Annotated in this window: 55 protein-coding genes and 1 riboswitch (1 of these 56 running past the window's edge); of the genes, 21 read left to right on the top strand and 34 right to left on the bottom strand. The window is 40.4% G+C overall.

Annotated features, from left to right (window positions below; all coding sequences use genetic code 11):
- The 3 genes from FAZ15_RS20310 to FAZ15_RS20300 form a co-directional block, all read right to left on the bottom strand.
- Nucleotides 1-563 carry the 5' portion of an RNA polymerase sigma-70 factor gene (locus FAZ15_RS20310; protein WP_136903203.1) on the bottom strand. Its footprint begins 16 nt before the window's first position, so the window shows 563 of its 579 coding nt (coding positions 1-563); its start codon is at nucleotides 561-563; its stop codon lies beyond the left edge, outside the window.
- Between the two features lie 341 nt (nucleotides 564-904).
- Nucleotides 905-1,699, bottom strand: coding sequence for a (Fe-S)-binding protein (locus tag FAZ15_RS20305; RefSeq protein ID WP_136903202.1), 795 nt, complete (start codon nucleotides 1,697-1,699; stop codon nucleotides 905-907).
- Nucleotides 1,700-1,712: 13 nt separating this feature from the next.
- Nucleotides 1,713-3,005: a (Fe-S)-binding protein gene (locus FAZ15_RS20300; RefSeq protein ID WP_136903201.1), complete on the bottom strand. Its 1,293-nt coding sequence runs from the start codon at nucleotides 3,003-3,005 to the stop codon at nucleotides 1,713-1,715.
- A 313-nt stretch (nucleotides 3,006-3,318) separates the two neighbouring features.
- Between FAZ15_RS20300 and FAZ15_RS20295 the strand changes: the two genes are divergently transcribed.
- Both FAZ15_RS20295 and FAZ15_RS20290 read left to right on the top strand, forming a co-directional pair.
- A complete protein-coding gene (locus FAZ15_RS20295) occupies nucleotides 3,319-3,534 on the top strand; it encodes a hypothetical protein (RefSeq protein ID WP_136903200.1) in 216 nt (71 codons plus the stop codon).
- A 27-nt stretch (nucleotides 3,535-3,561) separates the two neighbouring features.
- Nucleotides 3,562-4,305: a response regulator transcription factor gene (locus FAZ15_RS20290; RefSeq protein WP_136903199.1), complete on the top strand. Its 744-nt coding sequence runs from the start codon at nucleotides 3,562-3,564 to the stop codon at nucleotides 4,303-4,305.
- Here FAZ15_RS20290 and FAZ15_RS20285 read toward each other — a convergent pair.
- The 4 genes from FAZ15_RS20285 to FAZ15_RS20270 all read right to left on the bottom strand — a co-directional run bounded on the left by FAZ15_RS20285 (nucleotide 4,286) and on the right by FAZ15_RS20270 (nucleotide 7,715).
- On the bottom strand, nucleotides 4,286-5,605 hold the full coding sequence (locus FAZ15_RS20285; protein WP_238387326.1) for a PQQ-dependent sugar dehydrogenase: 1,320 nt from the start codon (nucleotides 5,603-5,605) through the stop codon (nucleotides 4,286-4,288). The genes FAZ15_RS20290 and FAZ15_RS20285 overlap by 20 nt on opposite strands.
- 107 nt (nucleotides 5,606-5,712) lie before the next feature.
- On the bottom strand, nucleotides 5,713-6,177 hold the full coding sequence (locus FAZ15_RS20280; protein WP_136903198.1) for a ferritin-like domain-containing protein: 465 nt from the start codon (nucleotides 6,175-6,177) through the stop codon (nucleotides 5,713-5,715).
- A 101-nt stretch (nucleotides 6,178-6,278) separates the two neighbouring features.
- Nucleotides 6,279-7,331, bottom strand: a complete 1,053-nt coding sequence (locus FAZ15_RS20275; protein ID WP_136903197.1) for a DNA topoisomerase IB — start codon at nucleotides 7,329-7,331, stop codon at nucleotides 6,279-6,281.
- Between the two features lie 33 nt (nucleotides 7,332-7,364).
- A complete protein-coding gene (locus FAZ15_RS20270) occupies nucleotides 7,365-7,715 on the bottom strand; it encodes a hypothetical protein (protein ID WP_136903196.1) in 351 nt (116 codons plus the stop codon).
- A 362-nt stretch (nucleotides 7,716-8,077) separates the two neighbouring features.
- Between FAZ15_RS20270 and FAZ15_RS20265 the strand changes: the two genes are divergently transcribed.
- A complete protein-coding gene (locus FAZ15_RS20265) occupies nucleotides 8,078-8,263 on the top strand; it encodes a CsbD family protein (protein ID WP_136822092.1) in 186 nt (61 codons plus the stop codon).
- A gap of 193 nt (nucleotides 8,264-8,456) precedes the next feature.
- Here FAZ15_RS20265 and FAZ15_RS20260 read toward each other — a convergent pair whose 3' ends face one another.
- The gene (locus tag FAZ15_RS20260; protein ID WP_136903195.1) at nucleotides 8,457-9,155 is read right to left on the bottom strand and encodes an arylesterase; all 699 of its coding nucleotides are present in this window, start codon (nucleotides 9,153-9,155) and stop codon (nucleotides 8,457-8,459) included.
- A 38-nt stretch (nucleotides 9,156-9,193) separates the two neighbouring features.
- Between FAZ15_RS20260 and FAZ15_RS20255 the strand changes: the two genes are divergently transcribed.
- Complete coding sequence (locus FAZ15_RS20255) at nucleotides 9,194-9,862, top strand: ABC transporter ATP-binding protein (RefSeq protein ID WP_136903194.1); 669 nt, start codon at nucleotides 9,194-9,196, stop codon at nucleotides 9,860-9,862.
- Nucleotides 9,859-12,390 carry an ABC transporter permease gene (locus FAZ15_RS20250; RefSeq protein WP_136903193.1) on the top strand — a complete coding sequence of 844 codons (2,532 nt, stop codon included), beginning with the start codon at nucleotides 9,859-9,861 and terminating at the stop codon, nucleotides 12,388-12,390. Before FAZ15_RS20255 ends, FAZ15_RS20250 begins: the two co-directional genes overlap by 4 nt.
- A gap of 595 nt (nucleotides 12,391-12,985) precedes the next feature.
- Here FAZ15_RS20250 and FAZ15_RS20245 read toward each other — a convergent pair.
- The 12 genes from FAZ15_RS20245 to FAZ15_RS20195 all read right to left on the bottom strand — a co-directional run bounded on the left by FAZ15_RS20245 (nucleotide 12,986) and on the right by FAZ15_RS20195 (nucleotide 24,268).
- Nucleotides 12,986-15,016: a M3 family metallopeptidase gene (locus FAZ15_RS20245; RefSeq protein ID WP_136903192.1), complete on the bottom strand. Its 2,031-nt coding sequence runs from the start codon at nucleotides 15,014-15,016 to the stop codon at nucleotides 12,986-12,988.
- 276 nt (nucleotides 15,017-15,292) lie between these two features.
- On the bottom strand, nucleotides 15,293-15,946 hold the full coding sequence (tenA, locus tag FAZ15_RS20240; RefSeq protein WP_136903191.1) for a thiaminase II: 654 nt from the start codon (nucleotides 15,944-15,946) through the stop codon (nucleotides 15,293-15,295).
- Nucleotides 15,947-16,103: 157 nt separating this feature from the next.
- Complete coding sequence (gene thiD / locus FAZ15_RS20235) at nucleotides 16,104-16,937, bottom strand: bifunctional hydroxymethylpyrimidine kinase/phosphomethylpyrimidine kinase (RefSeq protein ID WP_136903190.1); 834 nt, start codon at nucleotides 16,935-16,937, stop codon at nucleotides 16,104-16,106.
- A 5-nt stretch (nucleotides 16,938-16,942) separates the two neighbouring features.
- Nucleotides 16,943-17,575, bottom strand: coding sequence for a thiamine phosphate synthase (gene thiE, locus FAZ15_RS20230; protein ID WP_136903189.1), 633 nt, complete (start codon nucleotides 17,573-17,575; stop codon nucleotides 16,943-16,945).
- On the bottom strand, nucleotides 17,562-18,368 hold the full coding sequence (thiM, locus tag FAZ15_RS20225) for a hydroxyethylthiazole kinase (protein WP_136903188.1): 807 nt from the start codon (nucleotides 18,366-18,368) through the stop codon (nucleotides 17,562-17,564). The genes thiE and thiM overlap by 14 nt, the downstream gene beginning before the upstream one ends.
- Nucleotides 18,369-18,416: 48 nt before the next feature.
- A riboswitch (TPP riboswitch) is annotated at nucleotides 18,417-18,509 on the bottom strand.
- A gap of 38 nt (nucleotides 18,510-18,547) precedes the next feature.
- Nucleotides 18,548-19,000: a KTSC domain-containing protein gene (locus FAZ15_RS20220; protein WP_136903187.1), complete on the bottom strand. Its 453-nt coding sequence runs from the start codon at nucleotides 18,998-19,000 to the stop codon at nucleotides 18,548-18,550.
- A gap of 81 nt (nucleotides 19,001-19,081) precedes the next feature.
- Entirely contained in the window at nucleotides 19,082-19,777 is a 696-nt protein-coding gene (locus tag FAZ15_RS20215) for a hypothetical protein (protein ID WP_136903186.1), read from the bottom strand.
- Between the two features lie 258 nt (nucleotides 19,778-20,035).
- Complete coding sequence (locus FAZ15_RS20210) at nucleotides 20,036-20,653, bottom strand: fibronectin type III domain-containing protein (RefSeq protein WP_136903185.1); 618 nt, start codon at nucleotides 20,651-20,653, stop codon at nucleotides 20,036-20,038.
- A 756-nt stretch (nucleotides 20,654-21,409) separates the two neighbouring features.
- Nucleotides 21,410-22,381: a helix-turn-helix domain-containing protein gene (locus tag FAZ15_RS20205; protein ID WP_136903184.1), complete on the bottom strand. Its 972-nt coding sequence runs from the start codon at nucleotides 22,379-22,381 to the stop codon at nucleotides 21,410-21,412.
- Between the two features lie 245 nt (nucleotides 22,382-22,626).
- Nucleotides 22,627-22,803 (bottom strand): DUF6496 domain-containing protein, encoded by a 177-nt coding sequence (locus tag FAZ15_RS22760; RefSeq protein WP_202912462.1) that lies wholly within the window; start codon nucleotides 22,801-22,803, stop codon nucleotides 22,627-22,629.
- 31 nt (nucleotides 22,804-22,834) lie between these two features.
- Nucleotides 22,835-23,758, bottom strand: coding sequence for an SDR family oxidoreductase (locus FAZ15_RS20200; protein ID WP_136903183.1), 924 nt, complete (start codon nucleotides 23,756-23,758; stop codon nucleotides 22,835-22,837).
- 81 nt (nucleotides 23,759-23,839) lie between these two features.
- Nucleotides 23,840-24,268, bottom strand: coding sequence for a nuclear transport factor 2 family protein (locus FAZ15_RS20195; protein WP_136903182.1), 429 nt, complete (start codon nucleotides 24,266-24,268; stop codon nucleotides 23,840-23,842).
- A 266-nt stretch (nucleotides 24,269-24,534) separates the two neighbouring features.
- Between FAZ15_RS20195 and FAZ15_RS20190 the strand changes: the two genes are divergently transcribed.
- Genes FAZ15_RS20190 through FAZ15_RS20165 form a run of 6 tightly spaced genes read left to right on the top strand, consistent with a single transcriptional unit; the run spans nucleotide 24,535 to nucleotide 31,836 of the window.
- Nucleotides 24,535-26,010 carry a hybrid sensor histidine kinase/response regulator gene (locus FAZ15_RS20190; protein WP_136903181.1) on the top strand — a complete coding sequence of 492 codons (1,476 nt, stop codon included), beginning with the start codon at nucleotides 24,535-24,537 and terminating at the stop codon, nucleotides 26,008-26,010.
- A gap of 5 nt (nucleotides 26,011-26,015) precedes the next feature.
- Nucleotides 26,016-29,612, top strand: a complete 3,597-nt coding sequence (locus tag FAZ15_RS20185) for a response regulator (protein ID WP_136903180.1) — start codon at nucleotides 26,016-26,018, stop codon at nucleotides 29,610-29,612.
- Nucleotides 29,613-29,618: 6 nt separating this feature from the next.
- Entirely contained in the window at nucleotides 29,619-29,990 is a 372-nt protein-coding gene (locus FAZ15_RS20180; protein WP_136903179.1) for a response regulator, read from the top strand.
- Nucleotides 29,990-30,814 (top strand): CheR family methyltransferase, encoded by an 825-nt coding sequence (locus FAZ15_RS20175; protein ID WP_136903178.1) that lies wholly within the window; start codon nucleotides 29,990-29,992, stop codon nucleotides 30,812-30,814. Before FAZ15_RS20180 ends, FAZ15_RS20175 begins: the two co-directional genes overlap by 1 nt.
- 18 nt (nucleotides 30,815-30,832) lie before the next feature.
- Entirely contained in the window at nucleotides 30,833-31,402 is a 570-nt protein-coding gene (locus FAZ15_RS20170; protein ID WP_136903177.1) for a chemotaxis protein CheB, read from the top strand.
- Between the two features lie 53 nt (nucleotides 31,403-31,455).
- Nucleotides 31,456-31,836, top strand: a complete 381-nt coding sequence (locus FAZ15_RS20165) for a response regulator (RefSeq protein ID WP_136903176.1) — start codon at nucleotides 31,456-31,458, stop codon at nucleotides 31,834-31,836.
- Nucleotides 31,837-31,840: 4 nt separating this feature from the next.
- Here the strand turns inward: FAZ15_RS20165 and FAZ15_RS20160 are convergent, their stop codons facing one another.
- Entirely contained in the window at nucleotides 31,841-32,920 is a 1,080-nt protein-coding gene (locus FAZ15_RS20160; protein WP_238387325.1) for an AI-2E family transporter, read from the bottom strand.
- 11 nt (nucleotides 32,921-32,931) lie between these two features.
- A complete protein-coding gene (locus FAZ15_RS20155; RefSeq protein ID WP_136903175.1) occupies nucleotides 32,932-33,435 on the bottom strand; it encodes a CinA family protein in 504 nt (167 codons plus the stop codon).
- A 252-nt stretch (nucleotides 33,436-33,687) separates the two neighbouring features.
- Here FAZ15_RS20155 and FAZ15_RS20150 point away from each other — a divergent pair, with 252 nt between their 5' ends.
- Nucleotides 33,688-34,170: a hypothetical protein gene (locus FAZ15_RS20150; protein ID WP_136903174.1), complete on the top strand. Its 483-nt coding sequence runs from the start codon at nucleotides 33,688-33,690 to the stop codon at nucleotides 34,168-34,170.
- A 333-nt stretch (nucleotides 34,171-34,503) separates the two neighbouring features.
- Here the strand turns inward: FAZ15_RS20150 and FAZ15_RS20145 are convergent, their stop codons facing one another.
- From FAZ15_RS20145 to FAZ15_RS20135, 3 genes are read right to left on the bottom strand one after another with little or no spacing between them, the layout of a single operon-like run.
- The gene (locus FAZ15_RS20145; RefSeq protein WP_136903173.1) at nucleotides 34,504-35,586 is read right to left on the bottom strand and encodes a PAS domain-containing sensor histidine kinase; all 1,083 of its coding nucleotides are present in this window, start codon (nucleotides 35,584-35,586) and stop codon (nucleotides 34,504-34,506) included.
- A gap of 53 nt (nucleotides 35,587-35,639) precedes the next feature.
- Nucleotides 35,640-35,882: an ADP-dependent NAD(P)H-hydrate dehydratase gene (locus FAZ15_RS20140; protein ID WP_262709322.1), complete on the bottom strand. Its 243-nt coding sequence runs from the start codon at nucleotides 35,880-35,882 to the stop codon at nucleotides 35,640-35,642.
- A 22-nt stretch (nucleotides 35,883-35,904) separates the two neighbouring features.
- Nucleotides 35,905-36,363 (bottom strand): MaoC family dehydratase, encoded by a 459-nt coding sequence (locus FAZ15_RS20135; RefSeq protein ID WP_136903171.1) that lies wholly within the window; start codon nucleotides 36,361-36,363, stop codon nucleotides 35,905-35,907.
- 440 nt (nucleotides 36,364-36,803) lie between these two features.
- Between FAZ15_RS20135 and FAZ15_RS20130 the strand changes: the two genes are divergently transcribed.
- Entirely contained in the window at nucleotides 36,804-37,658 is an 855-nt protein-coding gene (locus tag FAZ15_RS20130) for a sugar phosphate isomerase/epimerase family protein (protein WP_136903170.1), read from the top strand.
- Nucleotides 37,659-37,788: 130 nt separating this feature from the next.
- A complete protein-coding gene (locus FAZ15_RS20125) occupies nucleotides 37,789-40,023 on the top strand; it encodes a mechanosensitive ion channel domain-containing protein (protein WP_136903169.1) in 2,235 nt (744 codons plus the stop codon).
- Nucleotides 40,024-40,068: 45 nt separating this feature from the next.
- On the opposite strand, the gene FAZ15_RS20120 is transcribed toward FAZ15_RS20125, so the two are convergent.
- From FAZ15_RS20120 to FAZ15_RS20110, 3 genes are all read right to left on the bottom strand, one after another.
- Complete coding sequence (locus FAZ15_RS20120) at nucleotides 40,069-40,518, bottom strand: PA2169 family four-helix-bundle protein (RefSeq protein WP_136903168.1); 450 nt, start codon at nucleotides 40,516-40,518, stop codon at nucleotides 40,069-40,071.
- Between the two features lie 95 nt (nucleotides 40,519-40,613).
- The gene (locus tag FAZ15_RS20115) at nucleotides 40,614-40,973 is read right to left on the bottom strand and encodes a hypothetical protein (protein ID WP_136903167.1); all 360 of its coding nucleotides are present in this window, start codon (nucleotides 40,971-40,973) and stop codon (nucleotides 40,614-40,616) included.
- A 159-nt stretch (nucleotides 40,974-41,132) separates the two neighbouring features.
- On the bottom strand, nucleotides 41,133-42,254 hold the full coding sequence (locus tag FAZ15_RS20110) for a baeRF3 domain-containing protein (protein ID WP_136903166.1): 1,122 nt from the start codon (nucleotides 42,252-42,254) through the stop codon (nucleotides 41,133-41,135).
- Nucleotides 42,255-42,543: 289 nt separating this feature from the next.
- Here FAZ15_RS20110 and FAZ15_RS20105 point away from each other — a divergent pair, with 289 nt between their 5' ends.
- Nucleotides 42,544-44,667: a catalase gene (locus FAZ15_RS20105; RefSeq protein WP_136903165.1), complete on the top strand. Its 2,124-nt coding sequence runs from the start codon at nucleotides 42,544-42,546 to the stop codon at nucleotides 44,665-44,667.
- Nucleotides 44,668-44,708: 41 nt separating this feature from the next.
- Here the strand turns inward: FAZ15_RS20105 and FAZ15_RS20100 are convergent, their stop codons facing one another.
- Nucleotides 44,709-44,966 (bottom strand): SemiSWEET transporter, encoded by a 258-nt coding sequence (locus FAZ15_RS20100; protein ID WP_136903164.1) that lies wholly within the window; start codon nucleotides 44,964-44,966, stop codon nucleotides 44,709-44,711.
- Nucleotides 44,967-45,239: 273 nt separating this feature from the next.
- Here FAZ15_RS20100 and FAZ15_RS20095 point away from each other — a divergent pair, with 273 nt between their 5' ends.
- Nucleotides 45,240-45,953: a type 1 glutamine amidotransferase domain-containing protein gene (locus tag FAZ15_RS20095; RefSeq protein ID WP_136903163.1), complete on the top strand. Its 714-nt coding sequence runs from the start codon at nucleotides 45,240-45,242 to the stop codon at nucleotides 45,951-45,953.
- Between the two features lie 18 nt (nucleotides 45,954-45,971).
- The gene (locus tag FAZ15_RS20090; protein WP_136903162.1) at nucleotides 45,972-47,507 is read left to right on the top strand and encodes an FAD-dependent oxidoreductase; all 1,536 of its coding nucleotides are present in this window, start codon (nucleotides 45,972-45,974) and stop codon (nucleotides 47,505-47,507) included.
- 14 nt (nucleotides 47,508-47,521) lie between these two features.
- Here FAZ15_RS20090 and FAZ15_RS20085 read toward each other — a convergent pair whose 3' ends face one another.
- The 3 genes from FAZ15_RS20085 to FAZ15_RS20075 all read right to left on the bottom strand — a co-directional run bounded on the left by FAZ15_RS20085 (nucleotide 47,522) and on the right by FAZ15_RS20075 (nucleotide 49,906).
- Nucleotides 47,522-48,259, bottom strand: coding sequence for a metallophosphoesterase family protein (locus tag FAZ15_RS20085; RefSeq protein ID WP_136903161.1), 738 nt, complete (start codon nucleotides 48,257-48,259; stop codon nucleotides 47,522-47,524).
- Nucleotide 48,260: 1 nt separating this feature from the next.
- Nucleotides 48,261-49,004, bottom strand: a complete 744-nt coding sequence (locus tag FAZ15_RS20080; RefSeq protein WP_136903160.1) for a nucleotidyltransferase — start codon at nucleotides 49,002-49,004, stop codon at nucleotides 48,261-48,263.
- 221 nt (nucleotides 49,005-49,225) lie between these two features.
- Nucleotides 49,226-49,906 carry a hypothetical protein gene (locus FAZ15_RS20075; protein ID WP_202912461.1) on the bottom strand — a complete coding sequence of 227 codons (681 nt, stop codon included), beginning with the start codon at nucleotides 49,904-49,906 and terminating at the stop codon, nucleotides 49,226-49,228.
- Nucleotides 49,907-50,424: 518 nt separating this feature from the next.
- Here FAZ15_RS20075 and FAZ15_RS20070 point away from each other — a divergent pair.
- The 3 genes from FAZ15_RS20070 (at nucleotide 50,425) to FAZ15_RS20060 (ending at nucleotide 55,144) form a co-directional block, all read left to right on the top strand.
- Nucleotides 50,425-52,179, top strand: a complete 1,755-nt coding sequence (locus FAZ15_RS20070; RefSeq protein WP_238387324.1) for a rhamnogalacturonan lyase family protein — start codon at nucleotides 50,425-50,427, stop codon at nucleotides 52,177-52,179.
- A gap of 106 nt (nucleotides 52,180-52,285) precedes the next feature.
- Entirely contained in the window at nucleotides 52,286-54,835 is a 2,550-nt protein-coding gene (locus FAZ15_RS20065) for a PAS domain-containing protein (RefSeq protein WP_136903157.1), read from the top strand.
- Nucleotides 54,836-54,865: 30 nt separating this feature from the next.
- Nucleotides 54,866-55,144, top strand: a complete 279-nt coding sequence (locus FAZ15_RS20060) for a VOC family protein (protein WP_202912460.1) — start codon at nucleotides 54,866-54,868, stop codon at nucleotides 55,142-55,144.
- A 39-nt stretch (nucleotides 55,145-55,183) separates the two neighbouring features.
- Here the strand turns inward: FAZ15_RS20060 and FAZ15_RS20055 are convergent, their stop codons facing one another.
- Together FAZ15_RS20055 and FAZ15_RS20050 are read right to left on the bottom strand one after the other, a co-directional pair.
- Nucleotides 55,184-55,558: a nuclear transport factor 2 family protein gene (locus tag FAZ15_RS20055; RefSeq protein ID WP_136903156.1), complete on the bottom strand. Its 375-nt coding sequence runs from the start codon at nucleotides 55,556-55,558 to the stop codon at nucleotides 55,184-55,186.
- A 103-nt stretch (nucleotides 55,559-55,661) separates the two neighbouring features.
- On the bottom strand, nucleotides 55,662-56,558 hold the full coding sequence (locus FAZ15_RS20050; protein ID WP_136903155.1) for a helix-turn-helix domain-containing protein: 897 nt from the start codon (nucleotides 56,556-56,558) through the stop codon (nucleotides 55,662-55,664).
- Nucleotides 56,559-56,905: 347 nt separating this feature from the next.
- On the opposite strand from FAZ15_RS20050, the gene FAZ15_RS20045 reads away from it, so the two are divergent.
- Nucleotides 56,906-57,671, top strand: a 766-nt coding sequence (locus FAZ15_RS20045; protein WP_136903154.1) for an RtcB family protein, incomplete at its 3' end; no start/stop codon positions are given.

Here is a 57,671-nt window from a genome sequence, read left to right as displayed (position 1 = left end):
AATAAGATGGTTAGCGCTTCAGAATTAAGCTTCAATCGCAATAATTGTATGGTTTTTTGTTTTTGCTTTTTTACGGTATTTATGGATATCCCCAATTCATCCGCTATTTCTTGATTTTTTTTCCCCTCAAAGAAACTTTTTACTGAAATGACCCGATAATTTTCCGGAAGAGATTGGATAGCGTTATGGATCTCTGCGAGGAGTTCAGACGCAATTATGGAATCGATTACTGGTTGGTCGATTGGTTCATACGCCTGTTGCTGAAGAGCATAATGATCTACAATCTTATTATGCCGCAGCGCATTCAAGCTAAGGTTCTTAACGGTACTGTATAGGTAGTTTTTGATGGCGATTGGATTGGTAGAGATACGTTCTCTATTGTCCCAATATTTTATAAATGCTTCTTGAACAATATCTTGTGCTTGCTCATTGTCTTTCGTTAACTGAACGGAAAAGTACACTAATCGATCATAGTATTCATTAAATAAAGATTTAAGACATATCTCTCCGTTAGGTAAATCAATACCTAAGAGATGATATCCAATTTTTTTTATTTTATGCATATTTTAAAAACTACGTGCAAAAAATGTTAAACCTTGAACAATATCCGTTGCGTTTAACTCAAATCAACTTAGCGTAGGTATTCTATCAGTTATGCTGTCTTAAATGTAGATGTTTTTTTCGCGAAAACAAAATGTAGTCTTGGTTTTCCGTCTATAGGTAATTCCGGTTTTTGACAGTGAAATCACGAATCTTCATTGTAGCCAGTAATCCTAGTATGTTGTTTTTTTTCCTGTTTGTCGATGGTACAAGTTTAGGGGTTTAGTATTAAGAAATTGCTAAAGCAATATTATCTAATCATTTTGTTGTACTTTTTCTACATTAAGTTAGAAAAAACAATCACTTATAGCTTGTTTGCTCTTACTGTAATTTCTGCAATATCTAGAACTTGGATTTCCTGCTCTTTCTCTTTAACCTTGACACCATCACGAAGCATGGTCATACAGAATGGACACGCAGCAGCAACCACCGTAGCAGCAGATTCAATCACATCTTCGATGCGCTCTATATTAACGTCTTTATTGCCTTTTTCAGGTTCTTTAAACATTTGTGCACCCCCTGCTCCGCAACAAAGCCCGTTACTGCGACATCTTTTCAGTTCGACTAAGTCGGCATCCAGGATTTCTAGCGCCTTACGTGGGGCCTCATAGATAGCATTGCCGCGTCCCAGATAGCAGGGATCGTGATAGGTGATACGCTTACCTTTAAACTCATGACCATCAGCCGGTTTTAATTTACCGGTATCGATTAAGGATTGTATGAGTTCCGTATGGTGGATAACCTCATATTGTCCACCCAAGCTTGGGTATTCATTTTTTAAGGTATTAAAGCAATGCGGACATGCTGTTACGATTTTCTTGATCTCGTATCCATCCAATACTTGGATGTTCATCATTGCCTGCATTTGGAATAGGAATTCATTTCCAGCACGTTTTGCGGGATCACCTGTACAGGACTCTTCTGTACCTAATATTGCATACTTGATACCTACATGCTGTAGTATTTTGCATATATCACGTGTTATGCGTTGGGCTCGCTCATCAAAAGATCCGGCACAGCCTACCCAAAATAATAAATCCGGACTTTGTCCCGCGGCTAATAACTCAGCGGCTGTAGGTATATGAAATTGATTTTCCATGTGCTCTTTTTGTTTATTGATTTGTCCAGTTCGCACGATCTGCTTGTGCATATTTCCAGGGTGCACCGTTGTTCTCCATATTGTTCAACATGGCATTAACACTTGCTGGTGCTTGCGACTCTTCCATTACGACATACTGGCGCAATCCCATAATGATCTGTAACGGATCGATATTAACCGGGCATTGCTCTACACAGGCGTTACAACTTGTACAAGCCCATATTTCTGCTCTGCTGATGTAATCATCTAACAACGATTTTTCATCATCTGCAAATGATTTATTCCGATCTATATTTTTCCCTACCTCTTCGAGGCGATCTCGTGTATCCATCATGATTTTCCGGGGCGACAAGAGTTTCCCGGTAATGTTCGCAGGACAAGCTGCGGTACAACGGCCGCATTCGGTACAGGTGTACGCATCCAGGAGATTTTTCCAAGTCAAATCTTGAACATCTTTTACACCGAACCGGGAAATCTCCGCAGAGGGTGGGGGAAGTGTCGGATCCAACATGGCTTTTACCTCTTCCGTTACAGACGACATATTTTCAAATTTTCCCTTGGGTTTTAAGTTTGAAAAATAAGTGTTTGGAAATGCAAGAACAATATGTAAATGCTTAGATATTGGAAGATAATTTAAAAACGCTAATACGCCCAGTATGTGGAACCACCAACTGAAACGTTCGATAAAAATCAGGGAATCGCTGTTATCCGGAAGGAAATTAGCTAAAGATGAACTTATCGGGAACGAGCCGGCTATCGTATAATGTGCCGTTTGAAGTGTCTGTAGCTTGAAATCTGCCGCATTCATTAACAGAAAAGCGGTCATAAGCGCAATTTCTGTAATTAATATTAAGTCTGCATCTGTTTTTGGCCAATTCATGAGCTCTGTTTGATTCAATCTTTTTACTTTCAATACATTTCTGCGTATTAGAAATAGAATGCAGGAGGTAAGCACCAAAGTGGCCAAGATTTCGAAACTATAAATCAGAAAATCATAAAATCCACCCATGAACGAAAGTACGCGATGCGTACCAAACAATCCGTCTATAACAATTTCTAACATCTCAATGTTGATAATGCAAAAACCTACGTATACACACAAATGGAGTAGAGCCGGAATAGGCCTTTTAAACATTTTTTTTTGTCCGAAAGCAACGAGTAACATCAATTTTATGCGTTCTGACGTGTTACGAAAACGGTTTACAGATTTTCCCAATCGGATATTCCTGTAAATTTTACGCGCATTCCTATAAAATAGGAAAATAGCTCCAACGAATACAATTGCAAATATTAGCTGACTTATCATAGTTATACTATTCAGGTTCTATACAAATATATGCAATTCAAATATTATTATGCTAGCATAATAGAATATTTCATACGAATAATTGTCTTAAAAAGGTGATGAAGCGTGCATGAGTTAATCCGGTCTTTCTGGGAGCGGCAATTCCTGCAGAGTTCCGTTATCAGTAAGATGATAAAGGCAGCGAAGAGATCAGCTTTTTTGATTTATATAATTTTTACGTATAAATACGGCATTATAGTGGTTTATACCTAATGTTGAATTTTTGTTAACAGTTTTATTTATAATGTGTTATAAAATAAAAATATAATATGTTATGCGAAATAAGAATTTTATATATAGTCTAATGGGGATTATTCTAGGAATAGGTGCCCTTTCTTGTGGAAGCAATGAGGAACAACAAGATCCAGGTCCAGTCACAGAGATGGATAAAACGCGATACAATCTCAATAATTCGGATGAGCTGTTATACGGGACTTCGGATACATTGAAGCAAGATTCTTTAGCAAAAGATTCTTTGGATAAAAAATAGAATAGCGAGAATTTAAAATTTGGAGACATGATTAAAATAATGCTGGCAGATGATCACGCTTTGGTGCGGGATGGTATTTGTATGTTATTGGAGAATCAACCAGACTTTGAAGTAATAGCAACTGCGACAACGGGAGAGGAAGTGTTAGCACTTTTGGAACGCGGAATTTGTCCCGATGTCTTATTATGCGATATTAATCTCGATTCTTTAGATGGTCTTGAACTGACTAAGATCATTAATGGGCTGCCTTCTACCACACCTATTGTGATATTATCGACTACAGATCACGAACAATATATTGCTCAGTCTTTTAAAGCGGGTGCTGCGGGTTTTTTGGTAAAGAATGTCAGCTCAGAGGAATTGCTGTTCTGTTTAAGACATGTTGCAAGTGGTGGACGCTTCCTATGTGAAGAGATTTCAATGCGCTTCGTAGCGAAGGCAATTCAGAACCCTTTGAATTATATTGATATGCGGGAAAAACCGCAAATGGATCTTACCGTTAGAGAGATAGAAATTCTCGAAAAACTAAGTGAGGGATTTACCAATAGCGAAATTTCGGAACAGCTATTTTTGAGTAAACGCACGGTAGAGGGGCATCGTCAGAATCTTCTACAAAAAACCGGTTCTAAAAATACGGCTGCTTTGATAAAATTTGCAATGCTGAATGGATTAATCGCTAATTTTATTTTATGTTCTATTGCCATTACCACATCATATGTAGATTTTGGATGCTATGAGAAATTTTATGGGGCTATTTTGAATCCGGAATAACAGCCCAAATGGCATTTGAAGCGTCGTCTGCAACCAGCATATAATGTGTAGTAAATACTACTGCTACCGGCCTTCCACGTACTTCACTCTTTTCTTCATTTGCGATAAAACCGGTTAAGAAGTCTTCGGGTTCTCCATTTGGTTTTCCATTTTCAAACGGGACGAATAGTATTTTGTATCCAGAGAACGTAGATCTATTCCATGATCCATGTTGACCAATATATGCGCCGTTTTTGAATTTTGAATCCTTATTGAATGCGAGTCCCAACGAAGCCGTATGGGCACCAATTGCAAAATCGGGAGTGATGGATTTTTTAACTAAGGAATCAGGAGCTTTATTTATCCAACGCGGATCAATATGTTGGCCCCAATAAGTGTAAGGCCAGCCATAAAAGGTGTTTTCCGAAACACTCGTGATATAATCTGGCACCAGTTCATCTCCAAGTTCGTCTCTTTCATTTACGGCAGTCCAAAGTTTTCCGGTGTGCTTTTCCCAATCCATTCCAACAGGATTACGTAGACCACTCGCATAGATGCGTAGATTTTTCCCGTCAGGATCTACTTCGAGGATATTAGCTCGTTGCTTTTCTTCTCCCATACCATTTTCGCCGACATTACTGGCCGACCCGATCGAGATATAAATCTTTGTACCATCAGAATGGGCAATCAGATTTCTAGTCCAATGATTGTTATATCCTCCTGCTGGTAAGCTGGCTAATTTTTCCCCCTTACCCGTGATCCTTACTTTTGTTTTGTCATAGGGATAACGCACAAAACTATCCGTATTAGCAACGTAAAAATAGTCTCCCAGCATCAGCATGCCGTAAGGTTGATTTAAGTCACTTAAAAATGTTTCTTTTATCTCGGGAACACCATCTTGATTTGTGTCTCTGAACCGAAGGATATTATTGGGACTCGGACTTTCGAAAATATTGCGTGAATTTTTCTTCTCTTGCTCTTCTCCTTCCTTTTCCGTGCGTGCCTGCGATACAAAAATATCTCCATTAGGCGCTACGTAGATATTGCGAGGGCTATTTAAATTTCCTGCAAATTTTACCACACGATAACCGGAGGGCGCTTCAGGTGTTTCGCCTGCTTTCCACCCAACAATTTTTGCATACTTCGTTGTAGAAACAGGCGTTTTGACAGCGTTGATTATAATATCCTTCCCATACTCTAGGTTATGCTGAGCGCTATCCACGGACATCTGTGTAGATTCTTTATTAACACGCTGACCGCACGATACTGTGGCTAATAACACAATAAGGGGCCATAAATCAGAAAAGTTTCTATTTTTCATATCGGTGCATATTTAGTTTAAATGCAGTACTTGGAAAAGACATGAGCTTCAACTTGTTAATGTGTTAACAAAAATGCCTAGAAAACTAGACATTTTTGTGGTTGCTTTTATTCGGCCTCATCTCGAAGCGCTTTTACTTCATCGTGGGCTGCAAGCTGTAATTCTGCCTGGCTCTGGATCATAGACAGTACGTCTGCATCTAGACCCTCTGCGTCTGTCCAAGCATTTTCGTATACTCTTTTAAAGGCATCTTCCCCTCTTTCACAGGATTCCAGAATACTTTTACGATCGCGGCCAGCCAATGTATTTTTTAGATCCATCCACATCCTGAATAGTTTTCCTGTTACGCGGGTTCCTTCCTCGGGATTTTCACCTTCTTTAAATACCAGCGGTGTCAATTCAGATTTGAATTGTTGGGATTGCTGTATATACTTCTCGAACAGCGAATTCAGATCAATATCTGCTGCAGGATCTAATAACTCAATTGCTTTACTATATCCTTCAATTCGATCATTGTTGATTTCAATTAAATCATTCAATATCTCTGTATTTTTTTCAGTCCTATTTTCCATAGTATATATGTTTATTATAAAGACAATTTCGGGATTCTTTATGTTTCTAGGCCTTTGAAAACAAGTATTTAAAGCTGTTGCTTGCGTAGTTTTACGCGAGGCTATTCTTTTGGTGTTTTCATATTACCAATATCTTTTAGGTAGCTCATGAAAATCCGTTCAGCACTTTCTACTGGTTGTTTTCCTTTTTTTATGTGATTGATCAATCTATTGATATATCTGTCTAGTTTACTATCTAGAAAATCCTGTTGTAGCTTGGGGTGGATATAATAGTTGCGTGTAATATTACGTGTGTTACCCAGTTTATTCGCTACTTGGTCAATTATACCCACTAGATTTTTGGGCGTTGAATCTTTTATTTTTCCTGTTTCTGTATCAATCATACATAGTAAAGCCATACAGCAACCCGCCCAGGTCCTAAAGTCCTTACAACTGAAATCCCCATTCATGTAAGTTTGGATATATTGATTGACATTGCCCGAATCAAGTTGTTGGATACAACCATCCGTATCGTAATACTGAAATAATTTTTGTCCGGGTAATTCTTTGATTTTCTTGAGTATGCGTACAAGGCCTGAATTACTTAGAATGATATTTTGTTTTACGCTTTTTTTTCCGGTAAATTTAAAAAATGCCTTAGAACCTACGATCTTAACATGCCTATTTTTTAATGTTGTCAGACCATAAGATCCATATTTTTGTTCATAAAGTGTGTTTCCTGCTCGAAGATAGGTTTCAGACATGACGAGTATTGCGATAGCGGTGATTTTATCCTTAATAAAAGTACGTTTTCTGAGATCTTTTTTGAGCTGCTGTTTTAGTTTAGGTAAGGCACATCCAAAATCATATAGTTTTTCAAACTTTTTGAGATTTCTTATTTGCATCCACTTGGCGTGGTAACGGTATTGTTTTCGACCTAATGCATCAATACCGGTTGCTAACAGATGACCATTTTGTTCCATACTTATCCACACGTCTTCCCATGCGGGAGGAAGCACTAATTTTTCGATATACGACAAAATCGCGGTATCCTTTATTTTTTCCCCTTTGGGATCTATATAGAAAAATCCATTTTTGTTTTTCAGCCGACGGTAGCCTTCCGCATCCGAGCTAACATATTTGAGCGCTGAGTTTTGTTTTCGTTGTTGATGCATGTTAGCTATTTGAAGATGATTTTATCGAACATCTTAAAAAATTTCATCATCGTTTCCCCCTGGATCGGTATCAGGATGTATGCCCGGTCTATCCGACTCGATGATATCGTCCGCTTCCTGATCTTCAATTTCCTGTTCTCTAATGGGCTCTTCAATTTCCGGACTTTCAGGGTCAGGTTCTTCTATTTCTTCTTCAGGTAGATCAGGAGGTGTACCTTCACCTGTTTCAATGTTTTTCAACTTATCGGGTACCTCGGGATTTGTTTCCTGAGGCGCTCCTTCATCTGGGTTTTTAATCTCCTGATCCGAAGGTCCTGTTTGTCTTTGCTGTGCTATGTTTAGCACAAGCAAGATTTGTGGGGATGTATAGGTGTTATTTTTCATCTGTTTATTTTTTAGATATTATTTAGTTCTGCATCCATTGAACTCCGCATATACTTGTTTTTGTTCGTATGAATTTATGTACATCCAAGCTAGAAAAATGTTTGTTGGTTAAATAACTATCGAAGGAAGCGAAATGTTTATAGAAAGTGTTTTATTTCTTATTTCATTTGTTAGCGTGTTGATCTTAAGTATGCATTGCTCGTTTTTATTGATATACAAGTCTTTTTACTAAATTATCCTGATATATACGTATCTCTCAACGATTTATACTTGTTGTTGGATTTTTTACAACTACATCTGGATTGACGTGTTGTAAATACAATCAATAAAACATTTGTCATTAAATAGAAAGGAGTATTATTATGAGCGAATTAACATGGAAAGGTCGTTGGAACGAACTAAAAGGAAAAGTAAAACAGTCCTACGCTGATATGACAGACGATGATCTGTTATATGTAGAGGGTAAGGAAGATGAGTTATTAGGCAGACTTCAGACCAAGACAGGTAAGTCTAAAGAAGAAGTCGAAAGTTGGCTGAATGATTTATAGGGCAATGGGTCGCTCCGTTTTTATTATTTGGTATCTATAATAAAATTGTAAAAACACATGGACATGATTAATGAGATGAATCGTGTGAATAAAAAAGAAAGCGCAGTTTTTATACTGTGCTTTCTTTTTTTTATAAGGATTAGACCTGTAGACGAGTAATAGCTTCTGCAGTTAATTTAGGTAACGTGCGATGTTAATCTAATAACGGTTTTAAGACCGGCCATACATTTTCGGCGACTATTTTTTGGCCTTCATCTGTGGGATGTACGCCGTCAGTTTGATTCAGATTTTCTATTCCTGCGACCTTATCCAAAAGAAACGGAACTAATGCCATGTCATATTCATCAGCTAATCTTGGATAGATGTCCTTGAAATTATCAAAATAGGTTTTCCCCATGCTTGGAGGAACCATCATACCCGCAAGGACTAGTTTACAATTGGGATTCGCTTTTTTTACTTTTTCGATGATGTTGCTTAGATTTTCATAGGTCGTACTATTCGGGATTCCACGCAGACCGTCATTTGCACCGAGTTCCAATACGAAAATATCGATGGGCTGTTTCAGAAGCCAGTCAATACGTTCTTTTCCGCCGGCACTCGTTTCGCCACTGAGACCGGCATTGATACAGTTATAAGGGAGTTTTAGGGAATCTATTTTTGCCTGAATAAGAGCAGGAAAGGCGTCTTCTTGGCCGTCTAGGCCATATCCTGCCGTCAGACTATTTCCGAAAAAAAGAATAAGCTTTCGCGATATTCTTTTTTCAGCGATTTCTTCACTATTTTTATTCAATTCATGGTTGCGATCTCCTCCCTCGGTATTTCCGGTACCATTACAAGAGAACAACGATGTGATAAAAAACAAAAATGTACACGTTCTAATAATCGATATCATAAGACTAAATTAGTCAAAACCATTTACTTTACGTATTCATGTCGTCAAATATTCTCCAATTAAATCAGGTCTCCAAAAATTATCGTATTGGCGCAGCCAATCTTTCTGTATTGCGTGATATTAGTTTTGATATCGAAGAAGGCGCTACAGTTGCCATTGTAGGACCTTCCGGTAGTGGAAAAACAACCTTGTTGGGCCTTTGTGCAGGCTTAGACCATTGCAGCGAAGGAACTATCGTCTTAAACGGTATCTCACTACACGAACTGAACGAAGATCAACTCGCACAGGTACGTAATGCGCACGTGGGATTTGTGTTTCAGAATTTTCAACTGTTGCCCACACTTACAGCACTAGAAAACGTCCTCGTACCTATGGAACTACGCGGTATGAAGAATATGAAGAACAAGGCAATGGATCTTTTGGATAAAGTTGGACTTTCTGCTCGAATGAACCACTATCCCTCACAGCTTTCCGGCGGGGAGCAACAGCGCGTTTCGCTTGCCAGGGCTTTTGCCAATAGTCCAAAAATTCTTTTTGCAGACGAACCGACTGGCAATCTCGATGCCGAAACAGGGCTGCTTGTCGAAAACTTGCTTTTTCAACTTAACGAAGAGTTGGGTACAACGTTGGTAATCGTGACACACGATATGGAACTAGCGGCTAAAACACAACGCATTATACCGATCAGAGGGGGAGCAATTATATGAATTGGCGATGGATTGCTTTAATGGCATGGCGAGATAGTCGAAAAAACCGATCTAGGCTTTTTCTATTCGTCTCATCAATTGTACTGGGAATTGCCGCATTAGTTGCGATGAACTCCTTTAATGAAAATTTATCCCGCAATATAGACGATCAAGCTGCCCAACTTATCGGAGCAGACCTCGAATTGGAGAGCAGACGAAAACCCACTAAAGAGGCATTGGTATTCATCGATTCTCTTCAACGGATAAGTGACGGCTATGCACGGGAGGAACGCTTTATGTCCATGATTCGATTCCCTAAAGTCGAAGGTTCCCGTTTGGTTCAAGTAAGGTCATTGTCTGGTGCTTTTCCGTTCTATGGTCAATTACAGACTAACCCCCGCTCGGGATCCGAAGATTTTGGGCAGGCCGAATCCGCACTGATCGATCATGCACTGATGCTTCAATTTGATGCTCAGGTAAAGGATTCCATTCAGCTCGGGCTGAATGGTTTTGTCATCGGAGGAAGAGTTATGGGAGCCCCCGGGCAAACCAGTATTTCAGGTGCCATGGCACCTACCGTTTTTGTTCCGCTTAAGTATTTGGAAGGTTCCGGTCTACGACAGACGGGGAGTCGGATCGACTATCATTATTACTTTAAATTTAGCTCAGATTTTAATGTCGATGAGTTCGTTAAAAAAATGGATGACCGTTTTAGTGAATTGCAATTACGGCATTCAACGATTTCTTCTACGAAGGAAGATACAGGTAGATCGTTTGCGGATGTGACCCAATTTATGGAACTGATAGGTTTTATCGCGTTACTTTTAGGATGTATAGGTATCTCGAGTGCGGTACATATCTATGTGCGCGAAAAATTGGTCACCGTAGCGATACTACGCTGTTTGGGCACAACGCCTAAGCAGGCTTTCTTTATCTTTCTGATTCAATTGGCGGTCATGGGATTCATAGGTGGTATTTTGGGAGCGTTCCTGGGTACGTCGGTACAGTATATCCTGCCATTGGTTATGCAGGAATTTCTGCCGATAGAATTAAGTACTCATGTATCCTGGTATGCTATCGCTCAAGGTATAAGCTTAGGGATAATTATTGCTGTTTTATTTGCTTTGGTACCGCTCGTGGCGATCCGTCATATTTCTCCGTTAAATACGCTGCGGGTGGGTAACGAGTCTGACACGGTCAAAAAGGATTCGCTGAGGTGGTGGATCTATGGAGCGATTCTTTTGTTCATTATTTTATTTGCTAGGTTACAGTTGGATAACTGGATGCAAACCCTATTCTTCACATTGGGGATAAGTTTTACTTTTATTTTTTTGTATGCCGTATCCCAGGGGTTGATCATGCTTGTGCGACGTTATTTCTCAAGCAGGTGGCCTTATCTTTGGCGACAGGGACTGTCTAATCTCTACAGACCTCATAATCAAACTGTGGTATTGATTGTGTCGATTGGATTAGGGACTGCACTGATAGCTACTTTATTTTTTGTACAGGATATCTTATTGCAGCGTGTCCAGAGGGCCTCCTCAGAGAAGCAGGCAAACATGGTTCTTTTCGATATACAGTCTGCTCAAAAGGATGCTGTAAAACAACGGATAATAGCTGAAGGATTACCTGTCCTGGAAGAAGTCCCTATCGTAACGTTACAAGTTGCGGCTGTAAATGGAGAAAACCTCGCGGATGTCGCGTCGGACTCCACCTCTCGTATCTCATCACGGGTATTTAGGAATGAGATTCGTGCAACCTATCGTGATTCGTTGAGTGATGCGGAGCAAATTACCTCCGGTACCTGGCGCGGTAGGGTAGAGCCGGGAGACACGGCACAAGTTTCGTTGGAGAAGCGCTACGCGGATCAGATCGGTATACAAATAGGAGATCGTTTGCTGTTGAATGTGCAAGGTGTTATGATCCCGGCAATTGTAAGCAGTATGCGCGAAGTAGACTGGAATCGTTTCCAGACAAATTTCAGGATGGTATTGGCAAAAGGAAGCATAGACGATGCGCCACAGTTTCATGTGCTGATGACACGGGTTGAAGGGGAAAGCGAATCCGCTGCATTTCAGCAGTTGGTGGTGAATCAATTTCCAAATGTTTCTGTGATTGATATGAATGCTGTTTTACAGATTTTAGACGATCTTTTGGGGAAGATTGGTTTTATTATTCAATTTATGGGAACCTTTAGCATCCTTACCGGCGTCGTCGTATTGATTTCTGCCGTGATGATAAGCAAGTATCAGCGTATTCGGGAAAATGTGCTACTGCGTACATTGGGAGCCAGTCGTAAACAAATTGTGATCATAACGGTATGCGAATATCTATTTTTGGGTATATTCTCTTCAGTTGCTGGTCTTCTAGTAGCGCTATTGGCCAGTAACCTCTTAGCGGTCTTCGTGTTCCAAAGTGCTTTTGTCCCTAGCATGGGTTTTATGCTATTATTAATTTTGTTTGTTTCGACACTTACCGTTGGAATTGGTACACTGAACAGCTTATCTATTTTGAATCGTTCGCCACTGGAAGTATTGCGGAAGGAGTAATTTTTCAGTAGTAGTTTTTAATAATGTTTTGAGGTTTAGAAATGAGTGTTAAATAGGAACCAATAATTTAATCAATTTCTTTTGTCGCTTGCCGCGACCTTTATTTTTTGCCCTCATCGGCGGGCGGCCTAGTCCTTTTTTCATCCTTTGTTTGCTTTTTAAAGGAATTCAAGAGACCTCTTCGAGGGTTTCCCTTGATGGAAAATGGACCAAAAGATCAAGACTTGGTCAATGTTACGCTAAAAGCTTTTGGATTTACTAAACAGCTCCAAGCCGTTTTACTTCGGGGATCTGTTCTTAACGCAAATCCAAAAGCTTTCTTAACGCTACATCGACCTAGGTCGTCCTTTTCGATTCAGCTGAAGCATAAAAGTACAATATAATCAATGCACTATTCTTTCGTCACCGACAAATGTCGCCTTAGCCATTTGCCAATAGCAGGAGGAGGCACTAACCGCCGTGGCAAATGGGTACAGCGATGACTTTTGCTTCTTTTGAGAGAAAAGAAGTCGCCCCGCGCCGGAGAAAGAGGCGCATAAAAATTGATTAAAATAATCCTTCTTTAACTTCACACCTCCCTCAAAATCTAAACGTTTTATTTTATTAATCCAGCCCTTTTTAACAAAGCATCCACTTGGGGTTCTTGGCCTCGAAAGCGTTTGTAAAGTATCATTGGGTGTTCCGTACCGCCACGTGATAATATATTGTCCTTGAATTTCTCAGCAATTTCGCGGTTGAAAATTCCGTTCTGTTTAAAATAGTCAAATGCGTCGGCATCCAGTACCTCCGCCCATTTGTAGCTGTAATAACCCGAGGAGTACCCTCCATTAAAGATATGAGAAAAAGAAGGGGTCATCGCATTTTCTTTAACGTCCGGAAATAACTGCGTGGAACTGAATTTTTCATTTTCGAAAGATTTTACACTCTTTATTTCGGACGGATCTTGCCCATGCCATCCCATATCCAATAAACCGAAACTCAACTGACGTAAAGTAGCCATACCTTCCAAGAACGAAGCAGATTCTTTGATTTTTTCCACCAGATCCATCGGAATGGATTCCCCGGTTACGTAATGCTTGGCAAACAATTCCAGCGCTTGTTTTTCGTAGCACCAGTTTTCCATAATTTGACTGGGTAATTCTACAAAATCCCAGTACACAGCAGTGCCAGATAACGTAGGATAGGTGGTGTTGGCCAACATACCGTGCAACGCATGACCAAATTCATGAAATAGGGTAGTAACCTCATTAAATGTTAATAAGGACGGCTTGGTTGCTGTGGGTTTGGTGAAATTGCAGACGATAGAAATGTGCGGACGTTCTTGTTGATTATTTCTCAGGTATTGAGGCTTAAAAGAAGTCATCCACGCGCCATTCCTTTTTCCTTTTCTAGGAAAAAAATCTGTGTAAAATACCGCTACGAATTCGTTGTTTTCATTTTGCACTTCAAATGTTTGCACCTCTGGATGGTATTTTTCAATGGTACCAACCTCTTTAAAGCGTAAGCCAAATAATTTTTTAGCCACTTCAAAAGCACCATTCAATACATTTTCCAGTTTAAAATAGGGTTTCAACTTTTCGTCATCTAAGCTGAATTTCTCTTGCTTTAGTTTTTCAGCGTAGTATGCAGAATCCCATTTTTCCAATTGATCCAGTCCGTCTCTTTTTTTTGCAAAATCAGCCAGTTCGTTAAATTCTTTTACAGCAGCTGGTTTTGCTTTTATAAGTAAGTCGGACAAGAATTCATTTACCTTCTCCGGATGTTGTGCCATACGTTCTTCCAGCACAAAATCTGCATGTGTGCGATAGCCTAGAAGTTGTGCGCGTTGAAAGCGGAGGTTAACAATCTTTAATATGTTCTCTTCATTATTGTATTCGTTATCCTGAAATGCCTTTCGACCTGCAGCTAGGGTGATTTCCTTACGCAGTTCACGGCTGTCGGCATAGGTTACAAAAGGAATGTAACTCGGGTAATCTAACGTGAATATCCAACCTTCTTTGTCTTGTGATTCCGCGAGACCTTTTGCCGCTTCAATAGTTCCTTCAGGAAGTCCAGCGAGATCAGTTTCCTTTGTAATGTGCAGTTGATACGCGTTTGTCTCTGCCAAAACATTTTCCCCAAACTTCAATTTTAATACAGACAGCTCGGCATCTATCTTGCGCAGTTTCTCTTTTTTTTCCTCATCCAACAACGCGCCGTTTCTCACGAAATCCCGATATGATTTTTCCAATAGGGTGTGCTGTTCATGATTTAGATGAATACGATCTTTGGTTTCATACACCACCCTGATGCGGCTGAATAGATCGAAATTTAATGTAATGTCATTCGCCAGCTCAGATAGTTTGGGAGCGATCTCCTGCGCAATTTTATCCATTTCGTCATTTGTTTCAGCAGCATGCAGATTGAAAAAGATATTTGATATGCGATCGAGCGACATTCCGGAATAGGCCATTGCTTCTATTGTATTTTCGAAAGTGGCGGTATCAGGATTGTCGACTATGGCATTTATTTCTGCACGTGTTTCTTGTATGGCTTTTTCAAAAGCGGGAATGTAATCTTTCGTATCTATTTGGGAGAACGGTGCCGTGTCATACGCCGTTTTAAATTTGTCATTCAGTATACTCATGGGGGTAAAAATACAATATTTTTACATTAATAGATATCTTATCAAGAGATCGGTTAAGCTTGCGTTTGTTGTTATCAAGCACAAGTGACGTTACGCGTAACACTTGCGCTAATTGTGATGATACCAGTTCCTGCCTGAACGTCACTGCGAGGAGGTACGACGTGGCAGTCTTTAAATATAGATCGCCGCACCATCGTTCCTCCGGTTCGCGATGACGGTACCATACTTGACGCAAGTCTTAGTGTGTAGGATCGGCTAGACTTGTGCCTGTTGAGATCACCACTTTGTTACATCATATGCGGCATCCCAAAATTGAAACTCAAGACGACTGGCCGTCACAAATGCATCAAGCATTTGCTCCCGGACTTTCTCTGTAGTCTGTTCAGCCATTAAATCGACATAGTCGGTCGCTTTCCGCACACTTTCTCCGAATTCATCCCCACTGTACGTATCGATCCATTTTTTGTACGGATTTCCGGTGACAATCTGTTTGCTGTAGATGTGATCACCCACTTCTTTATATATCCAAAAGCAAGGTAAAACAGCAGCCATAGCAACCTCTAAGCTGTCGAATGCCGCCGTACTTTTGAGAAAATGTATGTAATGATGACATACCGGTTCGATAGGGATATGTTGTTGCACCGTCAGACCGAAATCTCGGAAATACGATTCATGTAATGCCTTTTCGACGATCAATGCATCCTTTCCAAAGTCGAAAAAATCTAAAGCTTGTGCGTTGTCCTGGCACTTGGAACCCAGAAATGCTAAAACGCGGCCAAAGTGCTCGAGGTATTTGGCATCTTGAAGCATGTAAAATTGAAATTTATCTAGCGGTAATGTTCCTTCTTGTAATTCGCGGATAAAGGACATGTCTAAAATATTCTGATATAGTGGTGTGATTGTATCCCAAGCGAGATTAGTCCATTTCATATGTATTTAATTATGTTTTTAGAGGTCATAAGGAATATCCCTGTATTTTATCCGTTGCCAGCCTTTGTGTCCGTGGATATTTCATATGTATATAATTTGACTTTAATTGTCATATGGAATATCCAAACTATATTCATTCGTGTTTGTGCAGCCTGTGCTACATGGATATTTCATATGTAATAAGTTTCTGTGGTGCATAAAGGTGATTAAGTGGGCCATTACCTTGGCCTATAATCAGGTCTTTGCTATGAAAAATAGCCTCGTGTACAAAATTCAGTGCCTTTCCAACAGCCTCTTTTAACGTGTATTTCTGAGCTAGGAATGTTGCGATAGCAGAAGATAGCGTGCATCCAGAACCATGAGTGTTCGGTGTGGCGATTTTAGGCGTATGGAAGGAAAGGATAGGCTCATTTTGTAGCACTAAAAGAGATGTTAATACGTCGCTGTCGAGATGACCTCCTTTTACCAACACCGATTGGCATCCCATATTTAACAAGGACTTTCCTGCCACTTCCATCTGCTCGACGGTTGCTATCTTATTGCCGACCAATACAGCTACTTCATCAAGATTTGGGGTAATAATATCCACTAATGGGAATAGTTTTTCGATACATGCTGTTATCGTGTCTTCATCAATCAATCGATGGCCACTGGTAGAAACCATGACAGGATCGAACACGATTTTTCCGGTATAATCTTTTAGAAAGTCTGCAATGATATTAACTAGTGTTGTGTTGTGTACCATTCCGATTTTGATCGCGTCTGGATAGATGTCGTCAAAGATGGCACGCAGTTGTTCTTCGATGGCTTTTGGGCTAATTTCGAAAATATTGCGTACGCCTTGCGTATTTTGTATCGGCAGGGCTGTTAATACGTTGGTAGCATAACATCCTAATGCTGAAATGGTTTTCGTATCCGCTTGTATCCCAGCTCCACCGCTACCGTCAAAGCCGGCAATACTGAGCACACTAATCGTCTTTAGTTTCTTCATTGGTGTCATTTCAATAATTCTTTAAGTTCATGACTGGCTTTTCTGGGATCGCTACTGGCACAAATTGCCGACACGACAGCAATACTATTTGCTCCTGCATCAAAAGCTTTTTTTGCATTTTCAACATGCATTCCACCAATTGCGATAAATGGTTTAGGAGATAAATTCCGTAATTCTCGTAAACCGGTTATTCCCCATGTTGAGAGCGTGTCTTTCTTGGTAGCTGTATTAAATATGGGGCTAATGCCGAGGTGCTGTACATATTGTAACTCTTCACTCATCATCTGTGCCAGAAGTTCTATAGACCAGCCTATTGAAAGGCGGTAGCCGTAGGTGCTCATGATTTCTGAAGGCTGGATGTCGTTTCTTCCCACGTGTACTCCCCATGCCTGTATCTCAACTGCAATATCTACGGCGTCGTTGATGATCAACGGTATCTGATAGTGATCGGTTAGTTTTTTGAGCTCCTTGGCTTTATGCAGAAACTCGTACCTGCTGCAATCTTTTTCCCTCAACTGTATGATGTCTACGCCGCCTAAAATGGCTTCTTCAGCTACGGTGAGCCAATGTTTTTTAGAACAATCCCTTTCGGATATGACCAGATACAATGGATAAGGAAAAGCATCATGTATTGGCATAGCATTTTAGTTTCGCGTGCTTTGAAATCTGTTCATCCGATAACTGGTAGAGCGTATCATAGAGGGCGAGTTGCAGTGAGCCAGGACCATTGGCTCCTTGAGCTGCGAGTTCACCGGATAAGCTCATTATCGCGACACCGGCAACGGCCTCTTCAAAAGGATTGCGATTAAGTCCGAGAAAAGCGCCGATCAGGGCTGTAGATGTACAGCCCAGTCCAGTTACCTTAGTCATCATCGGATCGCCGTTGTGTACCTCCGCTATTCTGGTGTCCGATAGGATATAATCAATCCTTCCTGAAATGCAAATCACGCAGCCGTATTGTTGGTTCAATGCTTTTGCAGCTTCGAGTGCGTCGTTACTCGATTGTGTACTATCCACTCCTTTATTGGTGGATAAATTACTATTATGTAATGCTATGATTTCAGATGCGTTGCCTCGAATTACGGTAGGCTTCAGGAGTAGCAATTCGCGAAGGATTTCATTGCGAAGGGGAGAAATACCGGCTCCCACCGGATCTAGAATCCACGGAAGGTTGAGCTTGTTTGCCTTCTTTGCCGCTTTTATCATTGCTTTTGCCCACTTGCGGTCTAGCGTTCCTATGTTTATTACAAGAGCATTGCTCAATGCCACGACATCCCGGACTTCGTCCACACTGTGTACCATTACCGGAGAAGCTCCTATGGCAAGCAAGGCATTTGCCGTGTTGTTCATTGCCACAAAATTGGTTATGTTGTGGACAAGAGGAGTTTTTTCTCGTAATTCCTTTAACTGTTTAATGATTTGATTTTCCATTAATTACATTTTTTACTGTAAATAATTAATGGCTAAAGAGGAGGATGTCTTTGAAAAGTTGCTTTTTCCTACGCCGGTATTAACCGAATCAGGTACAAAGGGTCTATCTCAATTCCTTCCGGAATACCCCTAAAGCCAATCAAAGATATCAATTAAAATGCGGATTCACAAGGAGGTATTTATTGTATGGGGGCAGTAGTTTTTAAAACATTTCTATACGGATAGGTATGGAAAATATGTCTTCTGGCAAAGCGACCAGGAGAATCCGCATTTACAAATTTAACATATTCATTTTTTGACACACCGAAGTATTCGTATTGACTGCCGTCTTGAAAGGTAATGACCAATACCTGAGACTTCCATTCAAAATCATAAATACTTGAATTCGCCAGAGTATTCGTGTATATAGGCAATTGTTGTTCCCGGGTTTCCGGACAGATGCTCACTAAAAAATGATAAGCTTCGATCATTTCTTTGCTCTTCATCTCCGCGTTTTGCTTCCCTTCCTCATCATTTACAAATTTATCCGGATGGCATTCTTTCATGATCGTCCGGTACGTCGATTTTAAGGTTTGAAGATCTGCTGATTTGTCTACATTTAAAAGTTTTCTGTAGTCTGCGATTTTTTTCATGCGCGCAAAGGTATGCATTATAAACTAATAATCCGCACTAAATAAGATTGCGTGCAGGTAGACGATCGGATAGATGATTGTTTACAGCGGTAAATTATTCAAACCTTGATTGACGACTTCGGCGCGACGGTAGCTTTCTTCAGATCGCTTGTGCAGTTCGTTATATGCGGCAAATATGTTTTCCCCGTATTCCCTATACATGTCCTGGTAATCATGAACTTCCGACAATGTTCCCTTGAATTCTTCCTGATCCCGGTCCAACGTAACAATATCAACTTGAGCGTCAAGGTAATTTCGGTATACCTGATGGATGTCGTCCCACAGCTGCTCGTCTATCCAGCTCTCTTTTTCATAGATCATATCAAAGTGTTTTATGAACCAGTCATATTCGCTTTCGAGATCTTCGTGCATATCTTGCAGACGCTGGTTGTGGTAAGCGACGCCTTTATAAAATTCCCCCAGGTCGATGTTTATTTCAGCATTATCATCTTTGTCATCGAACGGCAATACCGAAGGATTCTTTATTTTGAGGAATACTTCGAGTATATCTAGATCTTGTTCAATAGGCAATAAGAGATAGTCGAGCTCCGCAATTTCAAAGTCTAATTGTTCCAACGCCTGATAATGTGCTTTTAATTGTTGCAGCATCTCCCAGGTCTGGTCGTGCATCAGGTAATGTGCTTCAAGCCCTTTTTTCTCAAAATCTAATAGGGGCTTTTTCAGGTCAAAACGTAATATGATGGGTCTCAACGGATGTTCTTTGACGATTTCTTTCATTTTAGTGTTTTTATTTATAGCGAAAAGGAACAGACGTCATTTCCCGTTTTGTTATGGACCTGTTCTTTCCTATTTTCCATGTCAAGGTAGGAAATGACGCTGTTATATTCAAGTATATTCATTTTGCATATATTATGCGGCCTTGCTGAGGCTTGTTTAAATACCTCCCTGAACGGGAAGTTCTATTGTGTCCAAGAAAATTTACCACAGGGAAAGACAGGTGTGTGCATGTCTTACCGCGGGTATCAAGCAATCTCTTTAAAGCACGTAGCTGCTTGTGCTATCGCTGTAGTTTGCTGTCGGATTAATCCCTATATACGTGACACGGAATTCATATTCCTTAAACGTTTCCAACCCTTCGAGTACACAGCTGCTTTTTGAACTCAGTTGCGAAGTCCACGCATCCGTACTTCCTTTGATGCGGTATTGAAACTCATACATACGTGCCCCGGTCCACGAGGTCGTTTTGATCTGTACACGTCCGCTACCGATCTGCCCCGGTTCAGCTAAAGGGCGCTGGGCTTTTGGAACCAGTCCACTATAAGATTCATTTGATTTCTGTAGGCTGAATCCGGCAGCCAGTACTACCGTGCCGTCGCCATTTGCCACCGTATCGACGTACTTACTCAGTTCTTTAAGCACATATTCTAGTTCTTGCCGTTTCTGCTTGCGTATCATGATCGCCCTTGTATCACGGTAAGCCGCTTCGGTCGCGGAGTTGCGGAAAGCGGTCAATGCTGCTTCCAGTATAGTGAGCGCTGGTACTGGCGCTGCAAACAGTGTCGACTCTGCTGTCATTTTGGAGTAGATCTGTTCTGCAGTCTGCATCAATTGAACATCGGTCTGTTTCTTTCCTGGTAATTTTAATTTACTCATGTCTTTTTTTTAAAAATGTTAATAAATCACGTTGTGAGCTCGCCTACCGTCCGGAAAGTGGGCACGCTCGTTTTGTTTGTGCTAGCAACGATACAAACATACGACAAGAGCTATGACATGGAGGGGGTAAAATCCCGCCAAAATTCGCAAAGTCCGAAAAACTTTTTGGCGGAATTTTACCCCTTTTTTGGAGGGTCGGAGCGGTTATTTTGGTTAAAAAAGTTTGTGTATGCACTATTTAGGTCGATTTTCGAACTTCATAGTGCTAAATTTTCACCGAAGTAAACCACTCGGAAAAATTGCATTGTCGATTGGAAAAGTTGAATGACCAGCTGGAAAAGTTAGCATGCCGGTCGGAAAACTTGGAGGGTCTGTTGATAAAACTGACTTGTCGGTTGGAAAAGTTGGTTAGTCGATTGGTGAAATTGAATGACCAGCTGGAAAAGTTAAATTTCCGGTCGGAAAACTCGGAGGATCAATTGACAAAACTGCCTTGTCGGGTGGACAAGTTAGTTAGTTGATCGGAAAAGTTGGGCAGCCGGCTGGAAAACATGGAGAGTCTGTTGACAAAACTATCTTGTCGGTTGGAAAAGTTGCATTGTCAGGAGGACAAGTTAGTTAGTCGATTGGTGAAATTGAATGGCCAACTGGAGAAGTTAAATTGCCGGTCGGAAAAGTTAAATAGTTTGTTGACGAAACTGCATTGTCGGGTGGAAAAGTTGGATACTATAAATCTTTGTATCTGTTATCTGCACTTCATTTGGTCTTCCGCAAGGAGGGACGTTGATTTAGTTTTCTTTCCATAGCGGGCGTATGACCAAAGTACTTGACATATTGTTTGATAAAATATCTGGCCGTTGAGAACTGCAGATAGAAGGCTATCATATCTACAGACTTGTCGGTTCTACGGAGCATCTCCCTGCCTTTGTAAATGCGTATGGTCTGTATGGCAGAATTCACTGTCAGTCCATTTTCTTTAAAGATGCGATACAGCGTGCGTTCACTGGTCAACAGCTTGTCGGCTATTACTTGAATATCTATTTCCTCATCCATATAATGCTTCATGATATAGTCCTTAGCTTGGTGCAGAAGCGGAATATCATCCTGTCGCATGGATCGGGCATGTTCGAGGATGTCGGCGTGGTAGGTTTCCATGAGCTGAACCATTAAGGCCGGTAGCTTATACTTTAGTGAAAAGGGGCTATCTTTGATGTGTTGTATCTGCTGTATGATCTTGTTTATCCGAAAGGCTATTTTTTGCGCTGGCCGTATACTAAGCTGGGATCCGCTTTCTGCAGACAACATTCTCCATTCGGTAGAGACCAGTTTGATGTCGCTGATTTCCAATCCGATGAGGATCGTCCATGTCTTTCCCGACCGGAGGTGATGCCGTACCGTATTTTCTTTATTGAAATAGCCCCGGTATTGTTGCTGTTCGATTTTGCGTTTTTGCGCATCCTCTATAAAAGAGTTTCCGAGCAGCTGGAATACCATCCAAAATGTCTGGTGGGTGTTGGCTACATTAAAATGCCAATCTGTATCACAGCTACATTTTATTTCGATAAATGAGAGCTGGCCTATTTTTCGCTGAGCGATGTAACCATCTTTATGAGATAAAAGCATATCTTGTTCCGGCATAAAGTTGAAATACCTTCCCTTGGGAGCTAAAGATGTATTACTTGGTTTACTGGAGATGGCTAATAGGGGCAGACTGGTGTTTAAAAGCATAATTTTCTAAAGTAGCTTGGTTAGGGGCGATTTATACGAATCCCTAACCATATTCATAATTTTTAATTGAGTGGTTTGTTATTTAGAAATAAAGCTACAAAAAATAGGTTAAATTTTCAAGTAGTAGCATGTATGTTCCGTGATTTTAGAGGTCATGATTTGGAATATAATTGTTCCACCTTCAATAAAATCAGTGCCATCATGTGTTGATTTTGGCTTTTAAAGTACCTAAGAAAAAGACCTTGTCAGGTCTTTTTCTTAGGTGCTTTTGCCCCTTCTTTCTTCGCCTGAGAAAGACCAATAGCAACGGCCTGTTTTTTTGATGTCACTTTTTTTCCGGTACCTGTTTTAAGTTTTCCTTCTTTCATTTCGTGCATCGCTTCCTCTACCTTTTCGTCTGCTTTTTTTGAATATTTTGCCATGATATCATTCGTTTAGTGTTTACGGTAAAACTTAAATTGTTATACGTCCGCCTGTTGTCGGTAGGGTAGCACCCGAAATATAGCTGCTTTCTTCGGATGCAAGGAAAACATAGGAAGGGGCTATTTCGGCGGGTTGTCCCGGTCTGCCGACGGGTGTATTGTCTCCAAAAATATCGATATCTTGCCATTTAGTAGCAGGAATAAGCGGTGTCCATACCGGACCTGGGGCGACGGCATTTACCCGTATGCCTTTACTTTCATTTAATAGGATCTGGCTGAGATTTGCCGTGAAGCTTTGAATGGCCGCTTTCGTAGCCGCATAGGGCAGTAAATCATCAGACGGGTGATACGCATTCACCGAAGTGGTATTAATAATGGAACTGCCGGGTTTCATATGCGGTTCGGCCGCCTTACATAAATAAAACATGCTGTGAATATTGACCGCAAAAGTGTGTACCCATTCGCTAGACGGGATGTCCTTTAAAGACTTACGCGCCATTTGGAAAGCGGCGTTGTTTACAAGGATGTCAATCTTTCCAAACTCTTTTACAGTGGTAGAAACGATTTTTTTACACTGTTTTTCACTCGTGATATCGCCTTTGATTAGTACACATCTTCGTCCGGCTTCTTCCACATAATGAGCCGTATCGCGCGCATCTTCATCTTCCATATCATCTAGGTAACTGATAACGACATCGGCGCCTTCTCTGGCGAATGCAATAGCAACAGCTTTCCCTATTCCAGAATCACCACCCGTAATGATAGCGGTTTTATCCTTTAGTTTTCCCGAACCTTTATAACTACTTTGCCCATGATCAGCTTGGGGACGCATGGCGGATTCAGTTCCCGGAAACTCCTGTTTTTGTTTAGGAAATGGAGGCTGAGGATATTTATCCTCGGGATTTTGTTGTTCATTCTTATTTTCATTCTTATTACGGCCTGTTTGCTTTTTCATGATTGATGCTGTTTTAATTTAATCCATGTTCCGTTTCCTACTATGACAATGCAAACCCAGGTATTGTTTTGTAAAATTTGATTAAGGGTAAGTTGTCACAACTTTACTGATTTGCCAGCTGTCTTTTTTTCGGCAAAGGGTAATATAATCCACCCGTGTAAAGTTTTCGAACTGCATGCTGGCTTTTGCAGTGCAGGAACTTCCGGTTTCCTCCAAGATTTCATATGTGGTTTTACAATCATACTGCAATCCACCATTTTGCTTGAGAAACTTTGTGTATTGTTTTTTGTTAAACTTAGATACGGAGAGACCTGCAACGTAATATTCGAAATCCCTAGTAAATAACTGCTCGCTAAATTCTGTGTTGCGTAATGTCGCGGCATTCATATAGGCGACAACGATAGCGGTCGTAGTCCTATTTTTTAACGGATTTGCCGTCTCGGCAGCGAAAGAACTGAAAGTACTTATAAAGATCAGTACAGTGGCGATAGTGGAGATGATTCTTTTCATGAGGTTACTTTTTTGTTGTTATGTTATATGTTTAGTTCAAAATTAACAACGGTCAACGTATGAATGAATATCGATTAGACCAATGTATAGAATAATTCGGTGAAAGAATGCGTTTTAACGGTGAACGGTTTGCAGCGTAATTCTAAGAAAATTGATTTTGATGGTGTAACTTGTATTATCAAATAATAAATAGTTATTTTAAAACTTTAAATCCAAGATCACTGTTGCAATATGGAATAGGTGATTTAAAACTATGAAAAACACGCATGATTCTAATTGTTGATGATAGACCGGAAAATATTTATTCTCTAAAAAAGTTATTAGAGTCCAAAGATTTTTCGGTAGATACTGCACTATCGGGCGAAGAGGCTTTAAAAAAGGTGTTGAGAAATAATTATGCATTAATTATTTTAGATGTTCAAATGCCTGGAATAGATGGTTTTGAGGTAGCGGAGACGCTGTCGGGTTTCAACAAGACAAAAGATATACCTATTATTTTTCTGTCGGCAGTGAATACCGATAAGAAATTTATCACCAGAGGTTATGCCTCTGGAGGGATAGATTATGTCACAAAGCCGGTAGATTCTGATATTTTAATCTTAAAGGTGAAGACATTTTATCGGTTATACGAACAAACTTTGGCACTGAATGAAACACAACAGGCACTACGATCCGAAATAGAAACCCGAAAAAAAGCACAGGCAGAACTAAAAGAAAGGGTAGACCATTTACACTCTACCTTAGAATCTCTTCCGCAGATAGCCTTTACTGCAAATGCAGAAAGACAAATCGAATTTGTGAATAAAAAATGGTTTAAGTACGCTCTGTCATCAAATACTTTTCCAAAAACCCATCCAGAGGATAAAGATATAATGGATGAATGGACAGCCTCCATTCTTACAGACAGTTCCCTTGATCTCGAAATCAGACTTAAAGAAATAGGCTCTGATATTTTTAAGTTTCATCTCCTACGCATAATACCTATAAAAGAAAAAAATGCTGTTGTAAAATGGGTGGGTACATTTACCGATATCGACGATCAAAAGCAGATGGAAAAAAAGAAGGATGAATTTCTAAGCATTGCAAGTCACGAATTAAAGACGCCGCTTACCAGTATTAAAGCTTATATACAATTGCTCGAAAGGACGGTTGATGTCAAGCAGGACAGCACAACAAACATGTATATTAACAGAGTACAGACTCAGGTCTATAAGTTAAACAGTTTTATCGCTGATTTACTTGATATGTCCAAAATAGATAACGGAAAAATGAAGATGAACAAAAAACCATTCAATTTTGAACATCTTCTTGCTAATGTGATAGATACCATTTATCATACGCACGAAAAAAATAATATAGCAATTGAAAGAGAAGGCGACATAATAGATCAACCAATTATTGGAGATGAAATAAGGGTTGAACAGGTTCTTATCAATTATCTTACGAACGCCATCAAATATTCCCCAAATTCTAACCGCGTAATTGTAAAGACTGAAAGGGAAGATTCGCAAGTAAGGATAAGTGTTATGGATTTTGGAATTGGCATTCCGGAGCACAAACAAAAAGACATATTCGATAAATTTTATCGCGTAGAAGAATCTTCACTCCGATTTCAGGGGTTAGGAATAGGGCTCTATATTTGTGCTGAGATAATCAGGCAACATCATGGAACGTACGGCATACACAGCCAGGCCGGACAAGGATCAACATTTTATTTTACTATACCTTTTAAACTAAACTAGACATTATGCCTAGACCATTTTTAAGAAACCTGCAAATAGGATTTGGAATTTCCTTAATCATCCTTTTGGCGAGTTCTACCGCTTCCTATATTAGTATAAAACAACAGATCGATAATAGAGAGAAGGTCGATCACACGAGACGTGCTATCGCAGCTGCCAATGATGTGCTTATCGACCTACAAAATGCTGAAACGGGACAAAGAGGATACCATCTTACGGGTAAAGAGAGCTTTCTGGAGCCCTACCAACACAGCTTAAAATTTGTGCCAGGTTCTTTAAAAGTTGTCAGGGATTTAACGTTGGATAATCCGTTTCAAGCCCAGCGGGCGGATAGCCTTACCTCGTTAGTAAACTCCAGAATAGGTATCCTAACAAATCTAATAGAACTTAAACGGGAAGGCCGTGAGGTCACCATAGGGCAATTAGAAGAGGGAAAGGTATATATGGATAGTTGCCGCAATATTATATCGCGTTTTATTCGAGAAGAGGAAATCCTTTTAAGTAACCGATCTGCGATGTTGAATCAGTCGTCGAGCTACACGTCTATTTTTATTGTTCTGGCCGCTCTCGTTTCCTTGGTTATTACGGTTATATCGTATATGCGAATTCGAAAGGATTTCAATAAAAGAGAGGAATTGCAGATTTCTTTAAAGAAAAAAGATGAGGAAATAAGCCGCCGATTGAATATTATACAGACAATAGCCAACAAAATAGCCCGCGGCGATTATACGGTGAGAGTGGAGGATAATGAAAAAGACGATTTAGGAAGTTTGGCGGGCTCCCTTAATGAAATGACAGATGCATTAAAATCTTCTTTCGATGAACTCAATAGCAATGAATGGAGGCAAACCGGTCTAGCTGCTTTGAACGAAACACTTGTTGGCAATAAAACCGAAGATGTGTTGGCATCGGATTCTCTTAATCATTTGATCAATTACGCTGCGTGTATAAATGGCGCATTTTACCTCTTTGATAACGGAGCGGTAAAATTACAAAGTGCATATGGTTTAGAAGATAGAATGACAAAAAGCTTCATCCCCGGACAAGGTATGGTAGGGCAGGTTTTTAAAGATGGTAAAGAAAAGGTATTTGAAAATCTAGATGATAAAGATTATGTAGTAAGCTTTTCCAATGGGCAGTTAAAAGTAGAACACATTTTGTTATTGCCCGTTCTGTTACATCAGAGTTGCATAGGTGTTGTAGAATTGGGGTCTTCTACCAAATTTGGTGACAGGGAAATAAAGTACTACAAAGAAGCCTGCAGAAATATTGCGCTTGCATTGTCTGCGGCAAAAGGTAGAAAACAGATTCAGACTCTATTGGAAGAAACACAGGCTCAGGCAGAGGAATTACAGACACAGCACGCCGAGCTGGAGAATCTCAATACCGAGCTCGAAGCCCAAACACAAAAGCTACAAGCTTCAGAAGAAGAATTGAAAGTTCAGCAGGAAGAGCTTTTGCAGTCTAATCAAGAGCTGGAAGAGCGCTCCAAACTATTAGAAGAAAAGAATCACCTGATTGCCGAACGAAATTTAGATATCCAACAGAAAGCAGAAGAGCTGGCGTTAAGCACTAAATATAAGTCTGAATTTTTGGCAAATATGTCTCATGAGCTCCGGACCCCATTGAATTCAATTTTGTTGTTATCACGGTTAATGACAGAAAACGCAGATGAAAACTTAAACGAAGACCAAATCGAATCAGCAAAAGTGATACAAAGCTCGGGGACAAGTCTATTAAGTCTTATCGACGAGATTTTGGATCTTTCTAAGATTGAAGCGGGGAAAATGGAACTTGACTATCAGGAGGTCACGCTGTCAGAGATCACGCAGGAGCTTAATAATTTATTTCTACCCATTATCAAGGAAAAGTCTTTGGATTTACAAATTGATATTCAGCCAGATTTATATGAAAAGATAGAGACCGATAAAATGCGTTTAGATCAGGTGCTTCGAAACCTTTTATCCAATGCCATCAAGTTTACTTCGAAAGGGAGTATTAAGTTGAAGATAGCTGACGATGATACCGATAAAAATAATATCGTTTTTGCAGTTACCGATACCGGAATTGGAATCGCAGAAGAAAAGCAAAAAATAATCTTCGAAGCGTTTCAGCAAGCCGATGGTTCGACCAGAAGAAGATTTGGAGGTACGGGTTTGGGCTTGTCTATAAGCCGTGAAATAGCACGACTGTTAGGAGGAGAGATAAAACTACAAAGTAAAGAAAATGAGGGGAGTACTTTCAGTCTCGTTATTCCCAAGGTCAAAATGACCCATGTGGTAAAACCCGAGACAGAAGAATTAATAGAAAGCATATCTTCTGATGTGGAAGAAATTAATACCCTTGTTGCGGAACGGATCAGCTCCTATGCAGTACAGGATATTCCCGACGAAATAGATGATGACAGACATACAATTAAGAAAGGGGATAAGATCATATTGATTGTAGAAGATGATACCAATTTTGCAAAAGCGTTATTAAAATACACGCGGCAACAAAACTATAAGGGAATCGTCGTTGTACGCGGTGATATGGCCGCTGAATTTGCCTTAAAATACCAGCCATTAGCTATTTTGTTGGATATCCAGTTACCGATCAAAGATGGTTGGCAAGTAATGGATGAAATAAAAAGCAATATGAGGACCAGACATATCCCGGTACATATTATGTCGTCGTTAAAGGTTAAAAAAGAGAGCTTATTAAAAGGGGCTATAGATTTTATTAATAAGCCGATCGCTTTGGAACAGATAAGCAACATGTTTAAGAAAATTGAAGATGCGTTAACCCGGTACCCTAAAAAAGTATTGATTATCGAGGAAAATCCTAAACATGCGACAGCGCTTTCCTATTTCCTTAGCAACTTTAATATCGTCTCGGAAATTAGGAGCAATGTAGAAGATAGTGTAAAAGCTTTGACCTCTGATGCGGTCAATTGTGTGATCCTTGATATGGGTGTACCTGATAAGATTGGTTACGAAACCCTTGAAGCTGTCAAACAGCATGCGGGACTCGAGAACCTACCTATTATCATTTTTACCGGTAAAAATCTCTCTCAGGCCGAAGAACGGAAGATCAAGCAATATGCCGATTCAATTGTTATAAAAACTGCACATTCGTATCAGCGTATCTTAGATGAAGTAGGCTTGTTTTTACATCTCGTCGAAGAGAAGGGAACAGATACTGAAAAACGAAAAACCAACAAATTAGGTTCACTAAATGAAGTGTTAAATGGTAGAAAGGTGTTAATAGCCGACGACGATGTCAGAAACATATTTTCGCTCACAAAAGCGTTGGAAAAATATCAAATGAAAGTTATTTCCGCAATAGATGGCAAAGAAGCGCTTCAGCAGTTGAAAGAGAACCCTGATGTTTCCATTGTGCTGATGGATATGATGATGCCCGAGATGGATGGATATGAAACCATCAAATTGATTCGCCAAATGCCGCAATATGCAAGACTGCCTATAATGGCTGTTACTGCTAAAGCAATGACTGGCGACCGGGAGAAATGTATTGTTGCTGGAGCATCGGATTACATTTCTAAACCGGTAGATACCGATCAATTGCTTTCCTTATTAAGAGTTTGGTTATACGAAAGTTAATATGATATGGACAAGGACAAGTTGATATTAATCATTGATGATGATAGCAGAAATATTTTTGCATTGGGATTGGCGCTGAAAGCAAGAGGGTATAAATCTATATCCTGTTCTGGGGCCGCTGATGGAATAGCAGTACTTCAGGAAAACAAGGATATTCGTGTAGTGCTGATGGATATGATGATGCCTGATATGGATGGATATGAAGCAATAAAGGTTATCAATGCCTCAGAAGAATGTAAAAGAACTCCAATAATTGCAGTTACGGCACAAGCTATGCATGGAGATAGAGAAAAATGTATTGAGGCAGGAGCATGGGATTATATATCTAAGCCTATTGATATTGATAAATTGATTGCGGTAATTGAAAAAGTGTGTTGATGTTGGATCCAAATATTATCAAAGATGACGAACTGGAAGTTCTTTTAGCGGATGTATCTTCTTTGTACGGTTACGATTTTACCCAGTACAGCAGAGCATCCCTAAAGAGAAGGTTAAACAGAATTTGTGTAATTGATAAATTTACAAGCTTCGCGGAATTGAGATATACTCTTATCCATCATCCGGAATATTTACAACGTTTTATCGAAGAGATAACGGTGAATGTTACCGAGATGTTTCGGGATCCTTTTTTTTATAAAGCTTTACGCGAAAAGGTTTTTCCCCAATTGGGAACTTATCCCTTTATCCGAATTTGGCTTGCGGGATGTGCCACAGGAGAAGAAGCCTATTCCATAGCAATACTTTTGAAAGAGGCTAACTTATACAATAGATCATTGATATATGCCACAGATATTAATCCTGGTGTATTAGAAAAAGCCAGAAAGGGGATATTTCCGATTAGTCAGATGAAACAATATTCGGAAAATTATATTTTATCAGGAGGGGCAGCAGATTTTTCGCAATATTATACGGCCAATTACGATATGGTGAAGTTCCATGCTGACCTAAAAGAAAAAATGATCTTTTCTACACATAATTTGGTTTCAGATAGTTCTTTCAACGAATTTCAATTGATTATATGCAGAAATGTGTTGATCTACTTTGATAAAGAATTACAAAATAAAGTATTTAAATTATTTGACGATAGTTTAGATAATTTTGGTTTTTTAGCGCTGGGAGCCAAAGAAACGATACGTTTCTCTAACCTGGAAAATCGTTATAAACAGGTGATGACAGAAAAAATTTGGAAGAAAATCAAATAAAGTAATCAGGTTAGCAGTATGTTAAAAGCAACAGAAATACTCTTAATTGGCGGCTCGGCAGGAAGTCTTACCGTACTGTTAAAGGTATTGCCACAACTTAATAATGATATTTCGTTTCCTATTATAATTATCCTTCACCGCAAGCCACATCCCGATTCTATTTTAAATACGCTCTTATCCAACTATACCGATTTAGAAGTATGTGAGGCAGAAGACAAAATGACGTTAAAAAGCAAATGTATCTATGTCGTGCCTCCAGATTATCATCTTCTTTTCGAGGATAAACATATGGTGTCTTTGGATTCGTCCGAGAAATTGAATTATTCGCGACCATCGATAGATGTAACCTTTCAATCGGCGGCAGAGGTATTTCAAGAAAATGCTGTAGCTTTATTACTGTCGGGAGCGAATGCAGATGGGGTAGAAGGGCTGCAGTACATTAAACAAAATAATGGGTTTACAGTCGTTCAAGACCCGGAAACCGCAGAAGTAGATTATATGCCCAGACAAGCAATATTGCAAGTTAAAATAGACCATGTACTCAGACCGGATCAAATGGCCGGATTTGTAAATCGATTGTACAAATAACATTTATAATATTAATTTTAATAATTAACATATTCCAACTAAATTAGCTGTTTATGAACGACAAAACTGTATTAATTTTTGATGATGACGTTAACATTTTGGAAGTATGTTCCATTGTGTTGGAGGCATGCGGATATCATGTGGCCGTTTCCGAAACATCCCATGATATCATCGAGAAAGTGACGGAAGTTAAACCTGATGTGATTTTGATGGACAATTGGATACCAGATATTGGAGGTGTAAAGGCTACACAGCTGCTGAAACAGCATCTTGATTTCAAGCATCTGCCTGTAATCTACGTGTCTGCAAACAATGATATCCATTTACTTGCCGATACTGCCGGAGCAGATGCCTACTTAGCTAAGCCATTTGATCTTGTCGATCTGGAAAATATCGTAGCACAAGTATTATTGGATGCCGAACATAAGAACTGATGGTTTACTTTCTTTTTATCTTTTCAAGTAAACTCTTGCCTTTCTTTTGGTCGGAGCCAATGAGGTAGGCATAAGGCTTTAAATGGGGAATGTGATCGAATACGATTCGCATTACGCCCACAAGTGGAATCGCTAGCACCATGCCAGCGATTCCCCAAATAAGTTCTCCTGCCACCAGTGCAATTATTGTAAACAGGGGATTGATCCGTACCTGGCTTCCTACTACCAGTGGTTCGAGTATATACGTTTGTATAAATTGAACCAACATATAAACCGCAATAACCCCTATAATGATTCGGCTATCACCTCCCTGTGCAGCTACAGCCAAAATGGTGAACGAAGTTCCCAATAAATTCCCCACAAAAGGGACGATTTCTAATAATCCACAGAGTACAGCAAAAAATAACGCATTTTCTACACCTAATGCAGAAAATCCGATGCCGTACATTATCCATAGCATTACGATCATTTTAGAGAGACCTTCTAGATATTGTTGTGCCACATCGGATGATTTTTGCAAGATAAGCGTAGCTTTTTCACGATAGGCCGTATTTACAAGCATTAAAATAAAATTTTTAATGCGCCCTCTATATAATAGTAAAAGAAAAATGTATACGGTAACGAGTACCATATCTACCGCTATACTTAATGTGCCTGTGGCAAAGCTCATCAGCATGTCGCCCGCTCCGACTGAAGAATCTCCTTGAGAAGTGGCGATGTTCTCCTGCTGCTTACGGTCAATACCTATATTTTCATGGAGCCAATCTCTAAATTTTTCAACAAATTCCAGTACCCGCTGTTTTAGCTCCGCTAGATTATCGGTGAAGCTACTGAGCTGCCATCCTAATAAGGCAACAATTATCGCCAGCGCCGCCAAGAACAGCAAAACAGAAACAAAAGCCGCTACACCCCGTTGTATGTTAAGGGTTTCCAATTTACGGCATATCTTTGTTAGAAGCATAGCTAATACGGCTGCTAACACTAAGGGAACAAGGAAACTTTTTCCAAAATACAGCATGACTACGCTGAGTGTAAAAAGAAGTAGAATTAAAATTGCACGTTGGAGGCTTTTTATGTTTTGCATAGGTTAGTTGTTTATATTATTTTCGCAGGATCTGATCCAGACAATATAGTGATCAATTGTCTTGCTACATAATCTACCGTGGCGTTTACAATAGCTTCTTGAGATCCATCAAACCACATCCTGGATGCGAACAGTTGTTTACCCTGTTTCACTGCTTGAATAAACATGGTACCTACCGGCTTTTCTGGTTTCTCACTTCCGCCCGGGCAGGTCAAACCGGTAACGCCGATAGATATATCCGCATCAATTAGTTTCGAAAGTCCCAATGTTATGGAGCGTGTCACTTCGGGAGATTCGGGTGTAAATTGTGTTATCTGTTGAACGGGTACATCTAATAAGTATTCCTTCAGTCCTGCATCGTAACAAACCACTCCGCCTTGTAAAAATTTTCCCGCATCAGTCACCAGCGAAAATTCGTAGGCCAGTCGCCCCGCGGTGGCACTTTCTGCAAAGGCAATAGTCAACCCTTTCTCGATCAATAGTTGGCCACATTGGTTTATCAGGTCTTTTTTCATTTTTTTAAACTTCTATAAGATCAACAATCGAAAACCTTAAAAAGTTCTCCCAAATGCTTCCTTAAACTTTTAATCCGCTGTAGCTAAAACACTACATAATAAAATAAAAATGTTAAATAACAAGGAGACATTAAAATTAATGATGTTCTTTGCGCCAAATATGTACGCCATGTAAAAATCAGGTTACACATTTTACACGGCAGGATTAATTTTGTCTTATTAGAACAGAGATACTAATACTATTCAGAAACGATGAAACGCGGTACTGATTATATCAAACCCACGAGCACAATAGAACGGTTAATGGAATATAACCAGGCTTTTTCCGATGTTAAGCATCCGGATTTCGAGCACAACTACGAACGTGTGGTTTATCAGAATGAGGCGTACAGGACGGGCGATCACCGTGTTTATACCAAATATCTTCAGCAAACATATCCGGAGCGCATAGATGAAGAAATTAAAAAGCTTACGCACTGTTCTTCGCAAATCAACGCAATGAATAAGGAAGAGGCTATGCATTTTGTTGAAGAGAACCAGATTGTGTTGTTTCAATCTGATATCTATATTCTAGATGAGGATGCGATCTTGTCTGCCTTTATTGCTGCGCCACAATATGTCGACCATTTTGATATGTACGAAAGTTGGGGCAATTTGATCAACTGTTTTGTATTGCCTGATATCCTATTTCAGGAAAAACGGGAAATTTTCTTGATCAATACCGTTGTTCAATAGCATACATTCTCATCTTCGATCCAAACAATTCCCTTAAGTCTTCTTCTTGCTTCATAAGTAATGATTCCTCAATAACCAGTAGTTCATTATCTTCACTTTCCAGAATCGCTCCCGAGACGTCCCAATGCTCTAGGAATAGCCATACATCATCTAAAAATACGACTCCAACTTGTCAACGATTTTCCGCAACTTTCAATACCTTTATTTGTTTAAACAGGTATTAATTTACCGAGACCATCAATTTTAACATATCAAAAGATAACAGGGTACCTAATCGATCTGAAGTAGATTTGATTTTCACCGGGAATGTGTTAGTTATCAAGGGAATAAAATTTAGTTTAGTCTTCTTTCGAGAGGTATTTTCACGTAAAAGATACTTCCATTTTCGGCTTCCGATTCAAACCAGATTTTACCACCATGTAGATCAACAAGGGATTTCGTTACCCACAATCCGAGCTCTGTCCATTTTTCGAATCCGAGTTCCCCTGCTTGATCCCTCGTATATTTTGTAAAGAGAAGCGGCTGTAAGTTTTTTGGAATCCCTATTCCGTTATCTTTTACCGTCATCAAGAAGCCATCTTCTACTTGTTGCGTATGGATATGAATCTGGTCATCATCTGTTGTAAATTGCGTTGCGGTGTAGAGCAGATGATCGATAATGCGAAAGAACTTGGCGCTATCCACCTCGGCGTATATCTTAGCATCCGCAGAAGTTTGCGTAAACTTTTTTCCGGGATGTGATTCACGATAGGCACCGATCGCCTTTTGAATAGCCTGTACAATCTCTATACGTTCTGGGGACATCGATTCATCAATTGTACCTAGGGATTCCCGGTTTAAAAGAAGGCGTATAAGATCAAGATTACGCTTTGCAATATCCTGAATCATTCCTGTTAGTTTTACCACTTCTTGGTTGTCGGGGACCTTATTAGCTATTATTGATGCGAGAAGTTTCGTTGTGCCGATTGGCCCACGCAGATCGTGAGACACGATTTCAAGCATGGTGTCTTTCCAGGTATTAATCTGTTCCAAATGTTGGATACCTATTTGTCGGGCAGTATCATCTTGCGCAACCCCACATATATAAGGTTGCGAAGGATCCGTCACAGGATAAAATGTCAGGCTAATCCATTTTTCCGTTGTATCGGCGCATATAATTCTAAATTTTAGGGGAGCGATTTGCGATTTTTTTAGTACTTCCCGGAATTTTTTTGCTACGTATTCAAAATCCTCTGGATGAATAATATCAAATAATAGTTGAGGACTATGCTGCACCTCAGCGATATTAAGGTTAGTTATTCGCACAAATGCGTCATTTAAATAGCAGATGTGCTGTTTACCAGTATGATATACAAAAAAGACATGATCATTCTGATCTGCTAGGTATTTAAAAACCGAAAAATCATCTTTTTCCATTAAAATATATCGCTGAATAGTGTTCTAAGTTAATGATAATTTAGCCGAAAACCTTATTTCTGAGCCACGATATTCCATGCTGAAGAAATATACTCAATAATATTAGAGGCAATAAGACTTTTGGGATGTATTGTTCGTATTGCTAAATCAGCAGCTAGCCCGTGCAGAAAGACACCTGTTCGGGCTGCATCTATCGGTGAAAGTCCTTGCGCCAATAGCGAGGAGAGCATGCCACTCAACACATCCCCGCTGCCTGCGGTAGCCATCCCCCAATTCCCCGTCGAATTAAAATGAATCTAACCATTAAAACCTTTTCTTCTATTTAAAATGGTAAAGGAATATAACATCTCCTACATAAGCAGGCTTGGCATTGTCTCTGATCACTAAAGTTGCTTCAATAACGGCCTTTACCACACCTCTTAGATTGAGTATTGATTTTACTTTCGCATGCAACTGTACCTCACTGTTTACCAGTACCGCTTGACCAAATTTAAGGTTTTCTATGCCGTAGTTAATTTCCATTTTCACATTACGCACATCAGCAATTTGTTTCCAGAGATAGGGGATGAGCGAAAGGGTCAGATAACCGTGGGCAATAGTCGATTTGAATGGACCCACAGATTCTGCTTTTTCCTGATCTACGTGTATCCATTGATGGTCAAGCGTCGCTTCCGCAAAACGATTGATCTGCTCCTGATCGATTTTATGCCAATCTGAAAATCCTAATTGTTTTCCCTCATAGGATTTATATTCTTCGAAATTATTGATCGTTATCATTTCAAGTGATGATTTTTAATTAAAATGAATTGTTTATTTTTAGAAACATGTCTTTACGTCTATGTTTTTTGTGACGCTAATTTTTTAAAAGTATTAAAAAGTATTTATAGAAATAAGGCCGATTTATAATTTTTATTTAAATAAACATCAAATTAGGTGTTTTTCCTGATAAACCGGCGATAAATAAAAAGTTTGTTTATATTTATGGACATAACTGTATTGAAATTCGTTATAAAATCTATTTATGAATATTCATGTTTCCGAGACCGAGCGACCGCCGAAGGCAGATGCGAAGCAACTTTCTCGATCAGGGCTGCGTATGGGGCTGTAGGGGCTGATAAAAACCGAGCTCATTGATACAGATGAAAACAAACTCTTATCAATAAACACAAACACACATGGATATTCCATATGACCGATAAAAATCACATTATACACATATGAAACAAATAATACTATTGCTACTTTTTGCTGTTACTTGCCAAAAAATGACTTATGGCCAATCTGCTTTGCCTGAATTGGGCGTGTGTGCAAATCTGGACAAAAGCATGCTTGTTAAAAAAGCAGGTTATTCGTTTATTCAACCAACGGTTTCCGAAGTGCTCCAACCTATGATAGCAGATTCTTCGTTCAATGATGAAAAAACAAAGAATTCCGATGTTGCGGTTTCCGTTGTCAATGTATTTATTCCGGGGACGATCAAAACAACCGGCCCGGAGATGGACGAAGCTACGATCATAAATTACGCGACTACTGTTTTTCAAAGAGCGCAACGTTTAAATATTCCCCTCATCGTTTTTGGCAGCGGTGCTTCCCGTCATATTCCCGATGGGTTTAATAGAGATACTGCATTTTCACAGTTTGTACATATTTCTAAGAAATTAGCTGCCCTAGCGGCACAATATCATGTAGTTTTGGCTTTGGAAAGCCAAAATAAAACGGAATGTAATTTTCTAAATACGTTAAAAGAGTGTATAGCCGTAGCGGAGGCTGTTAATCATCCAAATTTTAAGATAACGGTTGATATTTATCATATGATGCGTGAAAATGAACCCGCATCTGTCGTCTTAGAGGGGGCAAAATATATTTACCATTGTGATATTGGTGAGAAAGAGGACCGTACTGCCCCCGGTGTAGTCGGTGACGATTTTACCCCCTTCTTTAAAGCATTTCAGAAAATTGGATATACTGGAAAAATAGCTTTGGAATGCAGATTTAAAGATCTAGAGACGGAGCTGCCGTTGGCTATGCGTACCATTAGGGAACAATGGCAAGCGGCATTGGATAAGCCATGAGCTGAGACAGAAAATCTCACCAAGGATTTCACCCTTTATTTTCGTTTTTTCATGTGATACATACAGTGTCATAATAAAACTATACCCATATTTATTTGTTACTTTTGGGATCGGACTACCGCGACAATGTATGAAAGAAAAAAACAATTTATTGTATGGTTGTGTCTTAAGTGCTATACTGCTTTTCGGAATAGCGTTTACTGTTGGACAAGAACAAAAAATAACGGATACGACAGAAAATGCGGATGGTAGTGAAATAGTGGAAGTTCCTAAGGCAACTGAAACAAAAGAATGGAAATCCGTCGAGGGGTTGCGTATCCGGATTGGATCTTTTATTACTCAGGTAGATAGTTTGAAGCGTGACCAGCAACTGCGCCAACGTGAAGGTCGCATGGACAGCGCTTTTGTCGACAGTGTCTATCGACAACTTAATCGGATTTCTTCTGGCATAGATAAATCAAAAATAGATATTCTGCTTGTAGAGAAATCGCTGCTTCAGAAAAAAAGTACGGGATCCATAGAGGATAGTCTCGTCGAACGGCTGGCTACCGAAGACCTCTTAGATTCCATCACGTATGTAGCGCTGACGGATAGTTTATCTGTTTTGAACGCTCGATTGGACTTACTAAAAAGGGAAATCCAGATCATGGATGTAGCTTTCAAAACAGCTTCACCCCTCCTTACAGAGGCCGCTGATTCGGTGATCATGGACGAGATACCCCTCTTACAGCGCAGGATTATAGGAAATGTAAAAAAAAACCTAGCCCGAGATCAGGCAAACATAGCGTACTTTGACTATTCAGCTTGGAGCAGCCGACTTTTTCTGATCTTACTCAGTGGACTTTACTTTTATTGGATATTTCGGTTAGGTCGTCGGTCAAATGATGAGAAAGATGAAATCAATATTCATAAAAATGATCCCTTATGGATTCCGATACTCAAAGCAGTGGTTTTCTTTTTAACACTGCTTCCATTAGTCTCTTTTGTTGTACCTATACTGGTATTGGAGGTTAGTTATTTCATCATTTTTGTCCTCTTATTGGTTATTCTATACGAACAGCTTACGCCATACAAGAAACGGGCATTGGGATTGACAAGTTTACATTATGCGTTACTTATCATAGCAAATTTAGTGATTGCCGACGATCCATGGACACGTATTTTTGCGGGAACAATGTGTGCTTTCGGCATATACTTGATCTATACAGTAGGAAAGAAGATTAATGTAGAGAATCCGGTAGCATATGTCAATATATACGCTCGGTGGGCTATTATACTGGTATATATATTGTCCATATTATCCAATGTAATTGGCTATATCGAATTCGCACGGATGTGGGGAAGTGTAGCAGCGATTGCGCTCCTGCAGGCCCTCTCGCTCCGGGCATTTCGAGATATGTTATTGCACGATTTGGAAAAACAATTTGAGGTTGCACCAACAGATCATGTTATCAAACGATTTGATCTGCCAAAGATGCGTAAAGCTCTTGGTCGGGTTTTATATGTATGTTGCACGATAATAGTTATTGTAGTTTTGGTCAATAGCTTGAATATAAACGATCAGGTCAGTAAGTTGTTGGATCATATTTTCAATAATGAACGAAAAATGGGCACAATGACTTATACATACGGCAATGTATTATTGGCTATCGGGGTGCTAGCGACAGCACACTGGTTTCAAAAAAGCCTTAACAGCCTTTTAAATGATCCTGTCTCTTACACAGTGCCCGTCAGACGGATGACACTCTTTCCTTTAGTCCGCTTGCTCATCGTCGTAGTCGGCTTTTTGATAGCTGTCAGTATCATTGGAATAGGCACGGATAGGCTCACCGTTATTATTGGTGCATTGAGTGTAGGAATTGGTCTCGGTCTACAGAATATCATCAACAACTTTGTCTCCGGAATTATTTTAGTTTTTGAAAAGCCCTTCAAAATAGGAGATTATATTGAACTGGCAGACAAGAAAGGGCAGGTACTCGAAATTGGTATCCGATCAAGTACCTTAATGACCGATCAGGGCGCCCGCGTGATCATTCCCAACGGGGATTTGCTGTCTGGCAGACTGGTTAATTGGACATTCTTAAACGATGATATTCGACTTAATATGGAGCTTACCATTACCGGAGCAAAAGAGATTGAACCGGTAAAATCCATGCTGACGCAGAAACTGGACGCCCATAAATATGTGGATCAGCACATCCCGATAAAAGTCTATACGAAATCTGTGAATGCCGATAACTATGTACTTGCCATACAGATCGGGATGCTGAATGTACAGCATATTGAACGATTTAAAAGTGAATTTTTGGAAGACGTCAAGAAAGAGTTAAAAGGGCAGGAGATTGGTGTTGCTTCTACCGCATAAGCAACTTTCTTGAGGAAATTGTAGAATTTGGGATTAAGAGCACCGTTACTTTAGGGCATGTATTTTCTCGTACGACATGTGGTGGATTTCTACCTGCGTCTGCAAAACGGTTACTAACTTATCAGAAAGATGCGGTGCGTGGTCTAGTACATTTTTGTATAAGTCACGTGTTGTGTTTTCAATTTGTTCACATTCCACCAACAACTGTTTGCGCTCTAGCTGGGCAAGCGTGGACCTAATATCCGACCAGAAAAACTGAAATCTGCCGGAAATAGTGGTGTTGGTAGCGGGTTCTTGTCCATTAATTACTACAAAGGGACTAAGCTCATTTGCAAATTTTTTCGCCTGTTCCAATAGCTCTTCCAATATGGATTTAAGATCTAAATTTTCTATACCTGTTAATTCGTTCAGTGCCTTGGTATACCACGTCTGTCGGTCATTATTTATACCTATTAACTGATTGGTCAGGTCAACTGTTTTTTTTACTGCATCCATGAAAAAAAAGTTTTATGTAAATCTCATGTGGAGGGCTTGACCTTTCACATGAGATTTACAGATGATATGTATTGTTCGTTTCTACAAGATAATATTTAGACGACCGGGTCATCGTCGAAATCATTGTCTTCACCTAGGATGTCATCCTCATCCAGATTACTAATGGTGTCGTCTTCAATATCCAGATCATAAGGTGTGCCGATTTCATCTTCTTCCAGGTCTTCCATAATTTGTTCCTCAACGACATCAATACGATCGATATCATCCTGCAATGGTTCCGTATCCGCAAGGCTCGGATCGTCGATATCATCATCACTTTCATCTCGATCCAAATCATTTGTTTCCCCCACTTCGGGATTATTAGCGGGTTGTCCCTCTCGCTCTGGCCCCACATTAATCATAGCTAAAATAAGACCTTGTCTCTCTAATAGCTGTATTTCATTCGTTGTTTTCATCTTGTTGTGCTTTTATGGTATTTACATCTTGGCTACCTAGTTACCGTCTATAAAATCAGCGTGAAACAGTCTTCAATGTTGGCACGCTAAATACGTTTTTTTTCTCATTTAATACATGACAGATACCGTAGGTGGAACCGCTAGCCTTCGCCCTCGGCTTTAAAAACGATTTATCGTAAATGCGCCAGTATCGTAAGGCATATCATCTTTGTCCAACAAGATGATTTGTCCACCTCTTTCAAATACCAGATACGCTAATTCGTTTAGTATATCCGTATCTTTATTTTCGTTAAGATGTACTTTTCTGTTTTCTAAATCGATTTCACCAGATAGGTTTCTTCCGTTTTCTAAAAATAATATCTCAACCTTGCCATCCATAACATCATACGCTACATCGCGAATCTCGTGGCTACTTAATTTTTGCTGAGCCGCAATTTGTTGCCTATCCAACAGTTTACGAATATTTTCTGTATGTTCAGTTTCTATCACTTTCTTCACTTTTGTCAGTAGCTCTTTTATATTTAGTGCTTCGGCATTGATTGTGATATGGTGCTCATGTAAATGTTGATTCTTGCTTATTGCCTTAAATTCGGTATGATGCTCTGCTAAGGCAGCTAGTATCAATGGTTTATCGTGGGAAAAATCAAAGTGGCTATTGAGTGCCTGATCTACACTTCTAAAAAAACGTTCGATGTCAATGTCTTCCTCCTGACTTTTTTCCATATACCCATGAACATGGGAGGTAGGTGCCGAAGTAGAATGGACATGATTGTCGGTAAGCTCGCTACCCAACGCTTCCGTCATACTTGTCGGTACGTTTCCTTGTATGTTAAGTTTCTCGAGATGATATTTATCTCCGGTATATAGTCTTACGTCATCCTGCCCCAACGCGAGTAAATAATATTCTTTATTTTCCGCATGGAACTTAAATAACGGCTTGACACAGAACGAATTGGCAACACATGTGATTTCCTCTACACGCTCAGGTAACCGTATAATATGTGTTTCATTCTTCGCACTAAAAATAGCTAGTCCGCAATCGTTATTATTCCAGAAATCGTAGTCGTTCTGCAATTTTTCGAAGGGTTCTAACAAAGACATATAATCTGTTAGCTTGTTTTCCGTAATGTAGAGCTGGATTTTTTTTACCAGATTTTTAAACAGGATGGGATCCGTGGCACTTTCCGGATGAACCCTATGGGTAGGCATATATAGCGAAATACAGGGCTGGTTACGAATCTGTGTTAATTGTTGTAAAAGGGTTGAATTAATCTTTTCCATACTCATGTCGTAAGTTTATAAATAACAATTACTGTTCATCTTAATAACAACAACCTTTTTTATATGTTTCCGCTTTAGGTAAAATCTAGCATTATCCGTTGTTTATACGTGAATTACTACCTGTTTTCATTTCGTTATAAACCACTGAAGCATTTTATTGTTCTCGAAATGTAATTTTAATTCAATCTCTGTGAGTTATAACTGATTGAATGACACCGAATATAAAAAAGATAACAAATCATTTCCTGCTTTGGTAGGTAGTGTATGGACTCAAATAGATTATTCACGTATGAAAAACGACATCACAAAACAAAATGATGAAGGCGCTGCTCCTGTTCGAAGGGACCAAGGCCTCACTTCAAACCAAGGGACGACTATTGCGGACGATTTTAATACTTTAAAATCTGGCGTGCGAGGCCCCAGTCTTTTAGAAGATTTTCTTTTTCGCGAAAAGATCTTCCATTTTGATCATGAACGTATACCCGAGCGGGTCGTACATGCACGGGGGGCGGGTGCCCATGGCGTGTTTAGGCTTATGGACCCTATTCCCCAATTTTCCAAAGCTGGCTTTTTAAGTCAGGTAGGAGCGGAAACAGAAGTTTTTGTCCGATTTTCTACCGTTGTCGGATCCCGCGGTTCTACAGATCTGGCCAGGGATGTAAGGGGCTTCGCGATCAAATTCTATACATCAGAAGGTATTTTTGATTTGGTTGGAAATAATATTCCTGTTTTTTTTATTCAAGATGCCATAAATTTTCCTGATCTGGTACACGCTGTAAAACCGGAGGAACGCAATGAAATTCCACAGGCTGCTTCTGCACACAATACCTTCTGGGATTTTGCATCGTTAATGCCTGAGACTGCACATATGGTTATGTGGCTGATGTCAGACCGTGCCATTCCAAGGAGCTACCGTATGATGCAAGGATTCGGTGTAAATACGTATAAATTACTGAATGCACAAGGAGAATCCTTCTTTGTAAAATTTCACCTTAAGCCTAAGCTTGGGGTCCACTCCGTGGTATGGGATGAAGCTCAAAAAATCAGTGGGAGGAATCCGGATTTTCACCGTCAGGATTTATGGGAGGCAATAGAAAATGGAGATTATCCAGAATGGGACCTAGGCGTACAAATCCTGACAAATGAACAGGAGCAGTCGTTGGATTTTGATATTTTGGATGCGACTAAAGTTATTCCAGAAGAATTAATTCCTATCCAGTACATTGGCACACTTCAGCTAAATCGCAATCCGGATAATTTCTTCGCTGAGACCGAACAGGTGGCTTTCCATCCAGGACATTTAGTGCCAGGTATTGACTTTTCGGATGATCCTCTACTACAAGGACGGTTGTTCTCTTACCTCGATACACAGTTAAGCCGGCTCGGATCACCAAATTTCCACGAGCTTCCAATCAATAAGCCCAAAAATCCTACCCATAATTTCAGGAGGGATGGGGCAATGCGTCAAGATATTCCGAAAGACACCGGAAACTATAACCCGCATTCTATAGCTGGCGGCTGTCCGTATCTCTCTAATGTCATGAGTGGAGGGTCTGGTTTTGAGAGTGTTCCGGCCGCGGCAGAAGGACGTAAAATACGTAAACGTAGTGAGACGTTTGGAGACCATTTCAGCCAGGCGTCAACGTTCTACAACAGTCAGTCTGAAATTGGTAAAAAACATATACAAGACGCCTTTAGTTTTGAACTCGGAAAAGTAACCCGAGAAGAGGTTCGATTTCGCTATTTGGGAATACTCTCCGTAGTAGATAAGGAGCTCGCTACTATTGTAGCGGATAGATTAGGGCTTCCTGTTCCCGATGGGCTATCCGAAGAAACCATTCAGACCGCGTCACAGATTTTTGAAAATTACCCAGCCCTAGATAAAATTAAGCTAGGCTTTACCTATCCTTCACTTTCTGTAGAGTATCACTGCGATTTTGACACGATCAAAACTCGTAAGATAGCGGCTATTTTGACGGAAGGATTTGATCTCCAGGAATTGAAACAAATGCAGGCCCGGATTAAGGAGGAAGGCGCGACGCTGGACATTATAGCTGATAAATATGGCGACATAATCGCGGCGACGGGCGAAACGGTAAAAGTGGACTACACCTTGGTTACGATGGATTCTGTATTATATGATGCGTTATATGTTGTAGGGGGCAATGCTAGTCAGGAAAAGTTAGCGAGCATTAAGAAGGCCGTCTGTTATGTGGATGATGCGCTGAAGCACAATAAGGCCATTGCCATTGGTGGAAATAGTAATGCACTAGTGCAGGCCAGCGATCTTCGTTTGGTAGAATCCGACAAGGCGATTGTGTCGATCCGCACAGCCGACGATATAGAAGTTTTCATACAGCGGATTGCCCAGCATAGAAACTGGCAAAGAGAACTGGCAAATAATCTTTTATAGGATCGAAAGTACGCTTATTTTAATGGATAGCTACTAGTTATCTACGTTCGTTTGCGAAAGAAAAAATAAAAGATCAGTAATGTGGCATTGACGAGGACCGAAAAGGCATTGGATAGAATGATGGGCCATTCTTTCAGTATGACGCCATAAACAACCCACATCGATACGCCTACTAATAAAATAGTAATCATCATCGGAGAGATGTTTTCAACGTCTTTTTCCTTTATGACTTTTATTAACTGGGGAACCATCGAAATTGAGGTCAATATTCCGGCTACGATTCCAATTACGATTTCCATGCGACTAGATGTTAATTTTTTATTTTATACGATGAATTGATACGTTCTATTGAAAAAACGCGTTAAGTATGGTATACAGCCCTAAACTGTACTATGCAAACATATCGAGTTTCAATCCTGTTTTAAATTGGGATACGGAAGACTAAAATAGCGTATAAATGTCATCCATTTAAAGTAGTTATGTCGTTAAAGTGACTATTACTACGTTATTTATTCGTGGGTAAACTTTTGTTTCCGTGGATTGTTCAATATAATCAGTATAACATTAGAACGATGGAAACGAAAAATATTTTGATGTTACTCACAGCGCATCGGTATATGGAAGACACCCAGAGCGAAACGGGTGTGTGGTTAGGTGAATTTACCGATCCATATTATGTTTTCATCGACGCGGGGTGCAAGGTCACACTTGTTACGATACCGGGAGGAGAGCCTCCTATTGACCCGATGAGCAAACTAACGGAACATATCACCACTTCCAACAGGAGGTTTTTAGCCGATAAGGAAGCGCAGTTCCATTTTCAAAATACACTGGCCTTACAAAATATCATTGCCGATCCTTTTGACGGTTTGTTCATTCCCGGGGGTCATGGTCCATTATGGGATCTGGCACGAAGTCTGGAATCCGGTCGCCTTATCCTGGAGTTTCATAAGCAGGAGAAACCAATTGCGGCATTATGTCATGGCCCAGCCGCATTCTTAATGGCTGCTAAGCTTGATCCTAGCTTTTTAATGGGCAAGAAGGTAACTTCCTTCTCCAATACCGAGGAAGCATTGGTGGCACGAAAAAATAATATCCCTTACGAACTGGAGACTGCGCTACGGGCAAAAGGTGCAGAATTTACATCGGCGACGCTACCTTTTACGGCTCATGTCGAAATTGACGGAGATCTGATTACTGGACAGAACCCATTATCGGCCAGCCACACGGCTACAGCGTTATTGGAACGCATGGTACAGAAAGAAACTAGTTTAGGTGATTTTTAATATAAATAACTGATTAGTATGAAAAGAGACGGGAATTTAAACTCATTTTGGCAAGATACCGCGCCATTACACCTACCGCTATCTAAAACAATCTACTCCAAAATGCATTTCGATGCAGTCGTCATTGGCGGTGGCATCACCGGTGTGACAACAGCGCTCATGTTGCAATTAGCAGGAAAGAAATGTCTGCTGTTGGAGGCCAATAAAATCGGTTTTGGTACTACAGCTGGCACTTCTGCGCATCTAAATTCCGTATTGGATACACCCTATTCAGATATTATAGACAAATGCGGAAAGGAGGTGGCTAAAAAAGTAGCAGGCAGCGCTTTAGAAGCTATCCAAATTATTAAGCAATTCGTCAAGAAATATAAGATTGAATGTGAATTCGAAGAAGTAAGAGGCTATATGTATGCGACCGATGAGCAGGAGGAAAAGGAACTCAACAATATCTACCAAGCTATCGGACAAGTCGGTCTTCCAACTTCATATACATCTGATATTGGCATACCTATCCAGTTTACAAAGGCAATTTACTTCGATCAGCAAGCACGGTTTAATCCGCTTAAATATGTACAAAGTTTATTGGATGTCTACATTAAAAACGGTGGTCGTATTCTCGAAAACGAATCGATGCAAAATATAGATGACGAAGAAGGCAATTTGAAAGTAGTTGGAGAGAATTTTACTTTTACGGCCTCGCGCGTGGTGCATGCCACACATACCTATACCGGTATCAATAAGCTTAATTTTAAATTGGGGCCTTATAGAAGCTACGTGTTGGCAGTGGAGCTTCAGAATCCGGGCGATTATCCAGAGGGATTGATTTATGATATGAAAGAACCTTTTCACTACCTCCGTAAAGCATCTGATGATTTGGGCGACGTGCTGATTGTAGGAGGAGAGGATCATAAAACGGGACAGGAAGAAAATACACAATATTGTTTCAAGAACTTGGAAGCGTTTGTGCGAAAACATTTCGCGGTAAAATCGATTCGTAATACGTGGTCTTCCCAGTATTATGAAAGCACAGATGCGCTCCCTTATATAGGAGCCCTCTCAACAGAGAATCCGAAAGAATTTGTAGCAACAGGATTCAGTGGAAATGGGATGATATTTGGTACCCTCTCGGCCAAGATTATTTCAGATTTAATATTGACGGGGGAAAGCCCATACGCTGATATATATACGCCCTTACGCAACAGCCCCATAGCGGGATTTAAAGCATTTGTCAGTGAAAATATAAATGTCGTCAAACGGCTAATCGGTGATCGATTTAAAAAAGAGACAATGGACGAGTTGGCGGCGCTTAGTCCGGGAGAAGGGAAGGTAGTATCATATGAAGAGGAAAGCCTCGCGATTTATAAAGATGACGCAGGGAAGGTTTATGCGTTAGATCCGGTATGTAAACATGCAGGTTGTATCGTACAGTGGAATAATGCGGAGAAAAGCTGGGATTGCCCTTGTCATGGTGCGCGATACGGAATAGATGGAGCGATGCTTAACGGACCGACTAGGTTGCCGTTGGATCGGTTTGACTTAACGGAAATGAAGTAAGATAACACGCCTTACTATACTTCTATAATATAGTAAGGCGTTTCGATGTTTTCCTTCTTAAGAACAGGCAGCGCTACATTGTACACCGGAATATCCATTGTGGTATGCCCTTGCAATTTTCCACAATGTGCGTGGCCGTGAAAAGCGACGGTTACCTTTCGCCGATTAAGAGGCTCGGCCAAGTGAGATGATCCCAGGAAAGGAAATATTTCTACTGGCTCACCTTCGATCGTTTCTTTTATCGGCGAATAATGCAGGATGGCTATTTTGGGCAGTTCTGGATGCTCTTGTTCTAAGCGGGCAAGTGCGCGGTCAAGCTGTAGCGACTCGTTAACGACCTCGTGTACGAAACCCTTCATCATGTCTTCGCCAAATATAGACAGCATATATTTATCAAAACCGCCCCCAAAACCCTTCACTCCCGCGAAACCAATTCCCGCAATGACAATAGCCTCACCATCTAAAATCGTCATACGATGATCTACTAGGATCTGTTTTATGATTTTCTGACGGCCTTTTTCATAATCGTGATTCCCCAGAACGCCTACTACTGGGATCTGTAACGCCTGCATTTCTTCTCCTAATATTTTTGCTTCATCTTCATCGCCTGTATCTGTTAGATCTCCACAGATCACCAGCACATCAGCTTCTCGCGATACCTGTTCGAATATGGGACGAAACATACCTTTATCAGATAGTTTCGCATGTATATCTCCTAAAGCAGCAATTCTAATTTTTTTTCGTTCGATCATCTTATATGGTTTTAATTGTACACGTTTTGTAATCCCATTCTTTGATATCGACCTGATATTGGGTTTGATCTATAAGGGGGCCTCTACATACTTTTTCGACAGGAGAGGGGAGGTCGTACTGCTCGTGAGCTCGCGACATGAGTTCGTCAAACAACCACTTGGGCACAATGTCGCGGTAGTCTGCAGGGTATACAAATTGAAAAATCAGCAATTGCGACAACAGGAGATGCCAATGTGGGTCCAGACGAAAAAGTAGATGTTTCCAATCTATGTTTTTGCCATGTTTTAATAAGATGTGATTGATATCGGCATTGTCATTTCGTTCGCGGTTTTGCACATAAATTTTGCACCAGATAAGTTCTTCCGCAGGAATGAATTTCACCGGTGAACACACAAACATACCTTCGCTTGCCCGCTCATACCAACTGTCATCTACTGTACATATATTATTGACTGTATCAAAGATGATATCGATGAAGTATTCTCCCTTATAAATCTTAGCCAACCAGCGTACATCTGTCAGCTCAGTTTCGTAACCGTTGTCTGCGAAAAATTTAAGTATCTTAGGATATTCGCTACTCTTGCAGAATATATCTAGGTCTTTTGTATTCCGAAAGATACCGGTATAGTGAAACATTGCAAATGCGCCTCCGAGCATAAAATGACAGGAACTGTCATGTAGTAAACGCAACGCTTCTTTATAAAAGGCAGTAGATTCTTGTTTTTGTTGTTCGGTCTCTATCATAGGTGCTATTTTATAGATACAACAATCCAGCGCATCATTTTGTTGATCGCCATTGTGTTCTTTTTGTCGGCACAATATGATATGATCTACGCAGAATATGAATTGATCAATAAAAGCACCGCTTACACGTCACTTATCGTTTTAGGCGTAATTGCGCTAATCTTTTTTTTCTCGGGTATTGGTTTAGTGAAAAATACAAAAGATGAGGCTTAATCCATAGATCAGGAAGTATTCGCCTTTCTATTCCGCAAGATGCCAATTCCCCGAATAATACAGTTTAATAAGATAAGAAGGGCTGTAGCTCCTGCTACCAAATAAACAGGTTTATTTACTTGGTCGTTCGATACTGCCACCGCGATCAAAGCCCATACTCCGACTAGACCAAAAGAAATCAGATTGCTTTTCCATATCATTAAAATATTGATGAGGCCAGCGGTCAGGATCATAACAATGGTCCAGGTAATATCCGACACACCCCATCCGTCCCATTTTATTTTCGTTAAATATGCTGCTATATTGGCGATCAATGCTACAGAAATCCATCCCGCATACAAGGAAAATGGCAAAAAAGCAAAGACTACTGTTTTTAAAGAAGGACGATTGTAATTGGCATGAATGTTCGCAATGATTTTCAACAATACCAGTAGTAAAGCAATCATGATACATACTGATAATCCAATATAGTCATTTAACCAAAAGACGACCCAGGCGCTGTTCAGTACACAAGAAAAAGTAAACCAAATTCCTATATGCTTAATAATAGTACTTTCGTGTTTTCTTTTTATTACACTTATAGTGTAGATAATGTGGCTGATTAAAAATAGGTAAATCAGCCCCCAAATGGAAAATGCATAGGATGCTGGAGTGAAAAAATTATCATACCGATCTGATACCGTTTTCATGGTGTTACCATTAAAAAATCCCGTATTAGATAGGTAATTAATTATCAAAGTGATAACTAAAAAAACAGTATTTAGAATAACTAAAGATTTCTTTTTCATTGATTCTGTTTTGAAAATATGACTTATCAAACTAATGAAGCGATAGCGGTCAAAAATATCAACATTATAACGGCATTAAAGTTCTATAGATAATTAAAATAGTTTTAATCTTCACCGGCGCGAATCCTAAAAATAAAGTCAATTTAAGGTGGTATTATCATCTCTAAGCTCAATTCAAAAATCCATGTTATTTGTTTTTCCAATTCATATTAGTATACCTTTGATTTCAGGATAGTACAGGTTGCGTTCCAAATACTAAACCGATAACTTCGTGAATATCAATATAAATCAACAAGAATAGCAACAAGTCTAACAGTAACAAATCCATTATGATATACAGAAAGTTCCTCTTCAATTGCATATTTATTTTTTTGTTACATATTCCTGGGTTCGCACAAGACTCGAGAGAACGCGCTTATATGTACGAGGTTTTGACACCCAGCCATGCCACAAAGCTTGAGGTTAAAGGGTTTGCACAAAAAAGAGTTGAAGAAAAATTGAGCCGTGGCCTGTCGTTGGCGCGCGTCAAAGGAAGCGATGCTGTGCACATAAGTTGGAGATTGCTAAAATCAGACAACGAGACCGTGGCATTTAATGTCTACCGTTCTGTGAATGACATCGTGAAGAAGCTGAATAAAAAGCCGATAACAGAAACAACTGATTTTATTGATACCAATGTTGCAGATAACAACGCGCAATATTGGGTGGAAGTAATTCAAGGGGGAGAGAAAACGTTAAGCGAAAAAAAATCACTAATCAAATATGTTGGAGATGAAACCAACTACCATAGTATAAAATTGAAAGATCCAACCGTTAAGGCAGGTCGGGTAGCCGTTGCAGACCTGAACGGAGACGGACTGTATGATTATATTATCAGGCATCCAAACAGTAATGTAGATCCAGGTGTACCGAATCCGAATGATGGTACCACATATAAAATAGAAGCGTATTTACATGATGGCACGTATTTATGGACAAAGGATTTAGGACCAGGTATCGAACCTGGGGTATGGTATTCGCCATATATTGTATACGATTTTGATGGAGACGGAAAAGCAGAAGTGGCGTTAAAAATTGCTGGTGATGATTATTTAAAAAATGAAGATGGCCGAGTATATGGAGGGAGCGAATTCCTAGCGATATGGAATGGTCTTACCGGAGAAGAGATTGCCCGCGTGGATTGGCCAGAACGAAACGACAGGTATGGCAATGTAAATCGACAAAATCGAAATCAGATTGGTATGGCTTATTTGGATGGTAAGACCCCTTGTATCCTTTCCGCTCGAGGCACCTACAGGTTGATGGTAGTCGATGCTTGGCAATTACATAATGGTAAATTAGAAAAGCTGTGGAGATGGGACGGCGATGAAGAGAATCCGGTTATCCGAAGTCAAGGCGCGCATAATATGGTTTCTGGCGATGTAGATGGCGACGGCAAAGATGAAATATTATTAGGTTCCTGCATGCTTAATAGCAATGGAACCCTTCGCTGGTCGACAGGCCTGGGTCATTCCGACAAAGCATATCTTACCGATATAGACCCGGAAAGGCCGGGTCTAGAAGTCTTTTTAGCCATCGAACCATGGTTAGATAATGGTTATGGGGTTTCCACGGTAGATGCAAATACAGGAAAACGAATTTGGGGTATCGGCCATAAAACTTTTCATGTTGGTGACGGGATGGTTGCGGATATCGATCCTTCGAACCCCGGTTTAGAATGCTTTGCCACAGAGGATAGAAAAGGTGGCTCAACAGATAAATACCTGCTGAGCGCCAAGGGGGAAAAATTAGGTGCTAATGCGGAGGTGCCACCTTGTCGGAATTGGATATGGTGGGGCTCCGGAAATATACGTCAGTTATTTTTTGGTGATGATAACCGCTGGGGTGCAGAATCAACCTCGGGCGGAAGAGACCAGTCAATAGGGTATTGGAAGGGCGAGAAAATATCCAGTGGAATATACGGCGATATTCTCATGGTTGCTGACCTTTTTGGTGACTGGCGTGAAGAGGTCGTTACAGCGCTGCCTGGAGAATTGCGGATATACCATACCCATATTTCGGCGAAGGATCGGAAAGTTTCGCTCATGCAGGATCCCATATATAGGAGTTATGTACTTCAGCGTTCGCAGGGCTATCCGCAAGCACCAGTTCCGTCGTACTACTTAGGTGATTAATGGTGAATCATTAATTACAGTAAGCTACAGATCCGACATAGATTTTACGTAATGAACAGGGGGGAGGAGACTTGCATTACTCAATAAACTTTTCTAGATTAGCTGAATGGATCACATAACCGCACCGATCTTTCAAGCCCTGTTCCAATCGGAAAGCCCGCGCATCATTTTGAAGGCGGAAGCTCCAGAATTTACCATCCTCGACTATAATGTTGCCCATCAATCCGTTACCGGGAGGACTAAAATTGATTATAGGGGCGAGAGCATCTGGACAGCTTATGATCCTGCAATAGCAGGAGGTGAAGGACCAGAACTTCTTGCGGCAGCGTTAGAGCAGGCGGTAGCTGAAAATAGGTTAATAAAAATGCCTGTATTTAGGTATGATATCTTATCGGACGAGACCGGAACAGTTATTCAACACTGGTGGCAGTTGGAAATACTCCCTGTAGCGAAGGATGGTAGTGCGGCAACGTATCTACTGGTTACTACCCACGACGTGACCAAAGAGATGATGTCCGAACGAAGGGAGCAGGAGCTGAACGAAGAGCTGGCGGCCACGAACGAAGAATTAGCCGCGTCGAACGAGGAACTGACTGCGACGTTGGAGGATCTACAGGTCTCACATATACAATTAGAAAACTTTTCCCGTGAATTGGAAGAGCGTATTGCTCAAGGAATACAAGCGATCGCTGATTCGGAGCGTAGTCTACGTAGCCTCGTGATGACCGCACATTACCCGTTGATGATTTTGAGAGGCAGGGAATGGATAATAGAGATCGCGAACCAGCCACTGGTAAACCTGTGGGATAAAACTATCGACGCGGTAACGGGTCATAAGTTGATGGAAATCCTGCCCGAGATCGAGGGTCAACCTTTTCCTGAATTTTTAAGACAGGTATATGATTCAGGTGTAGGCTACGGGCAAGAGGAACAAATTTTCCATTATAATTCCCCTACCGGCCCGACGACAAAATATGTGAGTTTTTATTACGATCCCCTATGCGACGAAAAGGGGAATGTTGTCGGTATTATTGTCGCCGCAGACGATATCACAACAAAAGTACAACAGCGTAAAAAGCTGGAGGAGGCCTTGGCAAAAGAACAGTCCTTGACGGAAGAAATGGGCGTCCTAAATGAGGAACTTGCGGCGACAGTCGAGGAGCTTTCAGCAGCCAATGAGGATCTTCTGGTTTCCCAAGATGAAATAAGACGAAAAAATGATGACCTGATCGAAAGTGAGGCACGTTTTCGACTGTTGATTAAACAGGCCCCCGTTGGGATATGCGTTATACGATCGCACGACCTGTACGTTTTAGAAGCCAATGATACCTATTTGAACTTGGTAGGCAAGGAGCGGGCAGAACTGGAAGGTCGCACGATTTGGGAGGCGGTCACTGAAGCAGCAGAAGATTACGCTCCGATACTGAACCAGGTTATACATACAGGAGTGCCTTTCGTCGCTACCGAACATCAGGTAACACTTATCCGGTATGGTGAACCCGAAGACGTATTTATTGATTTCGTTTATGAACCGGTATTAAAGGCCGAGGGCCATGTTACAGCTATTTTAGTTGTAGCTATTGACGTGACCGAAAAAGTGAAGGCACGTAAAGCAATCGAGGAAGCCGGAGAACGTACTCGTCTAGCGATAGAATCTGCCGATATCGGAACCTTTGAATATAGTTATACCACCTATGCAATTGTCACATCCGAACGGTTCAATGAGATTTTCGGTGTATCCGATCCAAGATCAAGATTGGAACTACTGGATACTTTTCATCCCGACGATGTACACTTGAGCACAAAGGCACATGCGGAGGCAGCTATTAAGGGAAAGATGATGTATGAGGCAAGAATCGTGCATAGAGACAAATCAATCCATTGGATCAGGGTGCAGGCGAAAGTTTTCTATGGCAGCGCCGGCATGCCAAATAAATTAATGGGCACCGTTTTGGACGTTACCGACTTTAAAAGATTGCAGCAGCAAAAAGACGATTTTATCTCTATTGCCAGTCACGAGCTTAAAACACCGATTACTTCGCTGAAAGCCTCTCTGCAGTTTTTACAACGTATCAAAGATACCCCTGAGCATGCGCTGTTCCCCAGGTTATTGGCACAGGCGGAGCGGAGTATGGAAAAGGTAAGTTCGTTGGTAGAAGATTTGTTGAATGTAAGTAACATGGATAAAGACGCGACAGTATTGAATAAAACAACATTCACCGTTAAAGATCTGTTAGACGACTGCTGCGGCCACATTAGGGAATTTGGCAAATACAAGCTGGTGTTCGAGGGCGATTCGTTATTACAGGTTCATGCCGACGAACGTCGGATCGACCAGGTTGTAGTCAATTTTGTGAACAATGCCGTCAAATATGCACCTAAGTCATCCAAAATTTATCTCCGGGCTGAACAAATAAATGGGTTTGCTAAAATATCCGTGCGTGATACAGGCCCGGGCATTCCCCTAGAAAAGCAAAAGCAGATTTTTGAGCGTTATTTTAGGGTAGACAGCAGTGGGAGGGAAGTATCGGGACTTGGTTTAGGACTTTACATCAGTGCCGATATCGTTCACCGTCACAACGGGGAAATCGGTGTGCATAGCGAAGAGGGTCAAGGGGCAACATTTTGGTTCACCCTGCCACTTAACCATGATTAAAGGGGGGTATTTTGACGCTTCATTGAGAAGTTGGAAGTAGAAGAAAAACCCATAGACAATCCAACAGTTTCTAGAACACACGAAGTGAAATTCGGCAATAATATTATTTGGTTAGACTGTGTGGATAATTACAGCCATTCTGAAACTTGGTTACAACTTACAGTTCCTGACGTAGAAGACGCGACAAACTATTTACAATCGAAAGGTGTGGAAACCTGTGACGAATTGGAAGAACTTCCGGAAAATATGCATTGGATTACAGACCCGGTAGGAACTGTTTTCAATCTACAGAAGAGAAACGAAAAATAGAACTCATAAACCCGAATGCATCGAACATCACAGGTGTAATTAAATTGCAGTTCCACTTCCGCCGACTACTTTTATACCCTCGTCGAATTTTTTCCAGAAACGGATGTAACGGTATTTGGCTTCAAAAGGCTCCGCATTGTAGCTTCCCTTTATCTTCATGGATACAATAACGACGGCCATATCTTCGATGATATTGATCGCCTCAATTTTGGGGCTAATCGTGTTAATCTTTAATGCCCCGTCTTGATATGTTCTCAAATCAATTTCCTTGGTTATTACTTCGCCGCTTGGAAGGACGAATAGCAAGTCATCGTGCAGCAATTCTTTAAGCGTGTTGATACTACTTTCGGTCATTGCTTTATACAGTCTATTTTCCTGTTCTATAATTTCATTTTTTGTGATAAGTGTTTCCATAATTTATCTGTTTGCAATATTCGTTAGTTCTGTTAATTTGGATTTATTTTTTATGATTTTGTGGTTATATTACAACATCTTCGCTGTTTTTTATTCTTAATTATCAGTTAAATGCCTGCCGGAATTCAAGAGGTGACAGACTGGTCTTCTTCTTAAATAGCGTGCTAAACGATTGCGCATGCTCAAAGCCTAATGTATAAGCAATTTCGCTTACGGATAAATTTGTCGTCGACAGTTTTTCCTTCGCCTTTTCAATCACACGCTGGTGTATATGCTGCTGTGTACTTTGTCCGGTATGCATGCGCAGTAGATCGCTGAGGTAGTTAGGAGACAGGTTCATGAGTTCGGCCATGCGTTGTACCGTTAACAGTTCGGGTTGCGTTGTCGTACTGCCGTCAAAATATTTCTCAATAAGAAGTTCAAATTTGGCAAGCAGTTGATTATTGTGGTTTTTCCGGGTAATAAACTGCCGCTCGTAAAATCGATTCGAATAATTGAGCAACAACTCGATTTGTGATAAGATGATTTCCTGCGTATGTCTATCAATATGCAGGCATTCCTTATCGATCTTGTTCAATATGGTAATCAAATCAACCTCTTCGTCGGCAGAAAGATGCAGCGCCTCATTTACGGCGTAAGAGAAGAAGTTGTAATCGCTGATATTGCGTGCTAGCGGATGGGATAGCAAAAAGTCGGGATGGAAAATTAGCAGATAACCCGATCCGCATTCTACAGTGTTCAGATCCAGGTATTGCACTTGGTTAGGTGCAGTAAAGCTCAGTACCCCCTTATCATAATCATAATGTTGCTGACCATATCGTATTTTACCTTTTGCATCCCTTTTAAGGGCAACACAATAAAATCTATTTACAAAGCCTTTCCATACATCATCTTCCAGGAAAATACTTTCGGCGAGGTTAATCACGCTTACCAACGGATGGCGTGGCTCGGGCAGAGAGAGTAATCGGTGAAATTCTGATATTGACCTGATAGCATTCATAGTACTAATTTAGACATTTTAATGTACATAGTAGCAATTGCATCTTTAAAATGCAACGCTACATAAAATACATAAGGAATCATGACAGCGCAAATTTACATATCGCCCCTTTCGCTCATTGCCTAACAAGGCAGTCAAACACTTGTTTTTTTATTGATTAAGCAGTTGCTTACATAATTATGCTGGTCGTTTTTGCTGCCTTCAAGTTCTTGGTATTTTCTGAGCACCTATACAAGGGTAGATCCTTCCACAAGGATGATCGCATCAGACAACAAATTCAACAAATTTTAATAACATACTCGGCGACAGCTTTAACGCTTCCCGAGTTTAGATAAATAAGAACCCATATGGGCAATTTAAGAACAAAAGATTTAAGTAAAATCGGCTATCAAAATGATCAATTACGTAGTTTGGTCATTAACATAATTTCCAAACATTTCAAACACCATAGTAAGCAACAACTATTTGAAATGTTGCACCAAATTATGGCCGATCCGGCGTCATTTTTAGCAGACGAGGTCACGGGTAAAATTGCTGAAAAAATCATAGGAAAATCGGGAAATCCATTGTTTCAAACACATGCACTGCGCGACGAGCCGGTTTTCTGTAAAACCTACGGTGGTAAGTGGATTGAACACTCTGCCAAAAAGCAGATGGAACTCGCCACTCTCTTGCCGATCAGCGTACAAGGTGCGCTCATGGCAGATGCACACATGGGCTTTGGTTTACCCATCGGCGGGGTGCTGGCCACGGATAATGCCGTGATCCCCTATGCAGTAGGGATGGATATCGGATGTCGGATGTCGCTTTCCATTATTGATGAAAGTGATAGTTACATCCAACGCTTTGCCTATCAGATTAAACAGGCGTTGAAAAACTACACGCACTTTGGCATGGAAGGCGGTTTGGATATCAGGCAGGAACATGAAGTGTTAGACAGTGCCGTATTCAATGAGATCCCCTTTTTAAAACCGTTAAGAGGTAAGGCCGTGCGGCAGTTGGGCACATCAGGCAAGGGCAATCACTTTGTCGAGTTTGGCGAACTAGAATTGTTGGCAGGAAATGCGTTAGGGTTACCCGCCAAAAAGTATACGGCGTTGCTGGCACATTCCG

Origin of the sequence: Sphingobacterium olei (assembly GCF_005048855.1) — a bacterium.
GTDB classification, from domain to species: Bacteria; Bacteroidota; Bacteroidia; order Sphingobacteriales; family Sphingobacteriaceae; genus Sphingobacterium; species Sphingobacterium olei.
This window is presented reverse-complemented; position numbering and strand designations above follow the sequence as displayed.

Bases quoted from the DNA above. Each gene is read 5' to 3' on its own strand.
- FAZ15_RS20305 (WP_136903202.1), bottom strand. From the start codon at position 1,699: ATGGAAAATCAATTTCATATACCTACAGCCGCTGAGTTATTAGCCGCG.
- FAZ15_RS20300 (WP_136903201.1), bottom strand. From the start codon at position 3,005: ATGATAAGTCAGCTAATATTTGCAATTGTATTCGTTGGAGCTATTTTC.
- FAZ15_RS20295 (WP_136903200.1), top strand. From the start codon at position 3,319: ATGCGAAATAAGAATTTTATATATAGTCTAATGGGGATTATTCTAGGA.
- FAZ15_RS20290 (WP_136903199.1), top strand. From the start codon at position 3,562: ATGATTAAAATAATGCTGGCAGATGATCACGCTTTGGTGCGGGATGGT.
- FAZ15_RS20285 (WP_238387326.1), bottom strand. From the start codon at position 5,605: ATGAAAAATAGAAACTTTTCTGATTTATGGCCCCTTATTGTGTTATTA.
- FAZ15_RS20280 (WP_136903198.1), bottom strand. From the start codon at position 6,177: ATGGAAAATAGGACTGAAAAAAATACAGAGATATTGAATGATTTAATT.
- FAZ15_RS20275 (WP_136903197.1), bottom strand. From the start codon at position 7,331: ATGCATCAACAACGAAAACAAAACTCAGCGCTCAAATATGTTAGCTCG.
- FAZ15_RS20270 (WP_136903196.1), bottom strand. From the start codon at position 7,715: ATGAAAAATAACACCTATACATCCCCACAAATCTTGCTTGTGCTAAAC.
- FAZ15_RS20265 (WP_136822092.1), top strand. From the start codon at position 8,078: ATGAGCGAATTAACATGGAAAGGTCGTTGGAACGAACTAAAAGGAAAA.
- FAZ15_RS20260 (WP_136903195.1), bottom strand. From the start codon at position 9,155: ATGATATCGATTATTAGAACGTGTACATTTTTGTTTTTTATCACATCG.
- FAZ15_RS20255 (WP_136903194.1), top strand. From the start codon at position 9,194: ATGTCGTCAAATATTCTCCAATTAAATCAGGTCTCCAAAAATTATCGT.
- FAZ15_RS20250 (WP_136903193.1), top strand. From the start codon at position 9,859: ATGAATTGGCGATGGATTGCTTTAATGGCATGGCGAGATAGTCGAAAA.
- FAZ15_RS20245 (WP_136903192.1), bottom strand. From the start codon at position 15,016: ATGAGTATACTGAATGACAAATTTAAAACGGCGTATGACACGGCACCG.
- tenA (WP_136903191.1), bottom strand. From the start codon at position 15,946: ATGAAATGGACTAATCTCGCTTGGGATACAATCACACCACTATATCAG.
- thiD (WP_136903190.1), bottom strand. From the start codon at position 16,937: ATGAAGAAACTAAAGACGATTAGTGTGCTCAGTATTGCCGGCTTTGAC.
- thiE (WP_136903189.1), bottom strand. From the start codon at position 17,575: ATGCCAATACATGATGCTTTTCCTTATCCATTGTATCTGGTCATATCC.
- thiM (WP_136903188.1), bottom strand. From the start codon at position 18,368: ATGGAAAATCAAATCATTAAACAGTTAAAGGAATTACGAGAAAAAACT.
- FAZ15_RS20220 (WP_136903187.1), bottom strand. From the start codon at position 19,000: ATGAAAAAAATCGCAGACTACAGAAAACTTTTAAATGTAGACAAATCA.
- FAZ15_RS20215 (WP_136903186.1), bottom strand. From the start codon at position 19,777: ATGAAAGAAATCGTCAAAGAACATCCGTTGAGACCCATCATATTACGT.
- FAZ15_RS20210 (WP_136903185.1), bottom strand. From the start codon at position 20,653: ATGAGTAAATTAAAATTACCAGGAAAGAAACAGACCGATGTTCAATTG.
- FAZ15_RS20205 (WP_136903184.1), bottom strand. From the start codon at position 22,381: ATGCTTTTAAACACCAGTCTGCCCCTATTAGCCATCTCCAGTAAACCA.
- FAZ15_RS22760 (WP_202912462.1), bottom strand. From the start codon at position 22,803: ATGGCAAAATATTCAAAAAAAGCAGACGAAAAGGTAGAGGAAGCGATG.
- FAZ15_RS20200 (WP_136903183.1), bottom strand. From the start codon at position 23,758: ATGAAAAAGCAAACAGGCCGTAATAAGAATGAAAATAAGAATGAACAA.
- FAZ15_RS20195 (WP_136903182.1), bottom strand. From the start codon at position 24,268: ATGAAAAGAATCATCTCCACTATCGCCACTGTACTGATCTTTATAAGT.
- FAZ15_RS20190 (WP_136903181.1), top strand. From the start codon at position 24,535: ATGATTCTAATTGTTGATGATAGACCGGAAAATATTTATTCTCTAAAA.
- FAZ15_RS20185 (WP_136903180.1), top strand. From the start codon at position 26,016: ATGCCTAGACCATTTTTAAGAAACCTGCAAATAGGATTTGGAATTTCC.
- FAZ15_RS20180 (WP_136903179.1), top strand. From the start codon at position 29,619: ATGGACAAGGACAAGTTGATATTAATCATTGATGATGATAGCAGAAAT.
- FAZ15_RS20175 (WP_136903178.1), top strand. From the start codon at position 29,990: ATGTTGGATCCAAATATTATCAAAGATGACGAACTGGAAGTTCTTTTA.
- FAZ15_RS20170 (WP_136903177.1), top strand. From the start codon at position 30,833: ATGTTAAAAGCAACAGAAATACTCTTAATTGGCGGCTCGGCAGGAAGT.
- FAZ15_RS20165 (WP_136903176.1), top strand. From the start codon at position 31,456: ATGAACGACAAAACTGTATTAATTTTTGATGATGACGTTAACATTTTG.
- FAZ15_RS20160 (WP_238387325.1), bottom strand. From the start codon at position 32,920: ATGCAAAACATAAAAAGCCTCCAACGTGCAATTTTAATTCTACTTCTT.
- FAZ15_RS20155 (WP_136903175.1), bottom strand. From the start codon at position 33,435: ATGAAAAAAGACCTGATAAACCAATGTGGCCAACTATTGATCGAGAAA.
- FAZ15_RS20150 (WP_136903174.1), top strand. From the start codon at position 33,688: ATGAAACGCGGTACTGATTATATCAAACCCACGAGCACAATAGAACGG.
- FAZ15_RS20145 (WP_136903173.1), bottom strand. From the start codon at position 35,586: ATGGAAAAAGATGATTTTTCGGTTTTTAAATACCTAGCAGATCAGAAT.
- FAZ15_RS20135 (WP_136903171.1), bottom strand. From the start codon at position 36,363: ATGATAACGATCAATAATTTCGAAGAATATAAATCCTATGAGGGAAAA.
- FAZ15_RS20130 (WP_136903170.1), top strand. From the start codon at position 36,804: ATGAAACAAATAATACTATTGCTACTTTTTGCTGTTACTTGCCAAAAA.
- FAZ15_RS20125 (WP_136903169.1), top strand. From the start codon at position 37,789: ATGAAAGAAAAAAACAATTTATTGTATGGTTGTGTCTTAAGTGCTATA.
- FAZ15_RS20120 (WP_136903168.1), bottom strand. From the start codon at position 40,518: ATGGATGCAGTAAAAAAAACAGTTGACCTGACCAATCAGTTAATAGGT.
- FAZ15_RS20115 (WP_136903167.1), bottom strand. From the start codon at position 40,973: ATGAAAACAACGAATGAAATACAGCTATTAGAGAGACAAGGTCTTATT.
- FAZ15_RS20110 (WP_136903166.1), bottom strand. From the start codon at position 42,254: ATGGAAAAGATTAATTCAACCCTTTTACAACAATTAACACAGATTCGT.
- FAZ15_RS20105 (WP_136903165.1), top strand. From the start codon at position 42,544: ATGAAAAACGACATCACAAAACAAAATGATGAAGGCGCTGCTCCTGTT.
- FAZ15_RS20100 (WP_136903164.1), bottom strand. From the start codon at position 44,966: ATGGAAATCGTAATTGGAATCGTAGCCGGAATATTGACCTCAATTTCG.
- FAZ15_RS20095 (WP_136903163.1), top strand. From the start codon at position 45,240: ATGGAAACGAAAAATATTTTGATGTTACTCACAGCGCATCGGTATATG.
- FAZ15_RS20090 (WP_136903162.1), top strand. From the start codon at position 45,972: ATGAAAAGAGACGGGAATTTAAACTCATTTTGGCAAGATACCGCGCCA.
- FAZ15_RS20085 (WP_136903161.1), bottom strand. From the start codon at position 48,259: ATGATCGAACGAAAAAAAATTAGAATTGCTGCTTTAGGAGATATACAT.
- FAZ15_RS20080 (WP_136903160.1), bottom strand. From the start codon at position 49,004: ATGATAGAGACCGAACAACAAAAACAAGAATCTACTGCCTTTTATAAA.
- FAZ15_RS20075 (WP_202912461.1), bottom strand. From the start codon at position 49,906: ATGAAAACGGTATCAGATCGGTATGATAATTTTTTCACTCCAGCATCC.
- FAZ15_RS20070 (WP_238387324.1), top strand. From the start codon at position 50,425: ATGTACGAGGTTTTGACACCCAGCCATGCCACAAAGCTTGAGGTTAAA.
- FAZ15_RS20065 (WP_136903157.1), top strand. From the start codon at position 52,286: ATGGATCACATAACCGCACCGATCTTTCAAGCCCTGTTCCAATCGGAA.
- FAZ15_RS20055 (WP_136903156.1), bottom strand. From the start codon at position 55,558: ATGGAAACACTTATCACAAAAAATGAAATTATAGAACAGGAAAATAGA.
- FAZ15_RS20050 (WP_136903155.1), bottom strand. From the start codon at position 56,558: ATGAATGCTATCAGGTCAATATCAGAATTTCACCGATTACTCTCTCTG.